At 73.9% G+C, this 53,591-nt stretch carries 45 protein-coding genes; 22 read left to right on the forward strand and 23 right to left on the reverse strand.

The window, feature by feature from the left end; all coding sequences use genetic code 11:
* Window positions 1-62: 62 nt before the first annotated feature.
* From ACFU5J_RS06285 to ACFU5J_RS06325, 9 genes are all read right to left on the reverse strand, one after another.
* Window positions 63-1,934 (reverse strand): glycosyl hydrolase family 28-related protein, encoded by a 1,872-nt coding sequence (locus ACFU5J_RS06285; RefSeq protein WP_430578145.1) that lies wholly within the window; start codon window positions 1,932-1,934, stop codon window positions 63-65.
* Window positions 1,935-2,054: 120 nt separating this feature from the next.
* The gene (locus tag ACFU5J_RS06290; RefSeq protein WP_430578146.1) at window positions 2,055-2,909 is read right to left on the reverse strand and encodes a sugar phosphate isomerase/epimerase family protein; all 855 of its coding nucleotides are present in this window, start codon (window positions 2,907-2,909) and stop codon (window positions 2,055-2,057) included.
* A complete protein-coding gene (locus ACFU5J_RS06295) occupies window positions 2,906-3,823 on the reverse strand; it encodes a hypothetical protein (protein WP_430578147.1) in 918 nt (305 codons plus the stop codon). Before ACFU5J_RS06295 ends, ACFU5J_RS06290 begins: the two co-directional genes overlap by 4 nt.
* Entirely contained in the window at window positions 3,820-5,112 is a 1,293-nt protein-coding gene (locus ACFU5J_RS06300; RefSeq protein ID WP_430575416.1) for an ROK family protein, read from the reverse strand. Before ACFU5J_RS06300 ends, ACFU5J_RS06295 begins: the two co-directional genes overlap by 4 nt.
* A complete protein-coding gene (locus tag ACFU5J_RS06305) occupies window positions 5,109-6,377 on the reverse strand; it encodes an enolase C-terminal domain-like protein (protein ID WP_430575417.1) in 1,269 nt (422 codons plus the stop codon). The genes ACFU5J_RS06300 and ACFU5J_RS06305 overlap by 4 nt, the downstream gene beginning before the upstream one ends.
* A gap of 8 nt (window positions 6,378-6,385) precedes the next feature.
* Entirely contained in the window at window positions 6,386-7,309 is a 924-nt protein-coding gene (locus ACFU5J_RS06310; protein WP_430578148.1) for an NAD-dependent epimerase/dehydratase family protein, read from the reverse strand.
* The gene (locus tag ACFU5J_RS06315; protein ID WP_430575419.1) at window positions 7,306-8,295 is read right to left on the reverse strand and encodes a carbohydrate ABC transporter permease; all 990 of its coding nucleotides are present in this window, start codon (window positions 8,293-8,295) and stop codon (window positions 7,306-7,308) included. The genes ACFU5J_RS06310 and ACFU5J_RS06315 overlap by 4 nt, the downstream gene beginning before the upstream one ends.
* On the reverse strand, window positions 8,292-9,230 hold the full coding sequence (locus ACFU5J_RS06320) for a carbohydrate ABC transporter permease (protein ID WP_430575420.1): 939 nt from the start codon (window positions 9,228-9,230) through the stop codon (window positions 8,292-8,294). The genes ACFU5J_RS06315 and ACFU5J_RS06320 overlap by 4 nt, the downstream gene beginning before the upstream one ends.
* A 66-nt stretch (window positions 9,231-9,296) precedes the next feature.
* Window positions 9,297-10,682 carry an extracellular solute-binding protein gene (locus tag ACFU5J_RS06325; RefSeq protein WP_430578149.1) on the reverse strand — a complete coding sequence of 462 codons (1,386 nt, stop codon included), beginning with the start codon at window positions 10,680-10,682 and terminating at the stop codon, window positions 9,297-9,299.
* A gap of 122 nt (window positions 10,683-10,804) precedes the next feature.
* Between ACFU5J_RS06325 and ACFU5J_RS06330 the strand changes: the two genes are divergently transcribed.
* The gene (locus ACFU5J_RS06330; RefSeq protein WP_430578150.1) at window positions 10,805-11,989 is read left to right on the forward strand and encodes a Gfo/Idh/MocA family protein; all 1,185 of its coding nucleotides are present in this window, start codon (window positions 10,805-10,807) and stop codon (window positions 11,987-11,989) included.
* Window positions 11,990-12,028: 39 nt separating this feature from the next.
* Here the strand turns inward: ACFU5J_RS06330 and ACFU5J_RS06335 are convergent, their stop codons facing one another.
* Window positions 12,029-12,430 carry a DivIVA domain-containing protein gene (locus ACFU5J_RS06335; protein ID WP_430578151.1) on the reverse strand — a complete coding sequence of 134 codons (402 nt, stop codon included), beginning with the start codon at window positions 12,428-12,430 and terminating at the stop codon, window positions 12,029-12,031.
* A 170-nt stretch (window positions 12,431-12,600) separates the two neighbouring features.
* On the opposite strand from ACFU5J_RS06335, the gene ACFU5J_RS06340 reads away from it, so the two are divergent.
* The 8 genes from ACFU5J_RS06340 to ACFU5J_RS06375 all read left to right on the forward strand — a co-directional run bounded on the left by ACFU5J_RS06340 (window position 12,601) and on the right by ACFU5J_RS06375 (window position 24,603).
* Window positions 12,601-13,740, forward strand: a complete 1,140-nt coding sequence (locus ACFU5J_RS06340) for a TIR domain-containing protein (protein ID WP_430578152.1) — start codon at window positions 12,601-12,603, stop codon at window positions 13,738-13,740.
* Window position 13,741: 1 nt separating this feature from the next.
* The gene (locus ACFU5J_RS06345; protein WP_430578153.1) at window positions 13,742-15,322 is read left to right on the forward strand and encodes a hypothetical protein; all 1,581 of its coding nucleotides are present in this window, start codon (window positions 13,742-13,744) and stop codon (window positions 15,320-15,322) included.
* Between the two features lie 23 nt (window positions 15,323-15,345).
* Window positions 15,346-16,200: a DUF4231 domain-containing protein gene (locus ACFU5J_RS06350; RefSeq protein ID WP_430578154.1), complete on the forward strand. Its 855-nt coding sequence runs from the start codon at window positions 15,346-15,348 to the stop codon at window positions 16,198-16,200.
* 220 nt (window positions 16,201-16,420) lie between these two features.
* Window positions 16,421-17,356, forward strand: a complete 936-nt coding sequence (locus ACFU5J_RS06355; RefSeq protein ID WP_430578155.1) for a hypothetical protein — start codon at window positions 16,421-16,423, stop codon at window positions 17,354-17,356.
* Window positions 17,357-20,017, forward strand: coding sequence for a TIM-barrel domain-containing protein (locus tag ACFU5J_RS06360; protein ID WP_430578156.1), 2,661 nt, complete (start codon window positions 17,357-17,359; stop codon window positions 20,015-20,017). It abuts the gene before it with no gap.
* Between the two features lie 303 nt (window positions 20,018-20,320).
* Window positions 20,321-21,595 (forward strand): aminoacyl--tRNA ligase-related protein, encoded by a 1,275-nt coding sequence (locus ACFU5J_RS06365; protein WP_430578157.1) that lies wholly within the window; start codon window positions 20,321-20,323, stop codon window positions 21,593-21,595.
* A gap of 96 nt (window positions 21,596-21,691) precedes the next feature.
* On the forward strand, window positions 21,692-22,831 hold the full coding sequence (locus tag ACFU5J_RS06370; RefSeq protein ID WP_430578158.1) for a PIG-L family deacetylase: 1,140 nt from the start codon (window positions 21,692-21,694) through the stop codon (window positions 22,829-22,831).
* Window positions 22,828-24,603 carry an ATP-binding protein gene (locus ACFU5J_RS06375; RefSeq protein WP_430578159.1) on the forward strand — a complete coding sequence of 592 codons (1,776 nt, stop codon included), beginning with the start codon at window positions 22,828-22,830 and terminating at the stop codon, window positions 24,601-24,603. Before ACFU5J_RS06370 ends, ACFU5J_RS06375 begins: the two co-directional genes overlap by 4 nt.
* A gap of 25 nt (window positions 24,604-24,628) precedes the next feature.
* Here the strand turns inward: ACFU5J_RS06375 and ACFU5J_RS06380 are convergent, their stop codons facing one another.
* The 4 genes from ACFU5J_RS06380 to ACFU5J_RS06395 are packed head-to-tail and all read right to left on the reverse strand — an operon-like array spanning window position 24,629 to window position 28,909.
* Window positions 24,629-25,756: a hypothetical protein gene (locus ACFU5J_RS06380; RefSeq protein WP_430578160.1), complete on the reverse strand. Its 1,128-nt coding sequence runs from the start codon at window positions 25,754-25,756 to the stop codon at window positions 24,629-24,631.
* A 17-nt stretch (window positions 25,757-25,773) separates the two neighbouring features.
* Window positions 25,774-27,051, reverse strand: coding sequence for a glycosyltransferase (locus ACFU5J_RS06385; RefSeq protein ID WP_430578161.1), 1,278 nt, complete (start codon window positions 27,049-27,051; stop codon window positions 25,774-25,776).
* A complete protein-coding gene (locus ACFU5J_RS06390) occupies window positions 27,048-27,959 on the reverse strand; it encodes an ATP-grasp domain-containing protein (RefSeq protein WP_430578162.1) in 912 nt (303 codons plus the stop codon). The genes ACFU5J_RS06385 and ACFU5J_RS06390 overlap by 4 nt, the downstream gene beginning before the upstream one ends.
* A 47-nt stretch (window positions 27,960-28,006) precedes the next feature.
* The gene (locus ACFU5J_RS06395) at window positions 28,007-28,909 is read right to left on the reverse strand and encodes a neutral zinc metallopeptidase (protein ID WP_430578163.1); all 903 of its coding nucleotides are present in this window, start codon (window positions 28,907-28,909) and stop codon (window positions 28,007-28,009) included.
* A 105-nt stretch (window positions 28,910-29,014) separates the two neighbouring features.
* Between ACFU5J_RS06395 and ACFU5J_RS06400 the strand changes: the two genes are divergently transcribed.
* Window positions 29,015-29,725, forward strand: coding sequence for a Type 1 glutamine amidotransferase-like domain-containing protein (locus ACFU5J_RS06400; RefSeq protein WP_430578164.1), 711 nt, complete (start codon window positions 29,015-29,017; stop codon window positions 29,723-29,725).
* A gap of 39 nt (window positions 29,726-29,764) precedes the next feature.
* Here ACFU5J_RS06400 and ACFU5J_RS06405 read toward each other — a convergent pair whose 3' ends face one another.
* On the reverse strand, window positions 29,765-31,267 hold the full coding sequence (locus ACFU5J_RS06405) for a DUF2809 domain-containing protein (protein ID WP_430578165.1): 1,503 nt from the start codon (window positions 31,265-31,267) through the stop codon (window positions 29,765-29,767).
* A 218-nt stretch (window positions 31,268-31,485) separates the two neighbouring features.
* On the opposite strand from ACFU5J_RS06405, the gene ACFU5J_RS06410 reads away from it, so the two are divergent.
* A complete protein-coding gene (locus ACFU5J_RS06410; protein WP_430578166.1) occupies window positions 31,486-34,014 on the forward strand; it encodes a GH92 family glycosyl hydrolase in 2,529 nt (842 codons plus the stop codon).
* Between the two features lie 188 nt (window positions 34,015-34,202).
* On the forward strand, window positions 34,203-35,801 hold the full coding sequence (locus tag ACFU5J_RS06415; RefSeq protein WP_430575435.1) for an ABC-F family ATP-binding cassette domain-containing protein: 1,599 nt from the start codon (window positions 34,203-34,205) through the stop codon (window positions 35,799-35,801).
* Window positions 35,802-35,835: 34 nt separating this feature from the next.
* Here ACFU5J_RS06415 and ACFU5J_RS06420 read toward each other — a convergent pair whose 3' ends face one another.
* The 3 genes from ACFU5J_RS06420 to ACFU5J_RS06430 are packed head-to-tail and all read right to left on the reverse strand — an operon-like array spanning window position 35,836 to window position 37,555.
* Window positions 35,836-36,804, reverse strand: a complete 969-nt coding sequence (locus ACFU5J_RS06420) for an SURF1 family protein (protein WP_430578167.1) — start codon at window positions 36,802-36,804, stop codon at window positions 35,836-35,838.
* A complete protein-coding gene (locus ACFU5J_RS06425; protein ID WP_430575437.1) occupies window positions 36,801-37,037 on the reverse strand; it encodes a hypothetical protein in 237 nt (78 codons plus the stop codon). The genes ACFU5J_RS06420 and ACFU5J_RS06425 overlap by 4 nt, the downstream gene beginning before the upstream one ends.
* On the reverse strand, window positions 37,037-37,555 hold the full coding sequence (locus ACFU5J_RS06430; RefSeq protein WP_430578168.1) for a DUF3099 domain-containing protein: 519 nt from the start codon (window positions 37,553-37,555) through the stop codon (window positions 37,037-37,039). The genes ACFU5J_RS06425 and ACFU5J_RS06430 overlap by 1 nt, the downstream gene beginning before the upstream one ends.
* A 210-nt stretch (window positions 37,556-37,765) precedes the next feature.
* Between ACFU5J_RS06430 and fabG the strand changes: the two genes are divergently transcribed.
* The 3 genes from fabG to ACFU5J_RS06445 are packed head-to-tail and all read left to right on the forward strand — an operon-like array spanning window position 37,766 to window position 39,938.
* Window positions 37,766-38,524, forward strand: coding sequence for a 3-oxoacyl-ACP reductase FabG (fabG, locus tag ACFU5J_RS06435; RefSeq protein WP_430575439.1), 759 nt, complete (start codon window positions 37,766-37,768; stop codon window positions 38,522-38,524).
* Window positions 38,525-38,573: 49 nt separating this feature from the next.
* Entirely contained in the window at window positions 38,574-39,338 is a 765-nt protein-coding gene (gene fabI / locus ACFU5J_RS06440; protein WP_430575440.1) for an enoyl-ACP reductase FabI, read from the forward strand.
* Between the two features lie 48 nt (window positions 39,339-39,386).
* Window positions 39,387-39,938, forward strand: a complete 552-nt coding sequence (locus ACFU5J_RS06445; RefSeq protein ID WP_430575441.1) for a SixA phosphatase family protein — start codon at window positions 39,387-39,389, stop codon at window positions 39,936-39,938.
* 39 nt (window positions 39,939-39,977) lie between these two features.
* On the opposite strand, the gene ACFU5J_RS06450 is transcribed toward ACFU5J_RS06445, so the two are convergent.
* The 4 genes from ACFU5J_RS06450 to glgC are packed head-to-tail and all read right to left on the reverse strand — an operon-like array spanning window position 39,978 to window position 43,937.
* Complete coding sequence (locus ACFU5J_RS06450; protein ID WP_430578169.1) at window positions 39,978-40,523, reverse strand: cysteine hydrolase family protein; 546 nt, start codon at window positions 40,521-40,523, stop codon at window positions 39,978-39,980.
* A complete protein-coding gene (locus tag ACFU5J_RS06455) occupies window positions 40,520-41,944 on the reverse strand; it encodes a purine-cytosine permease family protein (RefSeq protein ID WP_430575443.1) in 1,425 nt (474 codons plus the stop codon). Before ACFU5J_RS06455 ends, ACFU5J_RS06450 begins: the two co-directional genes overlap by 4 nt.
* A gap of 33 nt (window positions 41,945-41,977) precedes the next feature.
* A complete protein-coding gene (gene serB / locus ACFU5J_RS06460) occupies window positions 41,978-42,700 on the reverse strand; it encodes a phosphoserine phosphatase SerB (RefSeq protein ID WP_430575444.1) in 723 nt (240 codons plus the stop codon).
* Window positions 42,693-43,937, reverse strand: coding sequence for a glucose-1-phosphate adenylyltransferase (gene glgC, locus ACFU5J_RS06465; protein ID WP_430575445.1), 1,245 nt, complete (start codon window positions 43,935-43,937; stop codon window positions 42,693-42,695). The genes serB and glgC overlap by 8 nt, the downstream gene beginning before the upstream one ends.
* Before the next feature lie 124 nt (window positions 43,938-44,061).
* On the opposite strand from glgC, the gene glgA reads away from it, so the two are divergent.
* Window positions 44,062-45,318, forward strand: a complete 1,257-nt coding sequence (glgA, locus tag ACFU5J_RS06470; protein WP_430576454.1) for a glycogen synthase — start codon at window positions 44,062-44,064, stop codon at window positions 45,316-45,318.
* A gap of 28 nt (window positions 45,319-45,346) precedes the next feature.
* On the opposite strand, the gene ACFU5J_RS06475 is transcribed toward glgA, so the two are convergent.
* Entirely contained in the window at window positions 45,347-46,114 is a 768-nt protein-coding gene (locus ACFU5J_RS06475) for a hypothetical protein (protein ID WP_430578170.1), read from the reverse strand.
* Between the two features lie 74 nt (window positions 46,115-46,188).
* Between ACFU5J_RS06475 and ACFU5J_RS06480 the strand changes: the two genes are divergently transcribed.
* The 6 genes from ACFU5J_RS06480 to ACFU5J_RS06505 all read left to right on the forward strand — a co-directional run bounded on the left by ACFU5J_RS06480 (window position 46,189) and on the right by ACFU5J_RS06505 (window position 53,514).
* On the forward strand, window positions 46,189-46,986 hold the full coding sequence (locus ACFU5J_RS06480; RefSeq protein ID WP_430575447.1) for an ABC transporter ATP-binding protein: 798 nt from the start codon (window positions 46,189-46,191) through the stop codon (window positions 46,984-46,986).
* Between the two features lie 94 nt (window positions 46,987-47,080).
* Window positions 47,081-47,560, forward strand: a complete 480-nt coding sequence (locus tag ACFU5J_RS06485; protein ID WP_430575448.1) for an NfeD family protein — start codon at window positions 47,081-47,083, stop codon at window positions 47,558-47,560.
* 78 nt (window positions 47,561-47,638) lie between these two features.
* Window positions 47,639-48,829 (forward strand): SPFH domain-containing protein, encoded by a 1,191-nt coding sequence (locus ACFU5J_RS06490; protein WP_430578171.1) that lies wholly within the window; start codon window positions 47,639-47,641, stop codon window positions 48,827-48,829.
* Window positions 48,830-48,959: 130 nt separating this feature from the next.
* Window positions 48,960-49,739, forward strand: a complete 780-nt coding sequence (locus ACFU5J_RS06495) for a TetR/AcrR family transcriptional regulator (RefSeq protein ID WP_430578172.1) — start codon at window positions 48,960-48,962, stop codon at window positions 49,737-49,739.
* Entirely contained in the window at window positions 49,739-51,490 is a 1,752-nt protein-coding gene (locus tag ACFU5J_RS06500) for an ABC transporter ATP-binding protein (RefSeq protein WP_430575451.1), read from the forward strand. The genes ACFU5J_RS06495 and ACFU5J_RS06500 overlap by 1 nt, the downstream gene beginning before the upstream one ends.
* Window positions 51,487-53,514: an ABC transporter ATP-binding protein gene (locus tag ACFU5J_RS06505; RefSeq protein WP_430575452.1), complete on the forward strand. Its 2,028-nt coding sequence runs from the start codon at window positions 51,487-51,489 to the stop codon at window positions 53,512-53,514. Before ACFU5J_RS06500 ends, ACFU5J_RS06505 begins: the two co-directional genes overlap by 4 nt.
* Window positions 53,515-53,591 lie beyond the last annotated feature (77 nt).

The following is a 53,591-nucleotide window of genomic DNA, read 5'->3' on the forward strand; positions in this document are numbered from 1 at the left end:
CGGGGGCGGCGGGTGCGGGGGGCGCTGCACGCGCCGCCGGCCCCGGTGGTCGTGGGGGCGGCCTAGCCCTGCCAGGAGTTGTGCGCCTGGACCACCGCGAACGTCTCCGGGGAGTCGTTGCGTACGGCGACCTGGCCGGCACGGAGCCCGTCGAGCCGGTTGCGGGTGATCCGCGCGTCCCCGGCGACCTCGCTCCGCACGGTGACACCGTCGCCCGCGGGCCCTTCGATGGCGTTCCCGCGCAGGGTCAGGTGGTGGCGGTGGCGGTCGACGACGACCCCCGGCCCGAGCGAGCCCCGGAGCACGTTGTCGGTCATCGTGACCGTGCTCCGGGCGTCGGGGAACAGCGACCCCGGTCCGGGCGAGCCGATCTGTACCCCGCCCCGGGCGCCGTTCCACCCGCCCCCGCCGACCAGGACGTTGTGGTGGACGTGCACCGACTCCAGCGGGTTGCCGGTGTCGCCGTAGATCCCGATCTCCATCGCGTTGTTCGACGACACGCTGTCGACGAGGTTGTGGGCGACCTCGAGGTCGCTGCCGCCCGCGACCCGGATGCCGTTGGCCCACCAGACGGCGACGGCGGTGTTGTGGACGATCCGCACGCCCGTCACCTGAGGGCTCGTGCCCGCCGTCCCGGCGTCGGAGTACACGGCGAAGCCGTCGTCCCCGGTGCCGCGCGCGAAGTTGTTGCGGACGGTGATGTCGGCGCCGCGCTTGTTCGGGTTCGACTCGTTGCTGTTGTTGACGTTGAAGCCGTCGCCGTAGCTGTCGGCGGTGCGGCAGTCCTGGATGGTCGCGTGGCTGCCCGAGAGCCAGTTGGCCTCGCCGTGCCGTGTCCACACCCGCTCGACGAGCCAGCCCTCCGCACCCTCGGCGTTGATCGAGTAGTCGGCGCCCCCGCCCTCGAGCGGCTTGAAGACGGCGTTGGAGTCGATCTGCAGGTCGGTGAGGACCGTGCCCGAGCCCACGACGACCTTGGACCGCCACTTCGCCGGGGTCGGCAGCGGGACGGCACGGTAGATCGTGGAGTGCCACATCCCGGCTCCGCGGACGGTCACCCCCGTGAGGTCGAGGGGAGTGGGGGCGAGGCTGTTGATCTTGTACGTGCCCGGGGGGATCCAGACCGGGCGGCCCTGGGCGCGGGCGTCGTCCACGGCGGCCTGGATGGCGACCGTCGAGTCGACACCGAAGTCCGGGTCGGCGCCGTAGTCCACGACCGACAGCGCGTCCGCGGGCCGGCGGCGGGGCCCGGCCACGGCTTCCAGGTCGAGGCAGTCGAGGTGGTAGGCGTCCGCCGTGCTGTCGGCGTCCTTCCGCAGGGTGACGGTGCTGCCGGGGGCGATCGGCGCCCCCTCCACCCAGAACGGGAACTCGTTGTAGAAGTGCAGCGGGGGCCACCCGGTCCGCGGGTCCTTGGACTTGGCGGTCGTGACGGGGTCGCGATAGATCCACGCCTGCGCGGAGCTCAGGGTGAGCGACTGCCGGAACGTGCCGTCCACGTACAGGTTGAGCGTCGCGGTGATGCCGCCGCCCGTGGGGGCGTCGGGGATCGAGGCCCGCAGCACGAGCGTGTTGGCGCGGATCCCCGTGGTGTTCGTGACGGTGACGGAGTCGCCCTCGTCCCGCAGCTCGACGAGGGCGTAGCCCGATGCCTCGAGCTCCAGGGTGGCGGCCTTGCCGACCGTCGCGCCCGGCGCGAGGTCGCGCACGCGGGCGTTCCCTCCGAGCCGCCCGGTCTCCGCGCCGATCGTGGTGAACGGGGTCCTGGCACCCGCCCGCGGCGGGTGGGCGGGCGCTGCCGCGGGGGTCGCGGCCGTCGCCGGCGCGCCGAGGAGCGCCAGGCCGGCGGTGGCCGCCATCCCGCCGAGGACGGCACGGCGACCCACGGCGCTCGGGGGGCTTCCGTGCTGGGGTCGTGCGTGGTCGTTCGTCATCCGAATCTCCCTTGATCGTCGTGACAGGTGGCCAGGCAGAGAAACAAAAACCCTAGGTGTTACTAATCTGGCCAGCGTCGTGCCCGCCCGACGGTGCGCCCGGGGACGGTGGCGCAGGGCTCAGAACAGGTCGCCGTACCCCATCGCGACGAGGTTGTCGTGGGAGGTGCGCAGGCACTCCAGCGCCGTGCGGCCGTAGAACTCGTCCTGCTCGACGAGCAGGTACTCGGCGCCGATGTCCAGGCTGGTGTCGACGATCGACGGGAAGTCGAGGTTGCCCTCGCCCACCTCGGCGAACTGCACGACCTGCCTCAGCTCGTCCTGCCACGGCCCCTGGTCGCCGGCGTCCAGCGCCTCGAACGCGGCGGGGGAGAGGTGCCCGATCCGGTAGTCCTTGAGGTGCACCATCGCCACGCGCCCCGCGTACCGGCGCAGGGTGCGCACCGGGTCCAGCCCGCCGCGCTGCACCCAGTGGACGTCGATCTCGAAGCCCACCAGCGGCGAGCGCTCGGCGACGACGTCGAGCAGGTGGCGCCCGTCGTACCGCGCGAGGTCGACGTGGTGGTTGTGGTAGTAGAGCCGGATGCCGTGCTCGGCCAGCTCCGCGGCCACGTCGTTGCACCGGTCGGCGAACTCCTCGACCCGTGCCGTCGACGCCATCGCCGCGGCGGGGAGCATGCCGATGCGGATCATGCCGGCGCCGAGCGTCCGCGCGTCGGCCACGAACGCGTCGAGGTCGCTGGTCAGGGAGGGCGTGCCCGGCGGGGCCGTGAGGCCGCCCGAGAGGGAGGCGATCTCGACGCCGAGGTCGTCGCGGACCTTCGCGAGCTCGGCGACGTTCTGCGGGCTCATCTCGACCGCGGAGATCTCCGCGGCGCGGTAGCCGATGTCGCGGACCTCGCGGACGGTCTCGTAGATGCCGTGCCGCGCGAACTCGTCGCGCAGCATCATGGTCTGGACGCCGATCGTGGTCACCGGGGCTCCTTCGCCTCGTGGTGGGGGTGGGTCGGGGGTGTCGGGCCGGGACGCCGCACGGTCGCGGCGATCTCGAACCGGGCGGTCATGGTCTCGCCGCCCGCGAGGACGAGCGGCCCGAGCGCCTCGCCCTCGACGTCGTAGGGGCGGCACGCGGGCTCGAGCGCGACGGCGTCGACCGTGCCGTACCAGGGGAAGCCGGCCGTCGCGCGGTGCTCCTGCCACAGGTGCAGGTAGGGGAACAGGTCGGGGTCCCAGCGGACCACGACGACGATCCCTGCCGCGTCGTTGCGCAGCTCGGCGTCCCCCCGCCCCCGGGCGCGCAGCGACCGGAAGCCGCCGGCCGGCTCGGAGCCCAGCGGGAACGCGGCCTCGACGGGCTCGCCGCCCAGCGACACGGTGGAGCCGGGGCCCGCGAGCGCGCCGCCGAACGTGGGGTGCTCGGTCCAGGTGAAGGCGACCGTCCGCGGCGAGTGGTTGACGACCTGCTGCACCGCCTCCACCCCGGCCGGGGTGGCGCGCACCGTGCGCCGCAGCGTCAGCGGGACGGTGCGCAGCACGACCTCGAGGGTGCAGGAGCACGCGTCCTGGTCCACCACCCGCCAGCGCCGCCAGGCGGCCTCCCCGTGGAACGGGTGCTCGACCCCGTCGACGGTGCGGGCGTCGCCGGCGTGCGGCACGAGCGTGTGCCAGCCGCCCGCGTAGCGGCGGTGCCACTCCTCGTTCGAGCTCGACGACGGGTACGCGCCCGACCAGTCCTCGTCCTCCCAGGGCAGCCGCAGCAGCAGCTCGGTGCCGGTGGGCGTGTGCTCCAGGGACGCGACCCGCGCCCCGGTCGGGTCGACCTCGACGGCATGCTCGCCGCCGGGGGAGCGCAGCCGCAGGCGTCCCCCGGTCCCGGCGGCCGCCGTCACGAGATCGAGTACTGCCGCGTGCGCCGCACGGAGGGGGCGAACGAGGCGTGGAAGATCGTCGACGCGGCGCCCACGGCGCCCGCCTCGTCCTGGACGAGGGAGCGTTCGACGACGACGTGCCGGGCGTGGTGCGCCGTCGGGAGGCTGTTCACCGCGCGGTCGATCGTGTCCACGAGGACCTGCTGCAGCTCGGGCGCGAAGGCGGGCCCGCCGACCACGAGCAGGGGTAGGTCGAGGAGGTCGATGAGTGCCACGGCGCCGAGCGCGATGACGTCCGCGATCTGCTGCGCGGCCGCGACGGCGGCCGCGTCCCCCGCGCCGACGGCCGCGCACATCTCCCGGAACGTGCGGGCCGGGCCGTCGTACCCGAGCTCGCGCGCGATCTCGGGCAGCGCGACGGTCGGGTTGCACTCGCGCACGAGCTGCGGCCCGCCGGCCCCGTCGACGAGGCCGAGGCGGACGGCGCACAGCTGGCCGAACTCGCCGGCGTTCGCGCTCCCGCCCCGGTAGGTCTCGCCGTTGAGGACGAGCCCGGAGCCCATGCCGGTGCCGACGTACAGGTAGACGAAGTCGCCCGCGCGCTCGGTGCGGCCGATCCACCGCTCCCCGACGGCCGCCGCGGCGCCGTCCTTCTCGAGGACCACGGGGCAGCCGAGCCGCTCGGCGAGCATGCCGCGCAGCGGCACGTTGCGCCAGGCCTGCGACAGCGGGAGGTCCAGGAGCTGGCCGTCCATGGTGATCGGCCCGGGCGCGGCGACGCCCACGCCGAGGAACGTCGTGGGGTCGATCCGGGAGCCGGTCACGACGGCGTCGACCGCGTCCGCGACGATCTCCACGAGGGCCTCCGGCGCGACCTCGGCGTCGAGCGGCACCGTGCGCCGCTCGAGCACCGCGCCGTCCAGGTCGGTCAGCACGACCGACACCAGCTCCGGGTCGACGAGCACGCCGGCGGCGTGCGCGGCCTCGGCCCGCAGCCGCACCGGGGTGCGCGGCTTGCCCAGGCGCTCGGTGCGCTCCGCCGCGCCCTCGGCCAGCAGCCCGCGCTCCAGGAGGCCGCGCAGGATGCGGGACACGGACTGCTGCGTGAGCCCGGTCTGCTCCGCGATCTCCGTGCGCGAGATCGTGCCCGCGATCCGGATGGTCTCGATGATGGTGGCCTCGTTGAACGACCCGAGGTCGTACTGGTTGGCACCGGGCTGGCTCCGGTCGCCCCACGGCCTGGGGCGGCGCGAGGCGTACGGCCGGGCCTCGCCCTGCCGGTGCCTCGGGGTGTCGGTCAGCTCGGTCACGGCGCCTCCAACGCTCCGTCGGGTCGGCGGACCCCCGCGGCCCAGGCGTCGTGCCCGGAGAGCTCCGCAGGAAAGCGGGCCGCCGCGTCCTCGTCGATGTCGATCCCCCAGCCCGGCGCCTCGTTCGGGAACAGCCATCCGTCCTGGATCCGCAGCGTCCCGGGGAAGACCTCGTGGGTCGCCTCATTGTAGAGGTGGCCCTCCTGGATGCCGAAGGCCGCGGAGGTCACGTCGAGGGCCACGTTGGCGGCCGCGCCGATCGGCGACGTGTCGCCGGGACCGTGCCACGCGGTCCTCACCCCGCACAGCTCGGCGAGGTCCGCGAGCTTGCGGGCCGGGGTCAGCCCGCCGATGTCCGAGACGTGCGAGCGGATGAAGTCGACGCCGCCGTCGCGCACGAGCCGCACCGCGTCGGTGAGGGAGGTCGTGAGCTCGCCGACCGCGAGCGGCACGGGGCTGGCGGCCCGGACCTCGGGCAGCCGGTCCCAGTGCTCCGGGGGCAGCACGTCCTCGAGGAAGTAGGGCCGGTACGGCTCGACGGCGCGTGCCAGCCAGACGGCGTCCTTCGGGGTGAGGCGCGAGTGCACGTCGTGCAGCAGCTCGACCCGGTCGGGCAGGGCGCCGCGCACCGCCTCGAACAGGGCCGGGACCCGCCGCAGGTAGTCCCGGGCGCTCCACCCGTTCGGGTACGGGGCGTCCGGGTACTCGGTCGGCACGGCGGGCGCGCCGTACCCGCCGCCGCCCGGCGTCGAGAGCTGGATGCGCACGTGCCGCCACCCCGCCTCGACGAAGCCCTGCGCCTGCTCGACGACCTCTTCCGACGTACGGCCGGCGGCGTGGATGTACGTGTCGGCGGCGGCGCGCACCTTGCCGCCCAGCAGCTCGTGCACCGGCATGCCCGCCCGCTTGCCGGCGATGTCCCACAGGGCCTGGTCCACGCCGGAGATGGCGTTGTTCGTCACCGGCCCGCCGCGCCAGTAGCCCGAGTACGCGGCGAGGCGGGTGAGGTCCCCGATGTCGCCCGGGTACCGGCCCACGAGCAGCCGCGCCAGGTGCTCGTCGACGAACGTGCGCACCGCCTTCCAACGCTGCGTGAAGGTGGCGCACCCCAGGCCGTACAGGCCGGGCACGTCGGTGTCGATGCGCACCACGACCAGGGCGGTGCCCTCGGGGGCGGTCGTGATAGCGCGCACGGACGTGATCCGGACGTCCTCCCGCGGGGGCCAGGGGTTGGCGAACGTGTCGAACGGCGTATCGAGGGGCATGGCGGCGATCAGTGCTCCTTGCTGGGCGAGGTGTGGGGCGAGACGGCGGGGCGGAGCCGGGCGGGCAGGTCGAGCGTCGGGACGTCGATCTCGTGCTCCGCACGGAAGCCGATGAGCTCGCGCGCGGGGGTGAGGTCGATCGGAACCTCGCGCCCGACGAGCCGGCGGGTCCGGGGGACCTGGGGCGCGAAGGCGTCGAGCAGGTCCTCGGTCCGGTACGGGGCGAGCGTGCGGTCCGCCGCGAGGAAGAACGCGTGCGCCCCGGTGGTGGGCGCGGTGAGGGACAGCTCGACCGCCCGCGCGGCGTCCTCGGTGGTGAGGTACGACCAGCCCTCGAGCAGGCCGCCACGCGGGTCGTCGGTCAGCTGCCGCGACTGGGCGAGCAGCGCCTCCGCGGAGTTCACGTGCGGGAAGCGCAGCGTGACGACGTCGATGCCCCAGTGCCGCCACGCCATCCGGGCGGTGCTCTCGTCCTGGTGCTTGGACAGCGAGTACCAGTCGGCGATGTCGACGGGGAGGTGGGTGTCGTACGGGACGTACGCCGGCCACACCTCGTGCACGTTCTGCGGCAGCCCGCACGCGTTGATGCTGCCGGCGACGACGGCCCGGGAGATGCCGAGGGCTCCCGCCTGGGCGAGCACGTTGAACGTGGAGACCACGTTCGTCGCGTAGACGTCGTAGGGCGGGGCGATGTCCCGGTGCGCGAGGGCGGCGAGGTGCACCACTGTGTCCACGCCGTCGAGCGCGGCTGCGACGTCGTCCTGCGACGTGGTGTCGCCGACCAGCACCCGGTCCGCCTCGAGCGACGGCGAGTCGTCGATGGACAGGGCGGTCACCCACGCCCCGGCGGCGCGCAGCCGCCGGGTGACGACGCTGCCGATCCGCCCCGACGCCCCGGTGACGAGGATCTTGCTGCCTTCGACCGTGCTCATCCCTTGATCCCTCCAGCCGTACCGACCCCGCGCAGGAACTGCTTCTGGAAGATCACGAACAGCACGACGGGGATGATGATCGTGAGGAAGACGGCCGCCATCTGCACGGACAGGGGCGCCGTCCCGGCGGCCAGCTTCGGCAGCATCACCGACACCGGCTGCAGGTCCGGGTTGGACAGCACCAGCATGGGCCAGAGGAACTCCTTCCACGCGCCCACGACCGACAGCAGCGCGACGACGCCGATGATGGGGCGGGACAACGGCAGGATCACCATGGACAGGATCCGCAACGGGCCCGCGCCGTCGATCTTGGCGGCCTCCAGGAACTCCCGGGGGATCGAGTCGAAGAAGCGCTTCAGCACGATGACGTTGAAGGCGCTCGCGGCCGACGGGAGCCACACGGCCCAGAACGTGTCCTGGAGCCGGATGTGCAGCAGCGGCATGTCGAGCACGGTGAGGTACAGCGGCACGAGCGAGATGACGCCGGGCAGGAACAGCGTGGCAAGGATCGCGCCGGTGAGCCAGGGGCCCCACTTCGGGCGCAGCACGCTGAGCAGGAACGCGGCCGCCACGCTGACGACGAGCGTCGCGATCGTCGAGCCCACCGCGAGGATCACGGTGTTGCCGAGGGACTGCCCGATCTGGGCGCCCTTCCACGCGAGCGCGAGGTTGCCCCACTCGTTCGGGGTGAACCAGATCCCCATCGGGTCGGAGACGATGTCCTGGCTGCTGGAGACGGACGCCTTCGCCGACCACAGCAGGGGGCCGAGGCAGGCGACGATCAGCCCGACCAGCAGCACGCCCTGGACGAGGGTGAGCCAGAACCGCACGCTGGGGCGCTTGCGGTCGCCGGAGGAGATGAGGCCGCGGGTCTTGGGCTCCTCGGGCGCGCGCCTCCGGCGGCGGGGGGAGCGGGCCGGCGCGGTGCCCGCGGGCGCAGGCCCGGGCACGGTGGTCGTGGCCCGCGAGGTGTCGACGACGCTCATGACTGGCTCCACCTCTTGGTCGCGTAGTAGTAGACGACGGAGAGCAGGCCGAGGAAGGCCGCCAGGAGCACGCTCAGGGCCGTCGCGGCGCCGAAGTCGCCGTTGACGAAGGCGTAGTTGTAGATCTTCAGCAGGATGGTCTGGGTGGCGTTGTTGGGCCCGCCGCCGGTGAACAGGAACGGCTCCGTGAAGATCTGGAAGGTGCCGATGAGCTGCAGGAGCAGCATCACGAGGATGACGCCGCGCAGCTGGGGGATCGTGATGTGCCAGACGCGGCGCCAGATCCCGGCGCCGTCGATCTCGGCGGCCTCGTAGAGCTCGGTCTGCACGGTGGCCAGCGCGGCGATGTAGATGATCGCCGTCGAGCCGGCGCCCGCCCAGGTGGCGTAGAGCACGATCGAGGGCATCGCCATGGCCTCGGAGTTCAGCCACGGGAACGGGCCCAGCCCGATCCACCCGAGCATGGTGTTGAACATGCCGTCGGACGACGGGTCGAAGAAGAACTTCCACAGCAGGATCGCGGCCACGGGCGGCACGATGGCGGGCAGGTACGCCAGCGCGTTGTACAGGCCGTCGTGCTTGCGCAGCTCGTTGATCATCACGGCGAGGAAGATCGGGATCGGGAAGCCGATCACCATGGCGAGCAGCGCGAAGTAGGCCGTGTTGAGGGCGGCCTGCGCCAGCCCGGGGTCGGACAGCACGTACGTGAAGTTGCTCAGCCCGACCCACTGGGCGGGGGCGATGAGGTTGGTCTTCTGCAGGCTCAGCACCAGGCCCTGGACGACGGGGCCCCAGCTGAAGTAGGCGAAGACGAGGACGACGGGGACGGCGAACAGCACGGCGTGCAGCCCGCCGCCCCGGTACCAGCGGGTGATGCCGGATCGTGGCCGCACGCGCGGCACGGCGCCGGCCGGCGCCGCGAGGGTCTTGGACAAGGCGATGCCTCCCTTCGGGTGGACCGGCCGGGCGTGGTGCGACGCGCCCGGCCGGTCGACGCTCGGCTAGCGCGCGGCCTGGGCGATGATGCCGTCGACGGCCTTGTTCGCCTCGGCGATCGTGGCGTCGATGTCGGCGTTCTTGTCGGTGAGCACCTTCTGCACGACCGGGTCGAGGGCGGCGTACGTCTGCTGGGTGCCGGTGGGCGGCTCGGGCACGAGCTCGAGGCCCGAGTCCGTGTAGCCCGAGAAGTTGTCGAGCGGCACGTTGATGTACGGCTCGATCCAGCCGAGGTACCGGTCGTAGACCTCCTGGGACACGGGCGGCAGGCCGGGAAGGCCGACCGGCTTGTCGTCGGCCGCGTTGGTCTTCGCGTCCTCGACGGCGACGTCCTCGTCGTAGTACTTGTCGAAGTCGTAGAACTTGACCCACTTGGCGGCGGCCAGCAGCTGGTCGGGCGTGGCCTTGACGTTGAACAGCTTGAGCGAACCGCCGGTGAGGGTGCCGTGGTCGCCGCCGGTCTGCGGCAGCGCCGTGATGCCGAAGGCCTCGGGGTCGAAGCCGTAGGTCTTCACGACGGTGTCGTAGGCGTCCGGCGCCTGGAGGACCATGCCGATCTTCCCGGCGGCGAACGCCTGGCGGACCGACTCCTGGTCGTAGAGGAACTCCTGACCCATCGAGTCGTCCTCCCACCGCATGTCGTGCAGCGCCTGGAGCGAGTCCGCGGTGGCCTGGCCCATCGTGGCCTTCGTGCCGCCGACGTCCTGGACCTCGCCGCCCTTGCTGTAGGTCATGGTGGTGAGCATCCAGCCGCCCGTGTTGTTGGTCGTCATCTGGGCGTAGCCGGCGACCCCGGGCACCTTCTCGGCGATGGCCCGGGCGTCCTCGCGCACCTCGTCCCAGTCGGCCGGCGGCTTGTCGGGATCGAGGCCCGCCTGCTCGAAGACGTCGCGGTTGTAGGCCAGGCCCACCGAGAACAGGCCGGTCGGGATCGTGTAGATGTGCCCCTCGTCGTCCTTGACCTTGTCGAGCGCGAGCGGGTTGAGGTCGTCGATCATGTCGAGCTCTTCGAGGTACGGGGTCATGTCGGGCAGCTGCCCGTCCTGGATGAGCTCGTGGCTGTAGGTGAGGGACACGCCCATGACGGTGGGCAGCGTGCCCCCGGCGAGCTTGGCCTGGAAGGTCTGGGCGTCCCACACCTCCGTGGAGGGCTCGATGGTGATGTTCGGGTTCTCGGCCTCGAACTCGTCGATCCGCTTCTGGAAGGCGGCCCGCTCCTCGGGCTTGTCCGCCGTGGGCTGGTCGCCCACGGAGATCGTGACGTCCGCCTCGGGGTCGAGCGCTGCGTCCTGGCCCCCGGCGGTCCCTCCGCCGTTGGAGCAGGCCGTCAGCGCGACGAGCGCTCCGGTCGTTCCGACTGCGACGGCGAGCCGCAGCGACAGTTTCCTCATTGAAACTCCTCGGGTCAGGGCTCGGGGGTGGGTCCGAGCCGGCCGTCGTGACATTAAAACCATGAGTGTTACTTAGTCAAGACCCTGTTCACCGCACCGGATCGTTGCTTACGATCGCCGGCATGACCACGAGCAACAGCACCGGCGCACCGCTGCGCCTCGCCATCGTCGGGTGCGGCGTCATCGGGCGCCTGCACGCGGAGGTCGCCGCCGCGAACCCCGACCTCGACGTCGTCGCCCTCGTCGACCCGCACGCCGCCCGCGCCGGGGCGGTGTCGGAGCAGCTCGTCGCGGCGGGCCGCCCGGCGCCGGCGGTGCACGCCCGCCTCGGGGAGGCGCTCGCGGCCGGAGGCGTCGACGTCGTGAGCGTCTGCACGCCGAGCGGGGAGCACGCCGACCTCGCGCGCGAGGCGCTGGAGGCCGGGGCGCACGTGGTCGTCGAGAAGCCGCTCGACGTCGCGATCGAGCCGGCGCGCAGGCTCCGGGACGCCGCGGCCGCGCGCCCGGACCAGGTCGTGGCCGTGATCTCCCAGCACCGCCACGACGCGTCGGCGCTAGCCGTCCGCCGCGCGCTCGACGAGGGCCGCCTCGGTCGCGTGACCTCCGCCGTCGCGAACGTCGACTGGTACCGCACGCAGGAGTACTACGACTCCGGCGCGTGGCGCGGGACGTGGGCGCTCGACGGCGGCGGCGCGCTCATGAACCAGGGCGTGCACACCCTCGACCTGCTCCTGTGGTACCTGGGCGAGCCGGTCGAGGTCGTCGCCTACACCGCGCGCCTCGGCCACGAACGGATCGAGGTGGAGGACGTCGCCGTCGCGATCCTCCGGTTCGCGTCGGGCGCCCTCGCGACGCTCCACGCGTCCACGACGGTGTACCCCGACCTCGGGGTGCGGCTGCAGGTGCACGGCACCGACGGGTCGGCGGTCGTCGAGGCCGACGAGCTCACCTACTTCCACGCCCGCGACGCCGAGGGCGGCGCCTGGTCGGCGAACCAGCTCGACCAGGGTGCCGGTGGCGGGCCCGCGGGATCCGCGCGCGGCGCGCTCGATCCGCGGGAGTCGCACGTGGCGCAGTACGGCAGCTCGCACGGCGCCCAGTGGGCCGACGTCGTCGCCGCGATCCGGGAGCGCCGCGCGCCCTGGGTGACCCTCGACGACGGGCTGCGCGCGCTCGCCACCGTGCGCGCCGTGTACCTGTCCGCGACGCTCGGCGAGGCCGTGCGCGTCGCCGACGTCGTCGAGGGACGCTACGACGGCGTCGCCACCCGCACCGGTGAGCCCGAGCACGCCGGGGCGCGCGCCTGACCGCCCGTGCGGGGGCGCGCCTGACGCGGCGCGGAGCGGTCAGCCGCGCCGCCGCCGCGTGAACCAGTCGAGGAGGCCGCCGGTGCCGGCCGGGAGCGTCGGGCTGGGGAGCGTGGTGCCGGAGGAGGGCGCGCGACGCGGCTCGGGCCCGCCGGCCACGACGCCCGGGGCGGCGTCGGCCGCCGCCGTCTCCCCGGCGGACGCGACGCGCTCCTTGATCTCGTCGAGGTAGTCGTCGACCTCGGTCATGTCGTACCCCTCACGGAAGGTCGTGGAGGCGAACCGTGCGCCGTCGACGAGGGCGGCGACGTCGGTGCCGCCCTCGACGGCGCGCACGACCTGGTCGAGGAAGTCGTCCACGTCCGACGGGTCGTACCCCTCGCGGAGCCTGGTGGTGGCGAACCGCTTGGCCAGGATCTCTACCGCGAGGCTCGTTCTCATGGGAGGAGGATGTCATCTCGGTCGTGCTCCTGAGGACGCCGGGAGCATCGAGGCCCAGGGGGCTGCACCGCGCAGGTCCCGGCGGCGGTGTCGGGTATCAGTCGAGCCGATCGGCAATCCCTACGGAGTGAAGCGGCCTTCCCCTTCGGCCGACCTTGAGCAGGTGCATCATGAAGAATCCACGCGTCTTCATCAGCTACTCCAGTCCCGACCGGCCACCTGTCGAGATCATGGCCAAGTCGTTGCGCAACGTGGATGTCGATGCCTGGATCGACCGCGAGCTGCACGGCGGTGGGACCTGGTGGGCCCAGATCCTCGACCAGATTGAGCAGACCGACGTCCTCGTCTACGCCCTGTCCGAGCACGCGCGCAGGTCGAAGGCGTGTCAGGCAGAACGCGCCTATGCGCGTGCTCTACGCAAGCCTGTGCTCATCGTGCGGATCGACGACATCGACCTGGCCAGGACCCAGGAGTCGTTCGAGCAGATCTTCGACTACGACCCACAATCGGTCGACTCCTTCATCACCCTCCTGAACGAGGTCAAGCGTCTCGGGGCGATGCCGCCGGTCTCTGTCGATCCGAAGCCCGAGCGACCGCCGGTCCCGGGGGCGTACATCCACGACTTCGTCGTGCAGCTCGACGCCGACGAGCTGACCTGGACACAGCAGTCGCGGCTGCTCGAGGACATCAAGCTCAGCCTCAAGAAGGAGGAGGACCCGCGAACCCGGGACGACCTGATGGTCCTGCTGCAGCGACTGAGCAGGCGCCCCGACGTCGTGAAGGACGTGGATGCCGCGATCGTCGCGTACCTCGCGCAGGTGGCACCTCCCGCTTCCCCGGTGCCGCCGGCCTCGCCCTCGCCCTTGCCCGCGACCCAGGTGATGCGCCCCACGCCGCCGCGGCGGTCCGCATCGGCGTCGTCGATGCCGCCGCGAGTCCCGCCAGAGTCCGCCACGCCTTCGGCCTCCCAGGCCGTCGGGCCGCGTCCGCGGGCCGAGGTCCCCGCTCCGCGGGCTACCCCGCCAGGGCCGTCCACGGGACCGACGAGCGCGCCGGGGCCGCGGACGGGCAACGTCCTCTCCACCGTGGCGTTCGTGCTCGCCGGCCTCGGGCTCTTCACCTTCGGGCTCGTCGCGTGGGCCGGCGCGGTCGTGGCGGGCATCGGACTGAGCCGCAAGGACCCCCATGCCACGGCGGCGCTCTGGACCAGCCTCGCTGTGGCGGTCGCGGGACTCGTCCTCCTTGTCGTCCTCGTCGCCGCCACCCCCAGCGACTCCGGGTTCGGCACCGACACCGGGCCCGGCTTCTGACATGCGGAGCGGCCCGACGGTGCGGGTGCCGGTCCGTGTCTGGATCGGTGCGACCGGCCACCGTGACGTCGCCGAGGTGGACGACTTCGTCTCGGCAATCCGCTCCGTGATCCTCGAGACGCGGGAAGCGGTCCGGTCCGCCGGCGTCGACGACGTCGTGTTCGGCGTGGTGTCGGCCCTCGCCGAGGGGGCGGACCGCGTCATCGCGCGCACCGTGCTCGAGGAGCGCGGTGCGGTGCTCGAGGTCGCGCTCCCGCTCCCGGCCGACGACTACGAGCGCGACTTCGTCGACGAGGCGTCCCGGAAGGAGTTCCGGGAGCTGCTCCGCCGGGCAGACACCGTGCGCGTCGAACCGGCATCGGCGGAACGGGGCTCGGCGTACATGCTGGCGGGCTACCGGGTGGTGGAACGGTGCGACGTCCTGATCGCGGTCTGGGACGAGGGCCCGGCCCGCGGCCGGGGCGGGACCGCCGAGGTGGTCGCGGCGGCGCGGCGGGCCGTGCCCGGACCCGTCGTCTATCGGATCGACCCCGGAACGTGGCGCGTGGAGCGGGACGGCGGGGATCTCGACGTCGTTCCGTACGTCCAGCTCGCGCGGTTCGTCGGGGCGTCGACGCCGGACCTTCCGGACGACGCCGGTCTCGGCGGGAGCGTGGGTCGCGCGGCGAGGGAGGCCGGTGTCCCGGACGGAGCGCTGGATCCCTGGCTCAGGTGGATCACGCCGGCCTTCGAGCACGCGGACTCGCTGGCCGTGCGGTACCAGCGGCGGTACAACCTGTCGACCAGCGGACTGTTCGTGGGATCGGCGCTCGCTGTCGCGCTGGGGGCGCTCCAGGTGATCGTCCTGCACGACCAGGACTGGCTCGTCGCCGGCGAGCTCGTCCTGCTCGTGGGCCTGCTGGTCATGGTGATCGTGGCGCGCCGGGGCGAGCTGCACGCGCGCTGGCTCTCCTATCGTGCCCTGGCGGAGGTGTGCCGCAGCTCCTTCTTCCTCGCCCTCGTCGAGCACGACGACCCACAGGACGCCGCCACGTCCGTGACGGGCCAGCGCACCGTGCGCTGGGTCCCTCGCGCAGCCGAGGAGCTCTGGCGGGCACGCCCACGGGCGGAGGCACCTCTGCTCGTCGGGCCGTTGCGAGACCTCCTCGTCGGCGGCTGGGTCGACGACCAGGTGGAATACCAACGCTCGCGCAGCCGGCGGCTCGGCCGCCGGGAGAGGACCGTCATGGGCGCGGTGTATGTCCTGTTCGCCGTGACTCTCGCGGCGGTGGCCACCCACCTCGTCGCCGACCTCACCGACGCGGGGGACCGTCTCGCGGGGCTCTTCGCGCTCATCGCGATCGTGCTGCCGGCGGTCGGCGCCGCGCTCGGCGCCCTGCGCGCGCAACGGAACCTCCAGCAGAACGCGGCCCGTGCGCTCCACAGCGGCGCGACCCTCGCTCGGCTCGGTGAACGGCTGTCGGTCGCCACACGTCCCGACGAGCTGCGGGGTATCGGACGTCAGGTCGCCGTGCACCTCGCCCAGGAGAACCTCGACTGGTACGGCGGCATGCTCTACCGCGACGTCGAGCTCCACGCCTGACCGTCGAGCCCGCGGGAGGACCGATGTCGGTCGACCAGGTCTGGGAGCACCAGCTGCGCTGGTCGTCGGTCGCCGAGAGCCTGCAGGCGCGACTGCAGCGAGCGCGGATCGCCAACCTGTGCCTGATCGTCCTGGGGTCGTTGACCGCCGTCGTGGTCACCACCGGCGGGCTGTCGGCGGTCCTCGCGCGGTGGGTCGGCGGGCTGAGCGCGGTCGCCCTAGCGACGGCGGCCTTCGTCCAGGCGCAGTTCCTGACGAACGCTCGGGTGCGCGAACGCCTGAACGCTCGCGCCGCCGCAGAGTCGCTCAAGAGCCTGGTGTACAGGTACCTCGCGGGAGCGTCTCCATTCGCCGGGGAGGACCGGGACAAGGAGCTGGCGCGCAGGGCTCGCGCCATCACGGACCGCACCGACACCGACGAGCTCCTGCTCGCGGGCACCGGCGCCGGTGGGTCGCCGCTGCCCGCGATCTCCTCCCTCGCGGACTATGCGACGGACCGGGCACGCGGTCAGCGAGACTGGCACGTCAGACGCGCCGTCCAGCACCATGCCTCGGGTCGGCGATGGCGCACGGTCCAGCTCGCCGCCACGCTCGCCGCGGGCGTCCTCGCCGCGGTGGCGGGTGCGGTGGACGGCCTCCAGCTGTCGGCGTGGGTCGGAGCGCTGGCGACCGTCGCGGCTGCCGTCGCCGCGCACGTCGCCGGGGAGCAGCACGAGCGGATCGCCGGCTCGTACGCGCGCACCGCCAGGAGCCTGGACCTGCTCCTCGCCGGCTACGACCCGACCCAGCAGCCGGCCCGGCGGGGTGGCTTCGTGTCGAAGGTCGAAGGGGTCATCGCCAGGCAGACCGAGGCGTGGGTCGAGCTCCTGGAGTCTTAGGCCCCGCGGCCGTCGGACCTGCGGTCGACCGGCGGCCCCCTCTTGCTTGATTGCGCGCGTTGTTGAAGAATCCGAGCAACTTCGATCACTGCGTCCCCGAGGGAGTGGGCGCAGCGCGTCCGTCGGAGTGCCTGGATCACGGGAGAACGACATGTCGACGAAGACAGGTTCACGGATCAGCAGAGAGACAGGGACGGGACGCCGCCGACGGCGCGGCACGGTGGCGGCGCTCGCGGCGCTCGTGCTCGTGCCGGGTCTGGCGCTCGCGGTCCCGGCGGCGTCGGCCGCGGGCGAGGACGCCGCGGCGGGGACCACGCTGGGCGACGTCACCGGGATGGAGCGGGACGGCGACACGTTCACGTTCGCGGCGGAGACGTCCGCGCAGGGCGAGGCGAAGCTGCGGGTGAGCTTCCTGGAGGCCGGGGCGCTGCGGGTGTGGCTCGCGCCGGACGGGGAGTTCACCGACCCGGCGAACGACACCCCGTCGGACCCGGACGCGCCCGCCGCCAGGATCGTCGTCGGGGACCTCGACGGAGACGCCGGCGCCACCCTGACGGAGACCTCCTCGGCGTACCGCATCGCGACGGCCGACGCCACGCTCACCGTCACGAGGTCGCCGCTGACGCTGGCGCTCGCGGACGGCGACGGAACACCGCTCTGGACGGAGACCGCGCCGCTGTCGTGGGACTCCTCGGGCACGACGCAGTCGCTGTCGCGCGGCGCGACCGAGCAGTTCTTCGGCGGCGGCATGCAGAACGGACGGTTCTCGCACCGCGACGAGACGATCCAGATCTCCCGGGACTACGACTGGGACGACGGCGGCAACCCGAACGCGTCGCCGTTCTACCTGTCCAGCAACGGGTACGGGGTGCTGCGCAACACGTTCGCCGCGGGCAGCTACGCCTTCGGCGAGCCGGTCGCCACGCGGCACGCGGAGCAGCGGTTCGACGCCTACTACTTCGTGGGCGACACGCGCGCGGTCCTCGACGACCTCACCCGGTTGACCGGCCGGCCCGCGATGCTGCCGATGTACGCGATGGAGCTCGGGGACGCGGACTGCTACCTCCACAACGCCAACCGCGGGGAGCGCGAGACGCTGCGCGACTCGACGGCGATCGCGCAGGGGTACACCGACAACGACATGCCGCTGGGCTGAATGCTCGTCAACGACGGCTACGGCTGCGGCTACGAGGACCTGCCCGAGACGCACGACATGCTCACGCAGCACGGCTCGGAGCTGGGGCTGTGGACCCAGGCGGACCTCACGGAGCAGCCGACCGAGGTGGCGAGCGGCGTCCGCGTCCGCAAGACGGACGTCGCGTGGGTGGGGCCGGGCTACCGGTTCGCGCTCTCCGCGTGCGAGAAGGCCAACGCGGGCATCGAGGACAACTCCGCCGACCGCGCCACCGTCGTCACCATCGAGGGCTGGGCGGGCACGCAGCGCTGCGGGGCGATGTGGAGCGGCGACCAGTCGGGCAGCTGGGACTACATCCGCTGGCAGATCCCGACGTACGCGGGCTCGACGATGTCGGGCCAGGCGGCGACGACGGGTGACGTGGACGGCATCTTCGGCGGCAGCGCGCAGACCTACACGCGCGACCTGCAGTGGAAGATGTTCCTGCCGATGACGTACGCGATGAGCGGGTGGGCGGCGAGCGACAAGCAGCCGTACCGGTACGGCGAGCCGTACACGTCGATCAACCGCTCCTACCTGCAGCTGCACGAGCGGCTGCTGCCCTACCTCTACACGTACCAGGCGGACGCCCACGCGACCGGCCTCGGCTCCACGCGGCCGCTGTACGTGGACTACCCCGACGACCCCACGACCTGGGGCGACGACGTGAAGTACGAGTTCCTCGCCGGCGACGACTTCCTCGTGGCCCCCGTCTACGAGGACACCACGGTGCGCGACGGCATCTACCTGCCGAAGGGCACGTGGACCGACTACTGGACCGGGCGCACCTACACGGGCCCGACGACGATCGACGGCTACCCCGCGCCGCTGGACCGGCTGCCGCTGTTCGTGCGCGGCGGGGCGATCGTCCCGATGTTCCCCGAGGGCACCGCCGACTGGGAGGCGGGCAAGAAGGCCGGCCGCCTCGACGTCGACGTCTACCCGCAGGGATCCTCGGAGTTCACCCTCTACGAGGACGACGGCCGCACCCAGGAGTACGCCGACGGGGCGCACGCCTCCCAGCGGCTCGCGGTGCGGGCGCCGCAGGCGGGCAAGGGCCCGATCGCCCTGACCGTGGGGGCCCTGACCGGGGACTACGCGGGCAAGCCGTCCGCGCGCAGCTACCGGTTCGCGCTGCACACCGACACCGCCCCGGCGACGGTGCGGGTGGGCGGCGAGAAGCTCGCGGCCGCCGCCTCCGTCGAGGACCTGGACCGCGGCCCGGGCTACGTGTTCGACCCGGCGAGCGGCGTCCTGACCGTGCAGACGGCGACGGTGTCGACGGCGTCGGCGTTCGACGTGCGGGTGACCGGGTCGTCCGCGGTCGGTGGGGAGCACCCCGGCGAGCGCGCCGTCGACGTCGCCGTCACCGCGCCGTCGCTGTCGCTCGCCGGCACGGTCGGCACGGCGACGCTGGCACTCACCAACCACACGGGCAAGCCGATCGACGTCACGGGGGCGACCCTGACCGCGCCGGACGGCTGGACCGTGGACGCGACGTCGTCGACGACGGCGAAGGCGCTCAAGGACGGTGCGACGTTCAGCGCGACGTTCGGCGTCACCCCGCCGGAGGACGCCGCGCCCGGCCAGGTGACGATCGGCGGCACCGCGGACTACCGGGTGCGCACGACGCCGCGCCAGGTCTCGGCGCGGGCGCAGACGACGGTCGCCTACGCGGACCTCGCGGCGGCGTTCGACAACGTCGCGATCTCCTCGCTCGCCGAGCCCGAGAAGGGGGACGTCGACGGCGGCGGGAGCAGCTTCATCGCCGAGCGGCTCGCCGAGAAGGGGGTCGCTCCCGGCGCGACGGTGAGCGCGAACGGGTTCGACTTCACGTTCCCGTCGTCGGAGCCGGGCACGCCCGACAACGTCGGGAGCGCCGGCCAGACCGTCCCGGTCTCCGGGGACGGGAACGTCATCGGGGTGCTGGGCACGGGCACCAGCGGGTCGGCCACCGGCGGGGTCACCGTGCACTACGCGGACGGCAGCACCGACGCGAGCACGCTGGGCATGCCGAACTGGTGCTGCCTCGCGACGAACTCCTACGGGGCGAAGATCGCCGTCGTCACCCTCGGGAAGAACACCCCCACCGGGGCGGCGTACCCGACCACGCAGTACCGCCTGTACACGAACACGATCCCGATCGACCCGGACAAGGAGGTCGTGGCGGTGACGCTGCCGGCCAACGCGGCGGTGCACGTCTTCGCGCTGTCGGTGGGCACCGAGGTGGTGGTCCCGCCGCCCGTCGCCGACGGGCAGTACTCGCTCACCCTCGCGAGCGGGCAGCGGCTGACGGCACCCGGCAACGACTCGACGCAGCTGACGGTCGCGGCGGAGTCGAGCGCGCCGACCCAGAAGTGGATCCTCACCCGCCTCGGCGGGTCGGACTACACGGTCCGGAACGCGGGCAGCGGCCAGTGCGCGGACGTCTTCTTCAGCTCGAAGGACCAGGGCGCGCTCGTGGGCCAGTACGGCTGCGGCGGCACGGACAACCAGGTCTGGCAGGTCAGCGTCGAGGACGGGCGGCTCCGGCTCGTGAACAAGAACTCCGGGCTCGCGCTCACGGCCGACCCGGACGGGAGGGTGGTGCAGCGCACCGACACCGGCGCGGCGAGCCAGCGGTGGGCGGCCGCGGCGAGCTGACCGGCCCCCGGCTCGCCTGACCGAGGCACGGGGGAGGGGCGGGGCCTGCGGCGACGCCGCGGGCCCCGCGCCCGTCCCGCCCCGTGCCTCGGACCGGGCCCGCCGGGGATTCCCCGTTGACCGTGCCGCGCGCCGCGCCGTACCGTCGGGGCATGCGCAGCCTTCAGGTCACGACGACGCCGGACACCTCCGGCGCCGACTGACCGCTGCACCACGCTGCACGCACCCAGGCCCCGGAGCTCGCTCCGGGGCCTTTCTCGTGCCCGGGCGGCTCCGTCGCACCCCGTCCGAAGGAGCACCGCCATGAACCACCACCAGAGCCTCGCCCGCGACGCCGGCCCGCAGGACGCCGAGCCCGCCGTCCTCGACCACCGCGACCTCGCCCGCGCGATGGGGATCTTCACCACCAGCCCGCTGGTCGGGCCGGGACTGCCGCTGTGGCAGCCGGCCGGCGCCGTCGTCCGCCGCGAGCTGGAGCGGCTCGCCGAGGACGTGGCGCTCGCGGGCGGCTGCGAGCCCGTCTGCACCCCCGTGCTGGGCAAGCGGTCGCTGTTCGAGCGCTCGGGCCACTGGGCGAAGTTCGCCGACGACATGTTCCCGGCGCTCGACGACGGCAGCGACGACCCGCTCGTGCTGCGCCCCGCCAACTGCCCGCACCACGCGCAGCTCTACGCGGCGGAGCCGCGCAGCCACCGCGACCTGCCGGTGCGGTACCACGAGCTGGGGGCGATGTTCCGCGCCGAGCGCTCGGGCGTGCTCAGCGGGCTCTCGCGCGTGCGGCAGATCAACCTCGACGACACCCACGTCTTCTGCCGCCCGGACCAGGTCGCCGACGAGGTCCGCGCGGCGCTCGACGCCGTCCTCGGCGTCCTCGACGTCCTGGGCATCGCCCTCGACCACGTGCGCCTCTCGCGGAGCGACGGGTCCGGCAGGTGGCTGGGCGGGCCCGCCCGCTGGGCGGAGGCCGAGGACATGCTGCGCGCCGCGCTCGCGCCCACCGGCCTGCCCTGGGCGGACGGCCCGGGGGAGGCGGCGTTCTACGGGCCCAAGCTGGACGTCCAGGTGCGCGACGCCCGCGGCCACGAGGAGACCCTCGCCACCGTCCAGCTCGACCTCAACCAGCCCGAGCGGTTCGACCTGGGATACACCGCGGCGGACGGGTCGCGCGAGCGCGTCGTGATGATCCACCGCGGCACCGTCGGCTCGATGGAACGGATGGTCGCCTTCCTGCTGGAGCAGCACGCCGGCCGGCTGCCCGTCTGGCTGGCCCCGGTGCAGGTGTGCCTGCTGCCGGTCGGCGACCCGGCGCCCGCCGAGGAGGCCGCCCGCGCGCTGCGCCGGCGCGGGGCGCGGGTGCGCGTGGACGCGGACGGGTCCCTCGGCAACCGGGTGCGGCTCGCGCGAGGGCGCCGCGACGCGCTGCTCGCCGTCCTGGGCCCGCGCGAGGCCGCCGCCGGCGTGCTCGCCGTCACCGACCCGGCGACCGGCGCCCGGGGAGAGCTGCCGGCGGACGAGCTCGGCGCGCGCCTGTCCGTCGCGTCCGCCGCCCGCGCGGCCCGGGTGCCCCTGGACGGCTGACCAGGCCCGCGACCGGTCGGAGCACGCTCCGTCCTCGCGCGCGCCGGACGCACCGCGCGTACGGTACGAACCAGACCAGGACCGGGAGGGGGAGCCTTGTCCGACGACCGATTCCGGGCCCTCGTGCTGGAGGACGACCCCGACGCGGCCGAGTTCCTGCGCATCGCGCTGGAACGTTACGGCGGCATGGAGGTGGACGTCGCGGGCGAGGCCGACGCGGCGCTGCGGATGCTGCGCGCCGCGCCGTACGACGTCCTCGTGAGCGACATCCAGCTGCCGGGGCGCTCGGGGCTCGAGATCATCCCCGACGTGCGGGCGACCGACCCCACCCTGCCGATCATGATCGTCACCGCCTACGGCACGGTGAACCACGCCGTCCAGGCGCTGCGCGAGGCCGCCGACGAGTTCCTGGTCAAGCCCGTGACGGCGTCCCGGGTCGTGGAGCGGGCCACCGACCTCGCGCAGCGGGCCCGCAAGGAGCGCGCGTCGGCGCGGCAGCGGGTGCTGGCGGTCGGCGCCCACCCGGACGACGTCGAGATCGGGGTGGGAGCGACCCTCGCCGCCCACGCGGCGTCGGGGGACGAGCTCGTCATCCTCACGCTGTCGGGCGGCGCGGTCGGCGGCCTCGTCGCGGCGCGGCACGACGAGGCCCTCGCCGCGGCCGAGGTCGTGGGGGCGCGCCTCGTGCACCTGGACTTCCCGGACACGCACCTCGACCCGGCCGCCGGCCTGATCACCGCCATCGAGGACGTCATCGCCGAGGTCGCGCCCGACCGCGTGTACACGCACAGCGTCCACGACCGGCACCAGGACCACCGGGCGGTGAACAGCGCCGTGCAGATCGCCGCGCGCCAGGTGCCCAACCTCTGGTCCTTCCAGAGCCCGTCCGCCACCGTCGCCTTCGCCCCGAACCAGTTCGTCGACGTCGACGGGTTCGTCGAGACGAAGCTGCGGATGCTGGCCGCGTACGTCTCCCAGGCGCACCGCGAGTACATGCAGCCCGACGTGGTCCGGGCCACCGCCCGGTACTGGGCGCGGTTCAGCCCCGCGCGGGAGGTGGAACCCCTCGAGACGGTGCGCGCCAGCGAGGCCCTGGCGCACGGGACGAGCGTGCGCGCGCGGCCCGCCGTGGACGGGCAGGACTCCGGGGCCCCCGGCACGGCGGCGCCGCCCGACACGGCGGCACTGCCGGACTACGCCACCCAGGACACGGGCACCGGGGCGCGCACCAGATGACGGACGGTGCGGCGGGCCGGCTCCGCGAGTCGTACGTCCGCGTCACGACCACCTGGTTCGCGGCCGACGCCGTGGGCCTGCGGCTGCTGCCCGTGACGGTGTCGTTCGCCGTCGTCCTCGTGATCCTGCAGGTCAGCGGTGTCGGGGGCTCCGCCGCGGCGCTCGCGGTGGCCGCGGGGCTGGTCGCCGCCGTCCAGCTCGTGGGCAGCCTCGGGCGCTGGGACCGGTGGCCGCACGCCTGGCAGTACGTGCTCCCGCTGGTGCAGATGCTGGCGATCGGCCTGCTCGAGGTCGGCGCGCGGCTCACCCTCGCGAGCTTCGACGTCCTGCTCTTCCTGCCCGTGGTGAGCCTCGCGCTGCAGCCCGGGCTGTGGGGCATCGTCGTCGCGCTGGGCGGCTCGGTCGTGGTGCTCTTCGGGCCGGCGCTGTTCCCGCTCGGCGAGGCGGAGCGCGTGCACCCGGCGATGCACGCGCTCGTGGACCTGATCGTCATCGCGTTCGTCGCGGTGGGGTCGCACGGGATCGTCGCCGTCGCGCGCCGGCAGGCCGCCGACCTGGAGCGGGCGCGCGACGAGCTCGAGGACGGCGCGACCCGGCTGCGCGACTCGCGCGACACCCTGCGCGGCATCCTGGCCGCCGCCACGGAGCAGGGCTTCATCACGACCGACATCGCCGGGCACGTGACGTCCGTCAACCCCGGCGGCGAGCGCATCCTGGGCCGGCCCGAGAAGGACCTCGTCGGGCTCGACGTGGCGCAGCTCGTCTCGGTCGAGGCGCTCGCGGCCGCGATGGCGGGCCCGCAGCCCGGCGTGCGCGCGGACGCCGCGCAGGAGGAACCGGAGGCGCTCGACGGCGCGGACGCGGCGAACCGCCGGGTGCTCGGTCGCGCCGTGCACGGCGGCACCCAGGTGGAGCAGTGGGAGTGCACGCTGCCGGACGGGTCGCGGCGGCAGGTGGAGTTCGCCGTCACGCGGCGACCGGCGCGCGGGGTGAGCTCCCCGGAGATCCCCGCGGGCTACCTCGTGGTGGTGACGGACGTGACCGCCCGGTACGAGGAGGAGCGGGTCCAGGACGAGCTCGTGGGCCTGGTCAGTCACGAGCTGCGCACGCCGCTCGCGTCCATCCTGGGCTACCTGGACCTGCTGCGGCTGGGGGACGAGCGGCTCGACGACGAGCAGCGGGAGTACCTGACCGTGGTCGAGCGCAACGCCCGGCGCCTGACCACCCTCGTGGACGACCTGCTGACGAGCGCCCAGATCGTGTCGGGCGCCCACTCCCTGACGGCGGAGCTGGTCGACGTCGTGGCGGTCGTGCGGGACGCGGTCGCGAGCGTGCGCCCCGCGGCGGAGGCCGCCGACGTCCAGGTCCTCGTGGAGGGCGACGCGACCGTGCCGCTGGTCTCCGACACGGACCGGCTCGCCCACGTGGTCGACAACCTGCTGAGCAACGCCGTGAAGTACTCGCGCCCGGGCGGCCGCGTGTGGGTCACCGTGACGGGGGTGGCGACGCCGGACGGCGCACGCCTCGCCCGGCTGCGCGTGACGGACGAGGGCACGGGCATCGCCGCCGACGAGCTCACGCGCGTCACGGAGCGCTTCTACCGTTCCCGCGACACCCAGCGGCGGCGGGTGCGCGGGATCGGGCTCGGGCTCGCCCTCGTCGACCAGATCGTCCGCGACCACGGGGGCGAGATGACGATCCGCAGCGAGCTCGGGCGCGGCACGGAGGTCGACGTCACGCTGCCCGACCTGGCGTCCTCGCCGGGCGCCTGACCACGCCGGGCCGGGACGACGAGGGTCAGCCGTCGGCGCCCCAGACCTTCGCGAGAGCCGCCCAGTGCGCGTCCGACAGGTGCGACAGCGGCGTGACGTTGACGGCGGTGACCCCGTGCGTGCCGGCGGCCTCGATCGTGCGCGTCATGAGGCGCGGGGTGATCGACTGCGGCGGGTCGGCGTCGGCGGACCCCGCCCACAGGCCGACCGACATCGTGAACCGCGACATGTCGAATCCCTCGTCCCGGAGGGCGCCGGTGAGGCCCTCGACCTGCGCGGGCGTGCGGTCCCCGGGGCCCACGTACGCCCAGACCACGAGGCGGTCGGCGGCGCCCAGGAGGATCCGGTAGTCGTGCCCGCTGGCGGGCGCGCCGGCGGCGGGGTCGTCCCAGTCGACGCGGACGTCCATCGCGAGCGCGATCTCGGCGCCCTCGCCGCCGCGCACCCCGTCGAGGGCGGTGCGCATCCGCGTGAGGAGGCCGGCGATCACCTCCGAGCGCCAGCGGCCGATCGCGGGGGAGTCCTCGTCGATCTCGCCGTCCGCCGTCCGGGGCCAGTCGTCCGCCCCCGTCATCTCCTGGTACAGGGCGAGGTCGTCCGCCCCGAAGCTGTACCGGTAGAGGAAGAGCTCGGTGACGGCGATCTGGCTGGGGTCGTAGCGCTCGCCGAGCGCGGCGACGTACTCCACGAGCCGGTCGCCGACCTCGCCCGTGGCCAGCTGCGTCGCGGACGCCTGGTAGGGCGACCGGCGGCCGTGGGCGGAGACCCCCGCCACGGAGGGATCGGCGGCGATCCACTCGGGCACGTACGCGTCGACCACGAGGCCGACCTGCCGGGTGGAGCCGTCGGCGTTCTCGTGCAGCGCGCGGGCGGCGCGGGCCAGGTGGTCCGCGCCCGGCTCGGCGGCGGCGTCCGGGTGGGCGGGCCAGTCGAACGCGGTGAACTCGACCCGGCCCGCGTTGAGGTCGACGCCGTTCGCCCCCACGGCGTCGAGGTGCTGGTCCACCGCGGCCCAGTCGGTGCCCGGGTCCGTGACGATACCGAAGTCGACGCTCACCGACCGGGCGTCCTCCGGGGCCACCTCAGGGCGCATCACGGGCGGGACGTTCTCCCACGGGCGCGCGACCAGGACGGCGGCCGTGACGGCCGCCACCAGCGCGGCGACGACGGTCAGGACCCAGGGCCATCGTCGTCGACGAGCCCGCGCACCGACACCGTCCCGGTGCGGTCCAGCTTGTTCCATCGGTTCTCCGCGTTCCCGAGCTCGAGCCGGGCGGCGTCGAGCACGACGAGGGTCATCATCGTGGAGTAGACGGGCCACAGCGGGAGCGTCCACAGCTGGCGCAGGTCGCCCGGCGCGCGATCGAGCCCGACCGCGAGCAGGAGCAGGCCGAGGGACAGGGGCAGGCCCACGAGCAGGACCCATGCCCACCACGACGCGGGGACCCACCCCTCCGGACCGTCGACCGCCACCAGGACCGCGAGCGCGACCAGCGCCAGCACCTGGACGAACGGGGCCACGATCTGGGCCGCCGTGTTGTACACCAGGTAGATCCCGAACGGCCCGTACCGGGGGTTGCCGATCATCGACCGGTGCATGCCGGTCACCTGGAGCAGGCCGCGCGCCCAGCGCACGCGCTGGCGCCACAGCGCACGCACCGTCGACGGGGACTCGGCGTACACGAGGGCGTCGGGGGCGAACGTGACCCGGTAGCCCTCCCGGTGGACCCGCCAGGTGAGCTCGAGGTCCTCGCCGAGGGTGTCGGTGCGCAGCGGTCCCGTGGCGTCGAGCACGTCGCGCCGGAACGCGCCGATGTTCCCGGAGACGACCGGCAGGCAGCCGAGCACGTCGAGGGCCCGGCGCATCAGCCCGGTCCCCACGTGGCTGATCAGCGACAGCAGGCGCGTCTGGACCCGGTCGAGGTTGACGGGCCGGTCGTTGCCGCACACGGCACCGGTCCGCGGGTCGCGGAACCCCCGCAGCAAGCGGGTGACCGTGTCGGGCCGGAACAGCCCGTCGGCGTCGACGAGGACCAGGACGTCTCCCCGGGCTGCGGCGATGCCGGTGTTGAGCGCGGCACCCTTGCCGGCGTTCTCCTGGCGCAGCGCGCGCACCTGCGGGAACTCGGCGGCGAGGCGCTCCATGCGCTCGAAGGTGTCGTCGGACGATCCGTCGTCGACGCAGACGACCTCGAACGCGGGGTGCTCGGTGCGCAGCACCGAGCGCACGCAGTTCTCGATGACGACGGCCTCGTTGTACGCGGGGACGACGACGCTCACGAAGGGGGCGTCGGGGAACATCGGGCCGCACCCCGCGGGGCCCGGGGCGTCGCGTCGGCGCCGGGCCTCGAAGACGAGCGCGGCCGGGACGAACGCGAGCCGCACGAGGCCCACGACCAGCAGCGACAGGCCGAGGACGAGGACGAGGGCGACGAGGACGGACGTCACGGCCGACCCGGCCAGTCGTCGAGGACGGCGTCGAGCAGCTCCGGCGCACCCGCGGAGACGGCGCCGAACCGGGCGTTGACCTCGAGCACCACCGGCGTGCCGTCGGCGAGGCGCCGCACGTCCATGTCGAGGGGGCCCACGAGGTCGAGGGCCTCCGCGGTCCGCGCGGCCAGGTCCGCGACGTCGGGTGCTGCGCCGTCGGGCAGGCGTTCGACCGTGGTCGCGTTGCCCACCCGCCCCTCCTTGCGCCCGGTCTTCTCCAGCACGACGACGACGCACCGGCCGTCCGCGGGGGACCGGTAGACCTGCGGGCTGTACTCCGTGCCGGGGGCGAAGGCCTGCACCACCCACGAGGCGTCGAGCCCGGCCCAGAGCGGGTCGTCGGCGTCCTCGACGACGTGCACGCCACGCCCGCCGCGGGAGACGCGCGGCTTGACCACGACGGGCGCGTCGTCCCAGGCGAGGGCCTCGGCGGCCGAGGCCAGCTCGTCGGCGGGGGCGTGCCGGGGCACCGCGACGCCGTGGCGCGCGAGGGCCCACATCGTCAGGAGCTTGTCGCCCGCGACGGCGGCCGGGCCGGGCGCCGACAGCACGACCGCGTCCCCGAGCCCGGCGGCGTCCGCCAGCACCGCGAGCCGCGGCAGCTCGTCGGAGACCGTGGGCACCAGCAGGCGCGGCCGGTGCTTCGCCAGCAGCTCGAGCGTCGCGGCGTCGTAGGCGGGGTCGGCGGCCGCCGGGACCGCCTCGACCACGTCGTAACCGGGGACGTCGCCGGGGGAGAGGTCCGCCCCCACGACCCGGCGCCGCCCGGCGTCCGGTCTGGCGGCGAGCTGCCCGCCGAGCGTGCGACCGGCGGGCCCCGCCGCGCCGGTCACCAGGATCGTGTGCTGGTCCGCCGCTACACCCATGGTTCGGATCGTAGGGTCCCACCTGCGACGCTGCAGCCGGGGCGCGCTCAGAGGGTGCGCGCCGACAGGGCGTCGCAGTCCTGCACCGTGCCGCCCTCGTACCCGGCGGTGAACCAGCGCATCCGCTGCTCGGAGGTGCCGTGAGTGAAGCCCTCGGGGTCGACCTGCCCCGTGGCCTGCTGCTGGATGCGGTCGTCGCCGACGGCGGCGGCCGCGTCGAGGGCCTGGCGCAGCTGGTCCTGCGAGATCGGGTCGAGGAACGTGACGCCGGTGTCGGGGTCGACCTCGGTGGCGGCGGACCCGGCCCACATGCCGGCCAGGCAGTCGGCCATGAGCTCGATGCGCACGGAGTCGGACTCGGGGCCGCTCCCGCCGCGGGCGGCGTCCATCGCCCCCGTGAGCTGCTCGACGTGGTGCCCCACCTCGTGCGCCACGACGTACTCCTCCGCGAGCGGCCCGCCCTCGGCGCCGAACTGGGAGCTGAGCTGGTCGAAGAACGACACGTCGACGTAGACGGTCCGGTCGGGCGGGCAGTAGAACGGCCCGGTCGCGCTGGACGCGGCGCCGCAGCCCGTCGTCGTCGACCCGGAGAAGCTCTCGACCGGCGGCAGGGAGTACGACACCCCGGCCTGCTCGGGCAGCACGCGGCCCCAGTACGCGTCGAGCGACTGCACGGTCGCCGACAGCCGGCACTCGCGGTCGGCGTTGGCCTCCTGCGCGCTGCACGCGTCGACGTACTGCTCCTGGCCGTCGCCGACGGGCGCCCCCGCGTCCTGGACGGCGCCGCTGAGCGCGCCGGTGAGCTGGCCCAGGTCGCCGCCGCCGAGGAAGACGGCCAGCAGCGCCACGACGATCGCCCCGATGCCCCCGCCGACGACCGCGCCCCGGCGGCCGCCCGAGCCCTTCCGCACGCGCCCGCCCTCGAACTGCCCGCCCTCGTTGAAGGTCACGAGCACACGGTAGGTCGCGCCGGGGCCGGTCGCGCGGCCTGTCCGGCCGGGCGCCGCGCAGGAAAGGACGGGCGCCGCGCGGACGACCCGTCCTAGGGTGCCCGCATGATCGGAACGGTGCTCGCTCTCGGCGGTGGTGGCTTCTCGATGTCGGACGACGGCTCCTCGGCCATCGACGACCACCTGCTCGACCTCACGGGGCAGGACGTCCCCAAGGTGTGCTTCGTCCCGACCGCGAGCGGCGACGACAACGGGTACGCGCGCCGGTTCGAGGAGGCGTTCTCGGGTCGGGCGACGACGTCGGTGCTGTCCCTCTTCTGCCACGAGCCGTGGGGGTACACCGACCCGCAGATGCTGCTCGAGCAGGACGTCGTGTACGTCGGCGGCGGCTCGACCGCCAACCTCCTCGACGTCTGGCGGCGCCACGGCCTGCCCGACCTGCTCACGCGCGCCGCCGCGCAGGGCACGGTCCTCGCGGGCATCAGCGCCGGCATGAACTGCTGGTTCGAGGCGTCCTCGACCGACTCGTTCGGCCCGCTCGCGCCGCTCGACGACGGCCTCGGCCTCCTGCCCGGCAGCGCCTGCCCGCACTACCTCGGCGAGGCCGACCGGCGCGCCGCGTACCTCGGCTGGGTGGCGTCCGGCGCCCTCCCGGGCGGCTACGCGGTGGACGAGTACGCCGCCGTCCGCTTCGTGGACGGCGTCGCCGTGGAGGCGGTCGCCGAGCGTCCCGGGCGGCCCGCGTACCGCGTGGAGCGGGACGGCGACGTCGCGACGGAGACGCCGCTGGAGGTGCGGTCGCTGCCCGGCGCGTGACAGCGGGCCAGTGCACGCGCCCCGCGGCGCGCCCCGGCGTCACCCGCCGTAGCTGACCGGCGTCTCCACCGACTGCCAGTGCCAGGGCTCGGGCAGGCGGCCGTCGGGCTCCGCCCAGTCCGGGTGCGTCCAGCCGAACCGCTCGGCGTTCCTCTTCAGCCACGCGTAGACGTCGCCGTCGAACCCGGCGGGCCCGACGCTGATGTCGACGGCGGTGCCGAGGCCGTGGTTCGAGCAGCCGGGGGGCGCGGCGAGCGGGTTCGGGTGGGCCGGGTCGTACACGGCGACCTGCTGGGCGTGGCTGCGGTAGGCGGAGTTGATCTTCAGGTGCGTCCCGAACTGCTCGTGGAAGGCCGCGTCGAGCTCGACCAGGCCGGCGAGCACGTCGGAGCGCACGGCGAGACCGGAGGCCCACGGGATGCCCGCGAGCTCGTCGTCGGCGAGGCGCCCCGTCTCGGGGAACCAGAGCTGGTCCGGCTCGGGGCACACGACGGCGTCCTGCGCGGTCATGAGGTCGGTGGTCGCGCGGTCCAGGTCGTCGCGGCTGGTGCCGAGCGCCGTCGCGGCGGCCTCGACGGCGGGCAGGTCGTCCGCGTCGAGGGCGTCGTCGGTCGACGCCGCCAGCGCGTCCCGCGCGGCGGTGAGCGCGTCGTCGGCGGTGGACCGGGCCTTCGTGCCCGCGCCGCGCCCGTCCTCGGCGAGCTCGCCGACGGCGGCGACGACCTGCTTCGCACGGCGGGTCACGGGGGCGAGGGCGTCCCGGCCGTCGGCGACCTGCGCCCGCGCGTGCTCCAGGCGGGACCGGTCCACGGCAGCGGCGTCCCGGGCGAGCCCGCGGCCCGCCTCCTCGGCGTCGCCCGGGCGGCGCTCGAGCAGCGGCGTCGCGGCCAGCAGGGTCTCGGCGCGGTCGATGGACGCGGCCAGGGCGGGCCGGACGGCGTCGTCGGCGACGCGGTCCGCCGAGTCGTCCAGGGTCTGCCGGGCGTCGGCGACCTGTGCGGTGAGGGTGCTCGCCTCGTCGTGCAGCACCCAGGCGAGCCATCCGCCGGCGGCGCCGAGCAGCAGGACCGCCACGACGGGCACGACGCCGGCCGCGCGCCGCCGCCGGCGCGGGCCGGCGGGCGCTGTCACGTGCCGCAGCCGGCCGTCCACGCGCGCGGACCGAGGCGCGACCAGGGCAAGGAGGGCCCCGCCCGCCGCCGCGCCGGCGGCGTACCAGGCCAGGTCGGAGGCCACGAACGTGGTGCCGAGCACGAACCTCGCCTCGGGCACCCGGGCCACGACCTGGGCGGGCACGTCGGTGAGCTGCGCCAGCTCGACGGCCGCGCTCAGGGCGAGGCCGACGACGGCGGCGGCGACCGGCGACGTGCGGGGCCGCACCAGAGCCACGAGCAGCACGACGAGGGTCGCGTAGAGCGCGTCGCCGAGCGGCCCGCCGACGGCGTCCGGCAGCAGGAGGCGCGCGCCCAGCCCGAGGAGCACCACGAGGAGGGCGAGCAGGGACGACGTCGCGCGGGGGACCGCCGTGGTCGGCCGGGTCACGGGACCTGGCGGCGGCACGCGGGGGCGCGCGCGGGTTCCGGCGGCACGGCGGGGAGGATCACGCGCACACCTTAGCGCCGAGCGGTGAGTGTCCCGTGGGTGCCGTGACCGGGGGCGGACGTCCCCACCGAGGTCCGTTTTGCTCCGATGACAGCGGTGACATAGCCTCGCTGACCGCGGCGACAACAGGGTCGCCACGTGTTGACGGGAGCGCATCGATGCGTGTGTCACGTTGGCCGAGGACGGTGGTCTCCCTCGTCGTGGTGGGTGGCCTGTGTCTCGGCAGTCAGATCTCCGCGGCCGCCGGTACCGGCGCCGTGCCGCCGCACCACCGCGACAAGCTCGCGCTCACGCAGTTCGTCGACCCGCGGATCGGCACGTCGACGAACTCGACGAGCGGCTACGCGGGGAACGTCAACGCCGGGGCGCAGGTGCCGTTCGGCGCGGTGACCTTCGGCCCGGACATGCCGCGGACCAACTTCAACGGGTCCGGCGGCTACCTCATCGGGGCGAACGCCACCTCGGGCTCGATCAACTTCTTCAGCCTCACGCACCTGAGCGGCGTCGGCTGCCCGGGCCAGGGCGCCGTGGCGATGATGCCGCGCACGGCGGCGACACCGCTCGTCAGCAGCAGCAACCGGGTCAGCGCGGTCGGCTTCAAGACCTCGACCGAGACCGCGAAGCCCGGCTACTACGAGGTGGGCCTGGACACCGGCGTGAACGCCGAGCTCACCGCCACCCAGCGCACCGGCATGGCGCGCTTCACGTTCCCCGCCGCCGACCAGGGCTACCTCGCCCTCGACATGCGGGTCAACGCCCGGGCCAACCAGGGCGGCTCCGTCCAGGTGAAGCCCGAGAACGTCTCGCTCGAGGTCTCGGACGACGGCCGCACGATCTCCGGCAAGACCGTCGCCCCGGCGTTCTGCACGCCGTACGGCACCAAGTGGAACGCGCCCGTCTACTTCTACGGCGAGCTCGACAAGCCGCTGCGCGCCCAGGCCGACGGCTCCACCGTCAACACCGTCAAGAACGGCGGGGGCGTCTTCCAGTACGACCTCACCGACACCGACCGCACGCTGACGATGCGCACCGGCATCTCGTCCGTGAGCGTCGAGAACGCGCGGCTCAACCTCGACACCGAGAACCCGGACGGCGCCTTCGACGCGGTCCGCGCCGACGCCGACCAGGACTGGAACGCGCGCCTGAACACGGTGCAGGTCGACCGCGCCGCGGACCCCTCCGCCCTGTCGCCCGCCCAGCGGGACGACCTGGTGCAGCTCTACTCGGCGCTCTACCGCGTCTTCGGCTCGCCCACCGTCTACTCCGACGTGAACGGCGACTTCCGCAGCATGGAGGCCCGGAAGCCGTACCCGGGCGACGTGGACGCCACGGGCGGCGTCGAGGACCGGGCGGTCGCGAACGTCCGGGACTACGACTACCGGCGCCCGGACGGCAGCCGCGGCAGCTACTCGACGCAGTACACCAGCTTCTCGATGTGGGACACGTACCGCTCCCAGGCCCAGCTCCTCGCGCTGCTCGCGCCGAAGGAGTCCGCCGAGATGATGCAGTCGCTCGTGGTCGACGCGCAGCAGTGCGGCGCGTTCCCGCACTGGGTGGACGGCAGCGACGACTCCACGCCGATGGCGGGCGACAACGCCCTGCCCGTGCTGGCCGGCGTGCAGGCGTTCGGCGTGGACGACTTCGACCTCGTCAGCGCCGGGGCGCTCGTCAAGCAGTCCGCCTTCGACCCGACGAGCAGCTGCAACGACCGCGCCAGCTTCAGCGACGCCGAGCAGTACCTGCGCGACGGCTACTACCCGGACGCGTCCTCGGCCAACATCGAGCGCTACAACAGCGACCGGGCCGCGGCGGCGTTCCTCGCCGACCTGCCGAAGGACGTGCGCAAGGACCCGCGCGTCGCCGTCACCGCCGCCGACCTCGACGCGCTGAACGACCGGGCCGGCTGGTGGCGGACCATCTTCGACGCCTCCACGGGCACGATCAAGGCGCGCAAGGCGCCGACGACGCCGGGGGAGCCCGGCGAGCTGACCACGGGCTCGTTCCACGAGTCGACGGAGCCGAACTACTTCTGGTCGTTCGGGTACGCCTGGTCGGACCTCGTCGCGGCGTCGGGCGGCAAGGACGTCGCCGTCGAGCGGCTCAACCGCCTCTTCAGCGTCGACGACGCCCTCACCGCGAAGCCGACCCTGCGCCAGCTCAACGGCGGGCAGGAGTCGGAGGGCCTCTACATCGGCAACGAGCCGGCGCACGCCGCGCCCTGGGCCTACAACTGGGCCGGCAAGCCGGCCGCCACCCAGTACGTGGTGCAGCAGATCATGGACACGGCGTTCACCACGCGCCGGGACGGGCTGCCGGGCAACGACGACATGGGCGCGACGTCCAGCTGGTACGTGTTCGCCGCGCTCGGCATGTTCCCGACGGTCGGTACCGCGGGCGGGGTCGCGCTGTCGACGCCGCAGTTCCCGGCGACCACGGTGTGGCTCGGCAACAAGCCGCTGCGCCTCACCACGTCCCAGGACGCGCACGCCGCGCCGTTCGTCCAGTCCCTGCGGCTGGACGGCCGCGACTACGCGGGCTCGTGGCTGCCGATCTCCAAGGTGCGCCGTGGCGTCGAGCTGCGCTACACGCTCGGTGACACCGCCTCGCAGTGGGCCGCCGCGGACGCGCTCACCCCGCCGTCGGGGCCGGACGCGAACTACGAGAGGATGACGGCGGCGCGCAAGTAGCCGCCACCGGGGGGCCGCCGCGGCACCGCCGCTGACGGCCCCGCACGATCGGCCGCCGCCGCGGGGGGGTCACCCGGACCACGGTGCACCCGCCCGCGGCGTGCTGTGACCAATGTCCTCGTGGGGGCGGCGCCCGGGCCCGTAGACTGACCCGGCCTCCCCCCGCACTCACGAAGGACACCCCTGCCTTGATCACCGCCCACGGCGTCGAGCTGCGCTTCGGCGCCCGGACCCTGCTGCACGAGGCGACGTTCCGCATCGCCCCGGGCGACCGCATCGGCCTGGTCGGCCGCAACGGCGCGGGCAAGACGACGCTCACCAAGACGCTCGCCGGCGAGAGCCTGCCCGCGGCCGGGCAGATCACGCGGGGCACCGACATCGGCTACCTGCCCCAGGACCCGCGCACGGGTGACCTCGACGTCGTCGCGATGGACCGCGTGCTCAGCGCGCGCGGGCTGGACCACATCGTCACGCAGATGCGGGAGACCGAGGGGCTCATGGCCTCCGCGGACGCCGACACGCAGGAGGCTGCGCTCGAGCGCTACCCGAAGCTCGAGGCGCGCTTCGTCGCCGCCGGCGGCTACGCCGCCGAGTCCGAGGCGCACCGGATCACCAGCAACCTCGGCCTCGACGACCGCGTCCTCGCGCAGCCGCTGAACACCCTCTCGGGCGGTCAGCGCCGCCGCATCGAGCTCGCCCGGATCCTGTTCTCCGGCGTCGACACGCTGCTGCTCGACGAGCCGACGAACCACCTCGACGCCGACTCGATCATCTGGCTGCGCGACTACCTCAAGACCTACAGCGGCGGCTTCGTCGTCATCAGCCACGACGTCGACCTGCTGCGCGCCACCGTGAACAAGGTGTTCCACCTGGACGCCAACCGGGGCGAGCTCGACCAGTACAACCTCGGCTGGGACGCCTACCTCGAGCAGCGCGAGCAGGACGAGCGCCGTCGACGCCGCGAGCGCGCCAACGCCGAGAAGAAGGCCGGCGTGCTGCTGGCCCAGGCGGACAAGATGCGCGCCAAGGCCACCAAGGCCACGGCCGCGCAGAACATGATGAAGCGCGCGGAGCGCATGCTGTCCGGCCTGGAGGGGGAGCGGCGCGCGGACAAGGTGGCGCACCTGCGCTTCCCGAAGCCGGCCCCGTGCGGGCGGACGCCGCTCACCGCGACCGAGCTGTCGAAGAGCTACGGCTCCCAGGAGGTCTTCGCGGGCGTCGACCTCGCGATCGACCGCGGGTCCCGCGTCGTCATCCTCGGGCTGAACGGCGCCGGGAAGACGACGCTGCTGCGCATCCTCGGCGGCGTGGAGGAGCCGGACACCGGCCGCGTCGTGCCGGGGCACGGCCTGAAGATCGGGTACTACGCCCAGGAGCACGACACCCTGGACATGGACGCGACCGTGGTCGAGAACCTGCGGCACTCCGCCCCCGACCTCACCGACACCCAGGTGCGGTCCGTGCTCGGCTCGTTCCTCTTCAGCGGGGACGACGCGGAGAAGCCCGCGAGCGTCCTGTCCGGCGGGGAGAAGACGCGCCTCGCGCTCGCGACGCTCGTCGTCTCCAGCGCGAACGTGCTGCTGCTCGACGAGCCCACCAACAACCTGGACCCGGCGTCACGCGCCGAGATCCTCGGCGCCCTGGACACCTACGAGGGCGCCGTCGTCATGGTCACCCACGACGACGGGGCGGTCGACGCGCTCAACCCCGAGCGCGTCCTGCTCCTGCCCGACGGCGACGAGGACCTCTGGTCGGCGGACTACGCCGAGCTGGTCTCCCTGGCCTGACGGCCGGCTCGACGAGCCGCCCCGCGGGCCCGTCCTACCGGGCGGCGTCCTCGTGGGCGCCGCCCTGCTCGGCGGCGTCCAGCAGCGCGTCCTCGTAGTCCTCGTCGACGCGGCGGCGCCCGGGCCGCGGGCCCCGGGACCCGGCCCCGTCGGGGTCCGGGCCGTCGTGCGCCGCGATGAGGTCGCCGGCGGTGACGCGCGCCGGCCGGGTCTCGCGCCGCCACAGGACGATGTAGCCGCCCAGCGCCCCGAGCGCGAAGATGCACCACTGGAACGTGTAGCTCAGGTGCGAGCCGGGGTCGGTGTCGGGCTCGGGGAGCGCGCCGGGAGTCGTGGCGGCCGCCGGGTCCTCGGTGCGCAGCTGTCCGTAGCCGCCCACCGTGGCCCCGTCGGCCCAGGCCGCGCCCTCCGAGCCGGCGGCGAGCACCTGGCCGGTGTTGATCGCCTGGACCTGGCCGGCGGGCGTGCCGCGCGAGGAGGCCGGCTCGTCGGGCCGCATCGTCATCGTCACCTCGACCTGCCCGCTCGGGGGGTCGGGGACGGACGACGGGCTGCTCGCGTCCTCGCCGAGCGGGACGAAGCCGCGGTCGACCACCAGGACGAGCGGCTGACCGTCGGCGCCCGTCGTCTCGAACGGCACCAGGACGTGGAAGCCGGGCTGGCCGCCGACGGGGCGGTTGCGCAGCAGCACCGTGTCCTGCGGGCGGTAGGTGCCCGTCGCCACCGCGGGGTGCCACTCGTCGTCGGGGGCGAGGTCGGCCCCCGGCTCGGGCAGCAGGCTGTCGAGGGCCACCGGCGCGCTCGCGTAGTTGGTCTCGACGAGCTCGATCTGCGCCTCGCGCCAGGTGTAGCGGTGCCACTGCCAGAAGGCGGCGAGGATGCACAGCGCCGCCAGCGCCACGGCGCCGAGGCCGAGGGTGACCCACTGCCGTCGGGTGCGGGGCGCGGCGGGGGCGGGCAGGTCGGAGGGGCGGCCCGGCGCGGGCGCGGGGGAGGTGCTCACGCGCGGTCGAGCTCCGCGACGGGGACGGTCTGCTTCCAGAAGGAGCGTGCGCCGAGGAACTGCTCGAGGTGCTCACGGTGGTCGTCGCACGCGAGCCAGACCTTGCGGCGCTCGGGCGTGTGCAGCCGCGGGTTGTTCCACAGCAGGCCCCACGCGGCCTCTCCCCGGCAGCCCTTGGCGGAGCACACCAGCTCACCGGCCACCGGGTCGGCCCCGGTCCCCAGCACGTCCATCAGCGGTCTCCTCCACGGTTTTCGTCGGTCGGGCCGTCGCCCTCACCCGGGTCGTCGGCCTGGTCGTCGGCCCGGTCGTCGGCCGCGCCCGCGGCCACGTCGTCCTGGTGCTCCACCACGCGGTGCGTGCCGTCGTCGAACGTCGCGGGGCCGGTCGGAGCGGCCGGCCGCGGCTCGGGCGCGGGGAGCGCGGTGGGCGCGACGTCGACCATCGGCGAGGTGTCGTAGGAGACGCGGTCGCGCCCGGCGTTGGCGAACAGCACCGCCGAGTACGGCAGCACGACGGCGGCCGCGACGAGCACCAGACGGATCCAGAGCTCGTCCACCAGGACGGCGCCGATGAAGCACACGATCCGGATGCCCATCTGCACCAGGTAGCGCCGGGTACGGCGCGCCTGGTCCTCCTCCAGCGGCTCGGGAGCGCTGGTGATCGAGGGGACCTCGGCGTCACGGTCCGCCCCGTGACGGCGGTCCCCGGAGGGGCGCGAACCGGGCGAGGTCGCGCGGGCGTTGCTCACCCGGCCAGTCTACGGCGGGCTCCGCGCGCCCCCGACCGGCCGTGCGGGGCCCGCGCCTTGTAGGGATCCGACAAACGGCCGGGGCGACGTGTGACGCGCCGCGACCCTGCGGGAGCGTCGCGTCGGGGTACCGTCACCAGGGCGTCGGCGGTGTTCCGCGCGCCGTCCCGCCCCGTCCACGACCACGAGCACCACCGCCGAGGAGACCCCGTGACCGACGCCCCCGCCACCCAGCCCACCCCGGCCGCCGCCGGTGCCGCACCCACGGGCCGGGTCGTCGTCGTCACCGGTGCCGCTCGCGGCATCGGCCGCACGATCGCCGAGCACTTCGTCGCCGCCGGCGACACCGTCGCCACCCTCTACCGGGGCGGCGACCTCCCCGAGGGCGTGCACGGCTACGTCGCCGACGTGACCGACTCCGCGGCCGTGGACGCCGCCTTCTCGGCGATCGAGACCGACCTCGGCCCGGTCCAGGTGCTCGTCGCGAACGCGGGCGTCACCCGCGACCAGCTCCTCATGCGCATGAGCGACGAGGAGTTCGAGACCGTCCTGGACGTCAACCTCACGGGCACCTTCCGCTGCGTGCGCCGCGCCTCCAAGGGCATGATCCGCGCGCGCAAGGGCCGCATCGTGCTGGTCGGCTCCGTCGTCGGCCTGTACGGCGGGCCCGGGCAGGTCAACTACTCGTCCTCGAAGGCCGCGCTGGTCGGCATGGCCCGGTCGATCACCCGCGAGCTCGGCGCGCGGGGCATCACGGCCAACGTCGTGGCGCCGGGCTTCGTGGAGACCGACATGACGGCGGCCCTGCCCGAGGCCACCCAGAAGCAGTACAAGGCGAGCATCCCCGCCGGGCGGTTCGCCTCGACCGACGAGATCGCGGGCGTCGTCGGGTTCCTCGCCTCCGACGCCGCGGCCTACGTCTCCGGCGCGGTCATCCCCGTCGACGGCGGCCTCGGCATGGGCCACTGACGCCCGCCGCCCCTCGCTCCCTCATCCTCAGCACAACCGGAAGGTCATCATGGCTCTGCTCGACGGCAAGAAGCTCCTCGTCACCGGCGTCCTCACGGACAGCTCGATCGCGTTCCACGCCGCCCGCCTCGCCCAGGAGGAGGGCGCCGAGGTGGTGCTCACCTCCTTCGGCCGCCAGATGAAGCTGACGCAGGCCTTCGCCAAGCGGCTGCCCGTCACGGCGCCCGTGGTCGAGCTCGACGTCACCAGCGACGAGGACCTCGCGGCCCTCCCGGAGCGCGTGCAGGAGCACGTCGACGGCATCGACGGCGTCGTGCACTCGATCGGCTTCGCCCCGCAGTCCGTCATGGGCGGCAACTTCCTCGCCGCGGAGTGGGGCGACGTCGCCACGGCGCTGCAGGTGTCCACCTACTCGTACAAGTCGCTCATCGAGGCGGCCCGCCCGCTGATGTCCGGCGGCGCCTACGTGGGCCTCACCTTCGACGCCTCGTTCGCCTGGCCGGTCTACGACTGGATGGGCGTCGCGAAGGCCGGGCTGGAGTCCGCGAACCGCTACCTGGCCCGTGACCTCGGGCCGCACGGCATCCGGTGTAATCTCGTCTCCGCCGGGCCCATCCGCACCACGGCCGCGAAGTCCATCCCGGGTTTCGCGACCATGGAGGACGCCTGGCCGCAGCGTGCCCCGCTGGGCTGGGACCAGACGACGGCGGAGCCCGCTGCGCGCGCCGTCGTGGCGCTTCTCTCGGACTGGTTCCCCGCCACGACCGGTGAGATCGTCCACGTCGACGGTGGTGTGCACGCGATGGGTCAGTGACGGGCCGGTCCCGGAACGACCCCCGGACCGACCTGTGAGACGGAGCGCATGAGAGCGGTAACGCAGGCCGAGGGCGACGGGCCGACCTGGCGTCTCGTGCTGTTGCGGCACGCGAAGGCGGAGCCGGGCAAGGGTGCGCTCTCCGACGAGCAGCGTCCCCTCGCGCTCAACGGGCGCAAGCAGGCGAGCCGCGTGGGCATGGCCCTCACCGCGGCCGGCCTGGTGCCGCAGGTCGCGCTGGTGTCGTCCGCACTGCGCACCCGTCAGACCTGGGACCTGGCCTCCGCCCACCTGGACGGGTCCGCCGCGACCGTCCTCGAGGTGCGCGACGAGCTCTACGAGGCGAGCGTGCGCGACGTCCTCGGCCTCCTGCGGGAGGTCGAGGAGTCCGTGCGCACCGTCCTCGTCGTCGGGCACGAGCCGACCATGGCCGCCACGGCGGCGTACCTCGCCGCCGAGGGGTCCGAGCCCGCCGCGCTCGCCCAGGTGCGGGTCGGCGTCCCGACGGCCACCTACTCGGTGCTGGAGTCAGCCGCGCACCCGTGGGCCGACTGGGGCCGCAGCACCTCGCGCCTCGTGCACGTCGGCCGCCCGTCCTGACCTCCGGTCCGGCGGGCCCGGGTGCCGACCCGCCCCGGCTCAGGTGGTGCCGAGCACCTCGTCGACCGAGGTGACCTCCACCAGCGGCGCGTAGAGCCGCATCGCGGCCAGCGCCCGGTCGTGGTCCTCGCGGCTCGCGCCGGCGCACGCGTCCGCCACCACCCGCACCCGCCGTCCGGCGTCGGCCGCGGGGAGCACGGTGGACAGCACGCAGCAGTCGGTGGAGACGCCGGCCACCACCAGGTCGGCCGCGCCGCCGCCGGCGGCGTCGAGCTCCGGTCCCCACTTGCCGAACGTCGTCGCGGTGACGACCGGTGCGCCCGCGGGGTCGAGGCCGTCGGCGATCGCGTAGAGCGGGTCGTCGGCAGGCACGAGGGCGAACGGCCACTGCGCGAAGTACTCCCGCCACGCGCCGGCCGGCTCGGCCGGCGCCACGTAGCGCGTCCAGACGGTGCGGCCCGCGAACGCGGGCAGCAGCCGCCGCACGCCGTCGGCCGCGGCCCCGAAGTCCGGCGACGCCCAGGGGCTGCCGGGCTCGCCGAAGACCGTCTGCATGTCGACGACGACCAGCACCGCGGCGCTCACGCCGCCTCCTGCCGGCGGACGGCCCGGGCGGAGAACAGGAACGTGCCGAGCAGCCCGAGCGCGAGGGCGACCAGGACTCCGAGGTTGGCGCCGGCCCACTGCCCGTCCCGCCCGCCGAGGCCCAGCGGCCCCAGCAGGTAGCCCTGCCAGGACAGCCACCCGGCGTAGGTGTTGGTCACCAGGCCCCAGCCGACCACGGTGCCGCCGACCACGAGGAGGACGGCGGGCCAGCGCACGCTCCCGTACCGGCCGCGCCGGTCGCCCAGCTCCGCGTCGGCGTAGTCGCGGCGCCGCAGGGCGATGTCGGCGAGCAGCACGCCGCACCAGGCGGCGATCGGGACGCCGAGGGTGATGAGGAAGCCCTGGAACGGGCCGAAGAAGTCGTCGGCGACGAAGACCACGTACACGGCGCCCAGCACCATGAGGACGCCGTCGATCGCGGCCGCGACCCAGCGCGGGGCGGGCAGGCCCAGCGACAGGAGGGCGAGCCCGGAGGAGTAGATGTCGAGCGCCGCGCCGCCGATGAGGCCGGCGAGGGCCACGACCATGAACGGGATCAGGAACCACTCGGGCAGCAGCACGGCGAGCGCGCCGATCGGGTCGGTGCCGATCGCGTCCGCGAGGGCGGGGTCCGACCCGGCGAGCAGGAGGCCCGCGACCAGGAGCAGCACGGGCGGCAGGGACGCGCCGAACGTCGTCCAGCCGACGACGCCGGGGCCGGAGGCCGTGCGCGGCAGGTAGCGGGAGTAGTCGGCCGCCATGTTCACCCAGCCGAGGCCGAACCCGGTCATCATGAACACGAGCCCGCCGATCACCTGGGGGGCGTGCCCGGGCGGGATCGCCGCGACCGTGGCCCAGTCGATGTGGCCCGCGACGAGCACCACGTACACGACGGTCAGCACGGCGGTCAGGACGGTGATGACCTGCTGCAGGCGCATCACGAGCTGGAACCCGAAGATCCCCGCCGTCACGACGACCAGGGCCACCACGGCCAGCGTGACCACCTGGGTCACGGTACCGCCGCCCCAGCCGAGCGTGCCGAGCACGGTCGCGGTGGCGAGGGTGGCGAGCGCCACCAGCACGGTCTCCCAGCCGACGGTGAGGATCCACGACAGCAGGGAGGGCAGCCGGTTGCCGTCCACGCCGAACGCGGCGCGGCTGAGCACCATCGTCGGTGCGGACCCGCGCCGACCGGCCAGCGAGATGAACCCGCAGCACAGGAACGACGCCACGATGCCGACGAGGCCCACCAGCACGGCCTGCCAGAACGACACCCCGAACGCCAGCAGGTACGCGCCGTAGCCGAGGCCGAGCACGGACACGTTGGCCGCGAACCACGGCCAGAACAGGTCGCGGGGGCGGCCGTGCCGCTCGGACTCGTCGATGGTGTTGAGGGCGTTGGTCTCGACCGTCGTCGCCATGGTCCGATCCTGGCCCCTGCCAGGGGTTTCGCGCTACGGCTGCGCGCTGCCCGGCGCGCGGCCGGCGGCGGCGTCCACCTCGTCGACGATGTCGAGCACGGCGTCGAGGCGCGGGCCGTCCAGGCTGAACGGGGCCTGCGCGCGGACGACGGGCTTGGCCGCGAACGCGATGCCGATGCCGGCGGCGTCGATCATGTCGAGGTCGTTCGCGCCGTCGCCCACGGCGACGGTGTCGACCATCTCCAGCCCGCACTCGTCGGCCCACCGGCGCAGGGTGGCGGCCTTGTCCGCCCGGTCGACGACGGGGCCGACGGTGCGGCCGGTGAGGACGCCGTCGGCGACCTCGAGCCGGTTCGCGCGCCAGCGACCGATGCCGAGGGCGGCGGCGATCGGGCCGAGGATCTCGGCGAAGCCGCCGGAGACGAGGCCGAACTCCCAGCCGCGCCGCTGCACCTCGCTGACGAGGTCGGCGGCGCCGGGGGTCAGCACGACCGCCTCGCGCACCGCGGTGAGCGCCTCGACGGGCACGCCGCGCAGCGTGGCGACCCGTTCGCGCAGGGAGCCCGCGAAGTCGAGCTCGCCGCGCATCGCGCGCTCGGTCACCTCGGCGACCTGCGCGCGCGTGCCGGCGTGGTCGGCGAGCAGCTCGATCACCTCGGCGGTGATGAACGTCGAGTCGACGTCGGTGACCACCAGGCGGCGCCGGCTCGGCGGCTCGGCGGGGACGGGGGCGGTGCGGGGAGCGGGATCAAGCAACGACGGTGCCCTTCGGGACGACGGTGATCCCCGACTCCGAGACGGTGAAGCCGCGGGCCCGGTCCTCCTCGTGGTCGACGCCGACCCGGGCCCGCTCGCTCACCACCACGTTCTTGTCGAGGATGGCGCGGTGGACCTGGGCGTGCCGCTCCACCTGGACGTTGTCCATCACGACGGAGTCGGTGACGGTGGCCCAGGAGTGCAGGTAGGCGCCCGGGGACAGGATGGACCCTGCGACCGTCGCGCCGGAGATGAGGACACCAGGCGAGACGATCGAGTCGGCGGCGTGGCCGAGGCGGCCCGGGCCGGCGTGCACGAACTTGGCCGGCGGCAGGCCCGTGTACCCGGTGAGCAGCGGCCAGTCCTGGTTGTACAGGTTGAACACCGGCTGCACGGCGATGAGGTCGGTGTTGGCCTCGAAGTAGGCGTCGATGGTGCCGACGTCGCGCCAGTAGTCCCGGTCGCGCTCCGTCGACCCGGGGATCTCGTTGCGGATGAAGTCGTAGACGCCGGCGGTGCCGTCGGCCACGAACGCGGGGATGATGTCGCCGCCCATGTCGTGCCGCGAGTCCGGGTCGGCGGAGTCCTTCGTGACGGCCTCGACGAGCGCGTCGGCGTCGAACACGTAGTTGCCCATCGAGGCGAGCACCTCGGTGGGGGAGTCGGGCAGCCCCACCGGGCTCTCGGGCTTCTCGAGGAACTCGGAGATGCGCGTCGGGTCCTCGCGGTCCACCTCGATGACGCCGAACTGGTCGGCCATCGCGATCGGCTGCCGGATGGCGGCCACCGTCGCGCGGGCCCCCGACGCGACGTGCGACTCGACCATCTGCGAGAAGTCCATGCGGTACACGTGGTCGGCGCCGACCACGACCACGATGTCCGGCCGCTCGTCGTCGATGATGTTGAGGCACTGGTAGATCGCGTCCGCCGAGCCGAGGTACCAGTGCTTGCCCACCCGCTGCTGCGCGGGCACGGACGACACGTAGTTGCCGAGCAGCGACGACATCCGCCACGTCTTGGAGATGTGCCGGTCCAGCGAGTGCGACTTGTACTGCGTGAGCACGACGACCCGCAGGTAGCGCGAGTTGATGATGTTCGAGAGCGCGAAGTCGACCAGCCGGTAGATCCCCCCGAAGGGGACCGCCGGCTTGGCGCGGTGCGCGGTGAGGGGCATGAGCCGCTTGCCCTCGCCGCCGGCGAGGACGATCGCGAGCACGCGGGGCTGGGTCGACGCCATGCCCCCGACCCTAGGGCGTCGTGGGCCGCCGCGCCCGCGACCCGCCCGCACCGTGAGGACGCTCGCGTCGGCCGCTCGCCCGGGTGGGTAGGTTTGCCGCGTGAGCACCCCGCAGACGAGCCCGATCCGCGTCGACCTGCTGACCCGCGAGTACCCGCCGCACGTCTACGGCGGCGCCGGCGTGCACGTCGAGGAGCTGTCCGCCGTGCTGCGCCGCCAGGTCGACGTGCGGGTCCGCTGCTTCGACGGGCCGCGCGCCGCGGACGCCGCCGCGGCCGGCGTGACGGGGTACGGCGTGCCCGCCGGGCTGGCGGCCGCGGACCCGGTGCTCGGCACGTTCGGCGTCGACCTCGCCATGGCGCAGGACGTCGCCGGCGCGGACGTGCTGCACTCCCACACCTGGTACGCGAACCTCGCCGGCCACCTGGGCGGCCTGCTGCACGGCGTGCCGCACGTGGTGACGGCGCACTCGCTCGAGCCGCTGCGGCCGTGGAAGGCGGAGCAGCTCGGCGGCGGCTACGCCCTGTCGTCCTGGGCGGAGCGCACCGCCTACGTGGGGGCGGCGGGCGTGATCGCGGTGTCGGCAGGCATGCGCGCCGACATCCTGCGGGTCTACCCCGAGCTCGACCCCGAGCGCGTGCACGTCGTGCACAACGGGATCGACCTGGCCGGCTGGCGGCGGCCCGCGGTCGACGACCCGGAGGCGGAGCGGGTGGTGCGCGACCTCGGCATCGACCCCGAGCGCCCGGCCGTCGTGTTCGTCGGGCGCATCACCCGGCAGAAGGGGCTGCCCTACCTGCTGCGCGCCGCGGCCCGGCTGCCGCGCGAGGTGCAGCTCGTGCTGTGCGCGGGCGCCCCGGACACCCCGGAGCTCATGGACGAGGTGCGCGGCCTGGTCGCCGAGCTGCGTCGCGCGCGCGGCGGCACGGGGGAGGCCGGACCCGGCGGGGGCGGCGCCGAGGCGGGCGTCGTGTGGATCGAGCAGATGCTGCCGCGCCCCGACCTGATCGCGGTGCTCGCCGCGAGCACCGTGTTCGTCTGCCCCTCGGTGTACGAGCCGCTCGGCATCGTCAACCTCGAGGCCATGGCCGTCGGCCTTCCCGTGGTCGGCACCGCGACGGGCGGCATCCCCGAGGTGGTCGACGACGGCGTCACCGGCGCGCTGGTGCCGATCGAGCAGGCCGACGACGGCACGGGCACCCCGCTGGACCCCGAACGGTTCGTCGGCGACCTGGCGGCCGCGCTGCTGGGCGTGCTCGACGACCCGGCCCGCGGGGCGGAGATGGGCGCGGCGGGCCGGCGCCGTGCCGAGGACCTGTTCTCCTGGGACGCCGTCGCGGGCCGCACGCTCGACGTCTACCGGGCGGTACTCGCGGGCTGACGGAGGCGGGCCGTGGGCCTCGGGGCGGTCAGCGCACCGCGCCGTAGGTGGCGGCGCTCAGCGCCCGCCGCGCGGTGCGCTCCACCTCGCGCAGGGCGGTGGAGCGCTGGTCGGACTGCCAGACGTTGACCGCGCCGCCCTCGTCGACGGTCGCGAGGTCGACGATCGCCAGGAGCCGCGTGGCGAGCTGCAGCACGCGCGCACGCCGGCCCTCGAGGGCGGGCACCGGCCAGCCGTCCGTGCTGCCCCCGCGCAGGCGCTCGATCGCGTCCGCCGCGTCGTCGCGCCACCGTGCCACGTCGAGGGCGTCGAGCGCCTCGGTGGCGGTCACGAGGCTGGTGCGCAGCTCGCGCTCGGCGTCCGGCAGGGCGCCGAGCGTGCCCGCCACGCGGGTCGACCACGCGGGTACCGGCCGCACCTGCCAGGCGACGAGGTGGCCCGGCTCGAGGGCGCTGCCGAACGTCGTGACGGCCGGCACCGCGGCCCAGGACCCGGCCGGCGTGGTGACCATCACGCACTCGCCGGCGTCGGTGGCCTCCGCGCTCACGGCCGCGGGCACGCCGCCCAGGTCGCCGGGCGCCGGCAGGAGCGCGCACACCTCGCGCGGGCCGTCGAGCCACGCGGTCACGAGGGCGCGCAGGTCGGCGTCGTCCTCGCGGCCGGGCATGCCCACGACGCCGTGCGGCTCGTCGTCGCCCTGCACGCTGCGCACGACGACGCCGGGCGCGGCACCCGCGGACTGCAGCCAGAGCGCGAGGACGACGCTGCGCGGCAGCGCGTCGGGGGAGGTCTCCACGGCCTCACAGTAGACGTCCGGCGGGTCCGGACGCAGGCCGGTCCGGCGTCGGGCCTCGGGTAGGGTCGGGCCTCATGAGCGCGGTTCTCGACCTGCAGGGCGTCACCGTTCGACGCGGTACCACCACCATCCTCGACGCCGTGGACTGGCAGGTGAACGAGGGCGAGCGCTGGGTGGTGCTGGGGCCCAACGGCGCCGGCAAGACGACGATGCTGCAGATCCTCGCGGCGCGCTCGCACCCCACGTCCGGCACCGCGGAGCTCCTGGGGGAGCGGCTGGGCCGTGTCGACGTCTTCGAGCTGCGCCCGCGCATCGGCTTCGCGTCCGCGGCGCTCGCCGACCGCATCCCGGGCCACGAGACGGTGCGCGACGTCGTGCTGACCGCCGCCTACGGCGTGACGGGCCGCTGGCAGGAGTCGTACGAGGAGTTCGACGAGCAGCGCGCCAAGGACCTGCTCGCGGCGTTCGACGTCGCGGACCTGTCCGACCGCTACTACGGCACCCTGTCCGAGGGGGAGCGCAAGCGCGTGCAGATCGCCCGCGCCCTCATGACCGACCCGGAGCTCCTGCTGCTCGACGAGCCGGCGGCGGGCCTCGACCTCGCCGGTCGCGAGGAGCTGGTGGGCGCGCTCTCGGAGCTCGCGGCCGACCCGGCGTCGCCCGTCCTGGTGCTCGTGACGCACCACGTCGAGGAGATCCCGCCGGGCTTCACGCACCTGCTGCTCATGCGCCACGGCGGGATCCAGGCCGCCGGCCCGATCCAGGAGGTGCTCACGGCGGACAACCTCTCGCAGGCCTTCGGGATGCCGCTGATGGTCGCCCACGGGGGCGGTCGCTGGCTCGCGCGCGCGGCGCGACCCGCCAGCCGCTGACTGTTCCCGGCACGGGGGAAATCTTGGTAAAGTCTGAGCAAAACCCTGTGGCCGCGACAGTCGGGTCCCGGTGCAGGGCCTGGCGGAGGTGACCATGGATTCCTGGCTGTGGTGGATCGGCGCGGCGCTGGTGCTGGCCGCCATCGAGATGTTCTCGCTGGACCTCGTGTTCATCATGCTCGCCGGGGGCGCGCTGGCCGGTTCCGTGACGGCGGCGGCGGGCGGCCCGGTGTGGCTGCAGTTCGTGGTGGCGTGCGTCTTCGCGCTGCTGCTCGTGCTCCTGCTGCGCCCGTGGCTCCTGCAGCACCTCAAGCAGCGCGTGCCGCTGCAGGAGACCAACGTCGCGGCGCACGTCGGCCGTCCCGCGGTCGCGCTCAGCGAGATCACCGAGGCCGGGGGCCGCGTCAAGCTCGCGGGCGAGGTCTGGAGCGCCCGGCTCGTCGACGACGGTGTGCCGAACTCGACCGGGCGGGTGCCCGCGGGCGCCGAGCTGCGGGTCGTGCGCATCGAGGGCGCGACCGCCGTGGTCGAGCCCGTCCCGACCTCGCACTCCCAGCCCGAGCACAGCGCCTGACGGGCGCCCCCTGGGGGCGTGCACCACCCTGCCGGGTGTGCCGGCAGTCCTGTTCGACGTCGACAGAAAGGGACCCTCGTGTCCGACCCCAACGCCGGCACCATCGTGCTATGGATCGTGATTCTCGCGCTCGTGATCTTCGTGGTCGTGGCGCTGTTCAAGATGGTGCGGGTGGTGCCGCAGGCCACGGCGCTCATCATCGAGCGCCTCGGCCGCTACCGGCACACGTTCGAGCCGGGGCTCCACTGGCTCGTGCCGTTCATCGACCGCGTGCGCGCGGGCGTCGACCTGCGCGAGCAGGTCGTCTCCTTCCCGCCGCAGCCGGTGATCACGAGCGACAACCTCGTGGTGAGCATCGACACCGTCGTCTACTTCCAGGTGACGGAGCCGAAGTCCGCCGTCTACGAGATCGCGAACTACATCACCGCCATCGAGCAGCTCACCGTCACCACGCTGCGTAACGTCGTCGGCTCGATGGACCTGGAGCAGACCCTCACCAGCCGCGACCAGATCAACGGCCAGCTGCGCGGGGTCCTCGACGAGGCGACGGGCCGCTGGGGCGTGCGCGTCAACCGCGTCGAGCTGAAGTCGATCGACCCGCCCGCCTCCGTGCAGGGCGCGATGGAGCAGCAGATGCGCGCCGAGCGCGACCGCCGCGCCACGATCCTCACGGCCGAGGGCGTCAAGCAGTCGCAGATCCTCACGGCCGAGGGCGAGAAGCAGTCCCAGATCCTGCGCGCCGAGGGTAACGCCCAGGCGGCGATCCTCACGGCCGAGGGTGAGGCGCGGGCGATCCTGCAGGTCTTCGACGCCATCCACCAGGGCGACGCCGACCCCAAGCTGCTCGCGTACCAGTACCTGCAGATGCTGCCGCAGATCGCCAACGGCAACGCCTCGAAGCTGTGGGTCGTGCCGACCGAGTTCACGGCCGCGCTCGGCTCGATCGCGCAGGGCTTCGGCGGCGTGCCCGGCACGCCCGGCATCCCGACCCCGCCGTCGGGGGAGGACGAGGGCGAGCGCACGCCGCGCCCGCGGACCGCGTTCCCCGAGACGGCGCTGACCGACCCGGGCGAGGCCCTCGCCGAGGCGCGTCGTCAGGCCGAGGCCGCGACCGCCGACGCCACGAGCGCTGGCACCCGGTCGGGCGCGCCGTTCGACCCCTCGGCCGAGCGCGGCCAGCGCCCCGCCGACGGCCCGACCCCGCCTCCGGCCACCGGCATCCCGCCGCGCCCGGTCACCGGCGAGCCGGACGAGCCGCAGCAGCAGTAGTCGGCGGACGCCGGGACGGGACCCCGTCACCCCTCGTGGGGTGGCGGGGTCCCGTCATGTCCGGCCCCGGTCGCGACGGGAGCGGCGGAGGGGTGGACGAGTGAGTGCTCACTCATTTAGCATGGCGCTCATGCTGGCTGCACAGGGCGCGAGTCGTCGCGCCACCCCGCTCTCCCCGGACGACCGGCGGACCGCGATCATCGACGCCGTGCTGCCGCTGGTCGGCGAGTTCGGCCTCGACGTGACCAGCCGCGAGCTCGCCGACGCGGCGGGGGTCGCCGAGGGCACCCTGTTCCGCGCCTTCGGGGACAAGCTCACGTTGATCGGCGCCGTCGCGGTCGAGGGGCTGCACCGCGCCTCCGGCCCGGTCGAGACCCGCGCGGAGCTGGCGGCGATCGACCGCGAGGCGCCGCTCGAGGAGCGGCTCGAGCGCGTCATCGAGCTCGGCCGGCGCCGCATGAGCGACGTGGTGCGGTGGATGGGCGTGCTGCGCGCGCTGCACCACCGCACCGGGGCCCGCGACATGGTCCCCTCCGAGCACGTGCAGGACTTCCGCGCCCAGCTCGCGACACAGCGCGAGCAGCAGCGCGAGGCGACGGTGGCCGGGCTGATCGGCGTGCTGCAGCCCGACGAGCACCGGCTGCGGGTGCCGATCGAGGTCGCCGTCGCGCTCCTCGAGGCGAGCATCGCGGGCACGCACGGTCGCGTCGACCACCTGCTCCCCGCGCCGTCGCCTCGCGTGGTGGCCGACGCCCTCGTGCACGGCATCGCCCGCACCGACACCGACACCGATATGGGCGGCACCGCCGGCGGCCCGCCCGTGGCCGAAAAAGACCAGGACCGCGACCCCGCGGCGACGGAGAATCACCCCGGGGCCACGCCCCGTACCCCCCACCCCCAGGAGCCCTGATGCTCGTCTCCCTGGCGCGGAGCTATCTGCGCCCCTACTCCGGCGCCGTCGGCCTGCTGCTGGTGCTCCAGCTGCTCGCGACGCTCGCCTCCCTCTACCTGCCCTCCCTCAACGCCGACATCGTCGACAACGGCGTGACGACGGGCGACACCGGCTACATCATGCGCGTGGGCGGCTGGATGCTCGTCGTGAGCCTCGGCCAGGTCCTGTGCGCGATCGGCGCCGTGTTCCTGGGCGCCCGGACCGCCACCGCGCTGGGCCGGGACGTGCGGCGCGACCTGTTCGACTCCGTGCAGGGCTTCTCCGCCCGCGAGCTCGGCCAGTTCGGCGCCCCGTCGCTCATCACCCGCACGACCAACGACGTGCAGCAGGTGATGATGGTCGTGCTGATGACCTTCACCATCATGGTGATGGCGCCGATCATGCTGGTCGGCGGCGTCATCATGGCCCTGCAGGAGGACGTCGAGCTCTCCGCGCTGCTGCTCGTCGTGGTGCCCGTCCTGGGCATCGCGATGGGCCTGCTGATGTGGCGGATGGTGCCCTACTTCAGGGCGATGCAGAAGCGGATCGACGCCATCAACGGGGTGCTGCGCGAGCAGATCACCGGGCTGCGGGTGGTGCGCGCGTTCGTCCGCGAGGAGCGCGAGCGGGAGCGGTTCGGCGCCACGAACGAGGCGCTGTACGACACGTCGCTGAACGCCGGCAAGCTCATGGCGCTGGCGTTCCCGATGGTCATGCTCATCATGAACGCGTCCAGCGTCGCCGTGCTGTGGTTCGGCGCGGAGCGCATCGACAACGGCCAGATGCAGGTGGGCGCGCTCATGGCGTTCCTCAGCTACATCATGTACATCCTCATGGCCGTCATGATGTCGACGATGATGGTGATGATGGTGCCGCGTGCCTCCGTCGCCGCGGGCCGCATCTCCGAGGTGCTCGACACCGAGACCTCGGTCACCGAGCCGGACGCGCCGGTGTCCCTCACCGCCCTGGCCGACGGCGAGGGGCCGCGCGGCGAGGTGGCGTTCGAGGGCGTCGAGTTCCGCTACCCGGGCGCGGACGAGCCCGTGCTGCACGACCTGACGTTCACCGCGACGCCCGGCCGGGTGACCGCGATCATCGGCTCCACCGGTGCGGGCAAGACGACGCTGCTCAACCTGGTGCCGCGCCTGTTCGACGTGACCGACGGCCGGGTGCTCCTGGACGGCGTGGACGTGCGCGACCTGTCGACGGGCGACCTCGGCTCCGTGCTCGGCCTGGTGCCGCAGAAGGCGTTCCTGTTCAGCGGCACGGTCGCGGACAACCTGCGCTACGGCAAGGCCGACGCCACCGAGGACGAGATGTGGGCCGCGCTCGAGATCGCGCAGGCGCGCGACTTCGTCGAGGCGCTGCCGGACGGGCTCGAGGCGCCGGTGGCGCAGGGCGGCAGCACCTTCTCCGGCGGCCAGCGGCAGCGGCTCGCCATCGCGCGCGCCGTGGTGCGGCGCCCGCGGGTCTACCTGTTCGACGACTCGTTCTCGGCTCTCGACTACAGCACCGACGCGCGCCTGCGCGCGGCGCTGAGGCCCCGCACGCACGACGCGACCGTCCTGGTCGTGGCCCAGCGCGTGGCGACCATCCGGGACGCGGACCAGATCCTCGTGCTGGACCACGGGCGCATCGTCGGGCGCGGCACGCACGCCGAGCTGCTGGCGGACAACGAGACCTACCAGGAGATCGTCTCCTCCCAGATGTCCCTCGAGGAGGCGGCATGAGCACCGAACGCAAGGCACCGGCCGCGCCCGCCCGCCCCGCCGGGGGCCCTCGAGGAGGCGGCCCGATGGGCATGGGCGGCGCCCCCGGCGCCAAGGCGATGGACTTCCGCGGGTCGCTCGTGCGGTTCGCCCGTGTGATGCGCCCCGAGCGGGCGCGCGTCGTCCTGCTCACCCTGTGCGGCGTCGTCTCGGTGGCGCTCACCGTGGCGGGCCCGAAGATCCTCGGTGACGCGACCAACGTCATCTTCGCCGGCGTGGTCGGCAAGGCGCTCACGGCGGCCGGCGTCCCCGCCGGGACCACCGGTGAGGAAGCCGCCACCATGCTGCGCGCCTCCGGGGACAGCGCCCAGGCCGGCCTGATCTCCTCGCTGCCCGACGTGGTCGCGGGCCAGGGCGTGGACTTCACCCGGCTCGGCGAGATCCTGATGTGGGTGCTCGCCATCTACGTGGGCGCGTTCCTCTTCGGGTGGCTGCAGGCGCGCATCATGACGATCGCGGTGCAGAACACGATGCGCCGCCTGCGCGACGAGGTGGAGGCCAAGCTCCACCGCATCCCGCTGAGCTACGTGGACAAGCAGGCCAAGGGCGAGATCCTCTCGCGGGTCACCAACGACATCGACAACGTCGCGCAGACGACGACGCAGACGCTCGCGCAGCTCGTGACCTCCGTGCTCACGGTGATCGGCGTGCTCGGCATGATGTTCTGGATCTCGTGGGTGCTGGCGCTGGTCGCGCTCGTCACGGTGCCGCTGTCGGTGGTCCTCACGATGCAGATCGCCAAGCGGTCGCAGCCGCAGTTCGTGGCGCAGTGGGCGGCCACCGGCCGGCTCAACGCGCACGTCGAGGAGATGTTCACCGGGCACTCGCTGGTGAAGGTCTACGGGCGCCAGGAGGCGGCGGCGGAGAAGTTCGGCGCGGAGAACGAGGCGCTGTACGACGCGTCCCGCAAGTCGCAGTTCATCTCCGGCACCATGCAGCCGTCGATGGGCTTCCTCGCCAACCTCAACTACGTGGTCGTGGCCGTGATCGGCGGCCTGCGCGTGGCGTCGGGCCAGCTGTCCCTCGGTGACGTCCAGGCGTTCATCCAGTACTCGCGGCAGTTCACGCAGCCGCTCACCCAGATCGCGTCGATGATGAACCTGCTGCAGTCGGGCGTCGCGTCGGCCGAGCGGGTCTTCGAGCTGCTCGACGCCCCGGAGCAGGAGCCGGACCCGGCGGACCCCCGCCGGCTGGCGGACGTGCGCGGCCGCGTGGCGTTCGAGGACGTGTCGTTCTCCTACGACCCCGAGACGCCGCTCATCGAGCACCTCGACCTCGTGGCGGAGCCCGGCCAGACGATCGCGATCGTCGGGCCGACGGGCGCCGGCAAGACGACGCTGGTCAACCTGCTCATGCGGTTCTACGAGGTGAACTCCGGCCGGATCACGCTCGACGGCGTGGACTCCCGCGAGCTGACGCGGGACGACCTGCGCTCGCGGATCGGCATGGTGCTGCAGGACACCTGGCTGTTCAAGGGCACCATCGAGGAGAACCTCCGCTACGGCGTGCGCGACGGCGCCACGGTGGGGGAGGCGGAGTTCCTCGCCGCCACGGAGGCCACCCACGTCGACCCGTTCGTGCGCACGCTGCCCGACGGGTACGCCACGCTCCTGGACGACGAGGCCACCTCGCTGTCCGCGGGCGAGAAGCAGCTGCTCACCATCGCCCGGGCGTTCCTGGCCGACCCGGAGATCCTCGTGCTCGACGAGGCGACGAGCTCGGTCGACACGCGCACCGAGGTGCTGGTGCAGCAGGCGATGAACGCGCTGCGGGCGAACCGCACGTCGTTCGTCATCGCGCACCGCCTGTCCACGATCCGTGACGCCGACACCATCGTGGTGATGGAGCACGGGCAGATCGTGGAGCAGGGCGACCACGACGCGCTGCTCGCCGCCGGCGGGGCGTACGCGCGGCTCTACGAGTCGCAGTTCAGCGCCCCCGCGGTGGACGAGGAGGACGTGGTCGCGGACTCCGCCGGGGTCTGACCCCGGTCGCGAATCGAGCGTGGGGGGGGGGTTCGCGCACCCCCCCGGGGGGGGGGCAACCCCCCCCCCCCACAAAA

The organism is Isoptericola sp. NPDC057559 (genome assembly GCF_042801555.1).
Lineage (GTDB): Bacteria > Actinomycetota > Actinomycetes > Actinomycetales > Cellulomonadaceae > Isoptericola.

What these genes read in the sequence shown, in the direction of transcription:
- ACFU5J_RS06375 (WP_430578159.1), top strand. Translation starts at nt 22,828, where the DNA reads ATGACGGACGGTGCGGCGGGCCGGCTCCGCGAGTCGTACGTCCGCGTC.
- ACFU5J_RS06330 (WP_430578150.1), top strand. Translation starts at nt 10,805, where the DNA reads ATGACCACGAGCAACAGCACCGGCGCACCGCTGCGCCTCGCCATCGTC.
- ACFU5J_RS06340 (WP_430578152.1), top strand. Translation starts at nt 12,601, where the DNA reads ATGAAGAATCCACGCGTCTTCATCAGCTACTCCAGTCCCGACCGGCCA.
- ACFU5J_RS06495 (WP_430578172.1), top strand. Translation starts at nt 48,960, where the DNA reads ATGCTGGCTGCACAGGGCGCGAGTCGTCGCGCCACCCCGCTCTCCCCG.
- ACFU5J_RS06345 (WP_430578153.1), top strand. Translation starts at nt 13,742, where the DNA reads ATGCGGAGCGGCCCGACGGTGCGGGTGCCGGTCCGTGTCTGGATCGGT.
- ACFU5J_RS06350 (WP_430578154.1), top strand. Translation starts at nt 15,346, where the DNA reads ATGTCGGTCGACCAGGTCTGGGAGCACCAGCTGCGCTGGTCGTCGGTC.
- ACFU5J_RS06365 (WP_430578157.1), top strand. Translation starts at nt 20,321, where the DNA reads ATGAACCACCACCAGAGCCTCGCCCGCGACGCCGGCCCGCAGGACGCC.
- ACFU5J_RS06455 (WP_430575443.1), bottom strand. Translation starts at nt 41,944, where the DNA reads ATGGCGACGACGGTCGAGACCAACGCCCTCAACACCATCGACGAGTCC.
- fabI (WP_430575440.1), top strand. Translation starts at nt 38,574, where the DNA reads ATGGCTCTGCTCGACGGCAAGAAGCTCCTCGTCACCGGCGTCCTCACG.
- ACFU5J_RS06390 (WP_430578162.1), bottom strand. Translation starts at nt 27,959, where the DNA reads ATGGGTGTAGCGGCGGACCAGCACACGATCCTGGTGACCGGCGCGGCG.
- ACFU5J_RS06305 (WP_430575417.1), bottom strand. Translation starts at nt 6,377, where the DNA reads ATGCCCCTCGATACGCCGTTCGACACGTTCGCCAACCCCTGGCCCCCG.
- ACFU5J_RS06445 (WP_430575441.1), top strand. Translation starts at nt 39,387, where the DNA reads ATGAGAGCGGTAACGCAGGCCGAGGGCGACGGGCCGACCTGGCGTCTC.
- ACFU5J_RS06425 (WP_430575437.1), bottom strand. Translation starts at nt 37,037, where the DNA reads ATGGACGTGCTGGGGACCGGGGCCGACCCGGTGGCCGGTGAGCTGGTG.
- ACFU5J_RS06410 (WP_430578166.1), top strand. Translation starts at nt 31,486, where the DNA reads ATGCGTGTGTCACGTTGGCCGAGGACGGTGGTCTCCCTCGTCGTGGTG.
- ACFU5J_RS06335 (WP_430578151.1), bottom strand. Translation starts at nt 12,430, where the DNA reads ATGAGAACGAGCCTCGCGGTAGAGATCCTGGCCAAGCGGTTCGCCACC.
- ACFU5J_RS06480 (WP_430575447.1), top strand. Translation starts at nt 46,189, where the DNA reads ATGAGCGCGGTTCTCGACCTGCAGGGCGTCACCGTTCGACGCGGTACC.
- ACFU5J_RS06505 (WP_430575452.1), top strand. Translation starts at nt 51,487, where the DNA reads ATGAGCACCGAACGCAAGGCACCGGCCGCGCCCGCCCGCCCCGCCGGG.
- ACFU5J_RS06325 (WP_430578149.1), bottom strand. Translation starts at nt 10,682, where the DNA reads ATGAGGAAACTGTCGCTGCGGCTCGCCGTCGCAGTCGGAACGACCGGA.
- ACFU5J_RS06315 (WP_430575419.1), bottom strand. Translation starts at nt 8,295, where the DNA reads ATGAGCGTCGTCGACACCTCGCGGGCCACGACCACCGTGCCCGGGCCT.
- ACFU5J_RS06400 (WP_430578164.1), top strand. Translation starts at nt 29,015, where the DNA reads ATGATCGGAACGGTGCTCGCTCTCGGCGGTGGTGGCTTCTCGATGTCG.
- ACFU5J_RS06360 (WP_430578156.1), top strand. Translation starts at nt 17,357, where the DNA reads ATGCTCGTCAACGACGGCTACGGCTGCGGCTACGAGGACCTGCCCGAG.
- glgC (WP_430575445.1), bottom strand. Translation starts at nt 43,937, where the DNA reads ATGGCGTCGACCCAGCCCCGCGTGCTCGCGATCGTCCTCGCCGGCGGC.
- ACFU5J_RS06310 (WP_430578148.1), bottom strand. Translation starts at nt 7,309, where the DNA reads ATGAGCACGGTCGAAGGCAGCAAGATCCTCGTCACCGGGGCGTCGGGG.
- ACFU5J_RS06485 (WP_430575448.1), top strand. Translation starts at nt 47,081, where the DNA reads ATGGATTCCTGGCTGTGGTGGATCGGCGCGGCGCTGGTGCTGGCCGCC.
- ACFU5J_RS06500 (WP_430575451.1), top strand. Translation starts at nt 49,739, where the DNA reads ATGCTCGTCTCCCTGGCGCGGAGCTATCTGCGCCCCTACTCCGGCGCC.
- ACFU5J_RS06285 (WP_430578145.1), bottom strand. Translation starts at nt 1,934, where the DNA reads ATGACGAACGACCACGCACGACCCCAGCACGGAAGCCCCCCGAGCGCC.